38 protein-coding genes and 2 pseudogenes are annotated in these 57,671 nt (G+C 34.5%); 19 read left to right on the top strand and 21 right to left on the bottom strand.

Annotated features, from left to right (window positions below):
- Window positions 1-174 precede the first annotated feature (174 nt).
- Entirely contained in the window at window positions 175-1,131 is a 957-nt protein-coding gene (locus tag CD036_RS06830) for a mechanosensitive ion channel (RefSeq protein ID WP_021459468.1), read from the top strand.
- A gap of 320 nt (window positions 1,132-1,451) precedes the next feature.
- Here CD036_RS06830 and CD036_RS06825 read toward each other — a convergent pair whose 3' ends face one another.
- The gene (locus CD036_RS06825) at window positions 1,452-2,276 is read right to left on the bottom strand and encodes an AraC family transcriptional regulator (protein WP_021459467.1); all 825 of its coding nucleotides are present in this window, start codon (window positions 2,274-2,276) and stop codon (window positions 1,452-1,454) included.
- 180 nt (window positions 2,277-2,456) lie between these two features.
- Between CD036_RS06825 and melB the strand changes: the two genes are divergently transcribed.
- The 6 genes from melB (at window position 2,457) to CD036_RS06800 (ending at window position 11,045) form a co-directional block, all read left to right on the top strand.
- Window positions 2,457-3,869 (top strand): melibiose:sodium transporter MelB, encoded by a 1,413-nt coding sequence (gene melB, locus CD036_RS06820; protein ID WP_021459466.1) that lies wholly within the window; start codon window positions 2,457-2,459, stop codon window positions 3,867-3,869.
- Window positions 3,866-6,862 (top strand): glycoside hydrolase family 2 TIM barrel-domain containing protein, encoded by a 2,997-nt coding sequence (locus CD036_RS06815; protein ID WP_103388260.1) that lies wholly within the window; start codon window positions 3,866-3,868, stop codon window positions 6,860-6,862. Before melB ends, CD036_RS06815 begins: the two co-directional genes overlap by 4 nt.
- Before the next feature lie 144 nt (window positions 6,863-7,006).
- Window positions 7,007-7,978: a glycosyltransferase family 2 protein gene (locus CD036_RS06810; protein ID WP_021459464.1), complete on the top strand. Its 972-nt coding sequence runs from the start codon at window positions 7,007-7,009 to the stop codon at window positions 7,976-7,978.
- Window positions 7,959-9,479, top strand: a complete 1,521-nt coding sequence (locus CD036_RS06805; RefSeq protein ID WP_103388259.1) for a hypothetical protein — start codon at window positions 7,959-7,961, stop codon at window positions 9,477-9,479. The genes CD036_RS06810 and CD036_RS06805 overlap by 20 nt, the downstream gene beginning before the upstream one ends.
- A 264-nt stretch (window positions 9,480-9,743) precedes the next feature.
- The gene (locus tag CD036_RS13150; RefSeq protein WP_021459462.1) at window positions 9,744-9,920 is read left to right on the top strand and encodes a hypothetical protein; all 177 of its coding nucleotides are present in this window, start codon (window positions 9,744-9,746) and stop codon (window positions 9,918-9,920) included.
- Between the two features lie 201 nt (window positions 9,921-10,121).
- Window positions 10,122-11,045 (top strand): AEC family transporter, encoded by a 924-nt coding sequence (locus CD036_RS06800; RefSeq protein ID WP_002509907.1) that lies wholly within the window; start codon window positions 10,122-10,124, stop codon window positions 11,043-11,045.
- Window positions 11,046-11,121: 76 nt separating this feature from the next.
- Here the strand turns inward: CD036_RS06800 and CD036_RS06795 are convergent.
- From CD036_RS06795 to ilvD, 8 genes and pseudogenes are all read right to left on the bottom strand, one after another.
- Window positions 11,122-12,459, bottom strand: a pseudogene (locus CD036_RS06795) (gluconate:H+ symporter).
- A 156-nt stretch (window positions 12,460-12,615) separates the two neighbouring features.
- The gene (locus CD036_RS06790) at window positions 12,616-13,284 is read right to left on the bottom strand and encodes an ABC transporter ATP-binding protein (RefSeq protein WP_103388258.1); all 669 of its coding nucleotides are present in this window, start codon (window positions 13,282-13,284) and stop codon (window positions 12,616-12,618) included.
- A 10-nt stretch (window positions 13,285-13,294) separates the two neighbouring features.
- A complete protein-coding gene (locus tag CD036_RS06785; RefSeq protein WP_103388257.1) occupies window positions 13,295-14,215 on the bottom strand; it encodes an ABC transporter permease in 921 nt (306 codons plus the stop codon).
- A complete protein-coding gene (locus CD036_RS06780; protein ID WP_002509903.1) occupies window positions 14,212-15,378 on the bottom strand; it encodes an ABC transporter permease in 1,167 nt (388 codons plus the stop codon). Before CD036_RS06780 ends, CD036_RS06785 begins: the two co-directional genes overlap by 4 nt.
- Window positions 15,379-15,407: 29 nt before the next feature.
- Complete coding sequence (locus CD036_RS06775; RefSeq protein ID WP_103388256.1) at window positions 15,408-16,907, bottom strand: DUF6583 family protein; 1,500 nt, start codon at window positions 16,905-16,907, stop codon at window positions 15,408-15,410.
- Window positions 16,908-17,286: 379 nt separating this feature from the next.
- Window positions 17,287-17,673 (bottom strand): annotated as a pseudogene (locus CD036_RS13395) (M23 family metallopeptidase); the annotation flags it as partial.
- A 1,449-nt stretch (window positions 17,674-19,122) separates the two neighbouring features.
- Window positions 19,123-20,013, bottom strand: coding sequence for an SLAC1 family transporter (locus CD036_RS06765; protein ID WP_167867773.1), 891 nt, complete (start codon window positions 20,011-20,013; stop codon window positions 19,123-19,125).
- A 339-nt stretch (window positions 20,014-20,352) separates the two neighbouring features.
- Window positions 20,353-22,044 carry a dihydroxy-acid dehydratase gene (gene ilvD / locus CD036_RS06760; protein ID WP_002509899.1) on the bottom strand — a complete coding sequence of 564 codons (1,692 nt, stop codon included), beginning with the start codon at window positions 22,042-22,044 and terminating at the stop codon, window positions 20,353-20,355.
- Between the two features lie 571 nt (window positions 22,045-22,615).
- Here ilvD and CD036_RS06755 point away from each other — a divergent pair.
- Together CD036_RS06755 and tagD are read left to right on the top strand one after the other, a co-directional pair.
- A complete protein-coding gene (locus CD036_RS06755; RefSeq protein ID WP_103388254.1) occupies window positions 22,616-24,766 on the top strand; it encodes a bifunctional glycosyltransferase/CDP-glycerol:glycerophosphate glycerophosphotransferase in 2,151 nt (716 codons plus the stop codon).
- 62 nt (window positions 24,767-24,828) lie between these two features.
- The gene (gene tagD, locus CD036_RS06750) at window positions 24,829-25,218 is read left to right on the top strand and encodes a glycerol-3-phosphate cytidylyltransferase (RefSeq protein WP_002509897.1); all 390 of its coding nucleotides are present in this window, start codon (window positions 24,829-24,831) and stop codon (window positions 25,216-25,218) included.
- A 193-nt stretch (window positions 25,219-25,411) separates the two neighbouring features.
- Here tagD and CD036_RS06745 read toward each other — a convergent pair whose 3' ends face one another.
- The 6 genes from CD036_RS06745 to fadX form a co-directional block, all read right to left on the bottom strand.
- Window positions 25,412-26,620, bottom strand: coding sequence for a macrolide family glycosyltransferase (locus CD036_RS06745; protein WP_021459454.1), 1,209 nt, complete (start codon window positions 26,618-26,620; stop codon window positions 25,412-25,414).
- A gap of 206 nt (window positions 26,621-26,826) precedes the next feature.
- Window positions 26,827-28,014, bottom strand: a complete 1,188-nt coding sequence (locus CD036_RS06740) for a thiolase family protein (RefSeq protein WP_002509895.1) — start codon at window positions 28,012-28,014, stop codon at window positions 26,827-26,829.
- Between the two features lie 34 nt (window positions 28,015-28,048).
- A complete protein-coding gene (gene fadB, locus CD036_RS06735) occupies window positions 28,049-30,307 on the bottom strand; it encodes a 3-hydroxyacyl-CoA dehydrogenase/crotonase FadB (RefSeq protein WP_103388253.1) in 2,259 nt (752 codons plus the stop codon).
- Window positions 30,308-30,336: 29 nt separating this feature from the next.
- Window positions 30,337-31,542: an acyl-CoA dehydrogenase FadE gene (fadE, locus tag CD036_RS06730; RefSeq protein WP_002509893.1), complete on the bottom strand. Its 1,206-nt coding sequence runs from the start codon at window positions 31,540-31,542 to the stop codon at window positions 30,337-30,339.
- A 79-nt stretch (window positions 31,543-31,621) separates the two neighbouring features.
- On the bottom strand, window positions 31,622-33,136 hold the full coding sequence (fadD, locus tag CD036_RS06725; protein ID WP_002509892.1) for a long-chain-fatty-acid--CoA ligase FadD: 1,515 nt from the start codon (window positions 33,134-33,136) through the stop codon (window positions 31,622-31,624).
- Between the two features lie 35 nt (window positions 33,137-33,171).
- Window positions 33,172-34,725, bottom strand: a complete 1,554-nt coding sequence (gene fadX, locus CD036_RS06720; protein ID WP_002509891.1) for a fatty acid degradation protein FadX — start codon at window positions 34,723-34,725, stop codon at window positions 33,172-33,174.
- A gap of 466 nt (window positions 34,726-35,191) precedes the next feature.
- Between fadX and mqo the strand changes: the two genes are divergently transcribed.
- Window positions 35,192-36,679 (top strand): malate dehydrogenase (quinone), encoded by a 1,488-nt coding sequence (gene mqo, locus CD036_RS06715; RefSeq protein ID WP_002509890.1) that lies wholly within the window; start codon window positions 35,192-35,194, stop codon window positions 36,677-36,679.
- A 111-nt stretch (window positions 36,680-36,790) separates the two neighbouring features.
- Here mqo and CD036_RS06710 read toward each other — a convergent pair whose 3' ends face one another.
- The 4 genes from CD036_RS06710 to CD036_RS06695 form a co-directional block, all read right to left on the bottom strand.
- Complete coding sequence (locus CD036_RS06710) at window positions 36,791-37,354, bottom strand: NADPH-dependent FMN reductase (RefSeq protein ID WP_103388252.1); 564 nt, start codon at window positions 37,352-37,354, stop codon at window positions 36,791-36,793.
- A gap of 9 nt (window positions 37,355-37,363) precedes the next feature.
- Window positions 37,364-38,425, bottom strand: a complete 1,062-nt coding sequence (locus CD036_RS06705) for an LLM class flavin-dependent oxidoreductase (protein ID WP_021459451.1) — start codon at window positions 38,423-38,425, stop codon at window positions 37,364-37,366.
- A gap of 18 nt (window positions 38,426-38,443) precedes the next feature.
- Complete coding sequence (locus CD036_RS06700; protein ID WP_021459450.1) at window positions 38,444-39,370, bottom strand: VOC family protein; 927 nt, start codon at window positions 39,368-39,370, stop codon at window positions 38,444-38,446.
- A gap of 99 nt (window positions 39,371-39,469) precedes the next feature.
- Window positions 39,470-40,351 carry a LysR family transcriptional regulator gene (locus CD036_RS06695; RefSeq protein WP_002509578.1) on the bottom strand — a complete coding sequence of 294 codons (882 nt, stop codon included), beginning with the start codon at window positions 40,349-40,351 and terminating at the stop codon, window positions 39,470-39,472.
- Window positions 40,352-40,463: 112 nt separating this feature from the next.
- On the opposite strand from CD036_RS06695, the gene CD036_RS06690 reads away from it, so the two are divergent.
- The 6 genes from CD036_RS06690 (at window position 40,464) to CD036_RS06665 (ending at window position 49,009) form a co-directional block, all read left to right on the top strand.
- Window positions 40,464-41,477: a YeiH family protein gene (locus tag CD036_RS06690; RefSeq protein ID WP_002509579.1), complete on the top strand. Its 1,014-nt coding sequence runs from the start codon at window positions 40,464-40,466 to the stop codon at window positions 41,475-41,477.
- A 61-nt stretch (window positions 41,478-41,538) separates the two neighbouring features.
- Window positions 41,539-42,036, top strand: a complete 498-nt coding sequence (locus tag CD036_RS06685; RefSeq protein ID WP_103388251.1) for a GNAT family N-acetyltransferase — start codon at window positions 41,539-41,541, stop codon at window positions 42,034-42,036.
- Between the two features lie 130 nt (window positions 42,037-42,166).
- Window positions 42,167-43,687, top strand: a complete 1,521-nt coding sequence (gene exaC, locus CD036_RS06680; RefSeq protein ID WP_021459448.1) for an acetaldehyde dehydrogenase ExaC — start codon at window positions 42,167-42,169, stop codon at window positions 43,685-43,687.
- Window positions 43,688-44,400: 713 nt separating this feature from the next.
- Window positions 44,401-45,918, top strand: a complete 1,518-nt coding sequence (locus CD036_RS06675; RefSeq protein ID WP_103388250.1) for an NADH dehydrogenase subunit 5 — start codon at window positions 44,401-44,403, stop codon at window positions 45,916-45,918.
- A gap of 13 nt (window positions 45,919-45,931) precedes the next feature.
- Entirely contained in the window at window positions 45,932-48,535 is a 2,604-nt protein-coding gene (locus CD036_RS06670; protein WP_103388249.1) for a DUF2309 domain-containing protein, read from the top strand.
- Between the two features lie 102 nt (window positions 48,536-48,637).
- Window positions 48,638-49,009, top strand: a complete 372-nt coding sequence (locus CD036_RS06665) for a Na-translocating system protein MpsC family protein (RefSeq protein WP_103388248.1) — start codon at window positions 48,638-48,640, stop codon at window positions 49,007-49,009.
- Between the two features lie 138 nt (window positions 49,010-49,147).
- Here the strand turns inward: CD036_RS06665 and CD036_RS06660 are convergent, their stop codons facing one another.
- Window positions 49,148-50,575, bottom strand: a complete 1,428-nt coding sequence (locus CD036_RS06660; RefSeq protein WP_021459444.1) for an aldehyde dehydrogenase family protein — start codon at window positions 50,573-50,575, stop codon at window positions 49,148-49,150.
- A 269-nt stretch (window positions 50,576-50,844) separates the two neighbouring features.
- Between CD036_RS06660 and CD036_RS06655 the strand changes: the two genes are divergently transcribed.
- Complete coding sequence (locus CD036_RS06655) at window positions 50,845-52,011, top strand: YbfB/YjiJ family MFS transporter (RefSeq protein ID WP_021459443.1); 1,167 nt, start codon at window positions 50,845-50,847, stop codon at window positions 52,009-52,011.
- A 327-nt stretch (window positions 52,012-52,338) separates the two neighbouring features.
- Window positions 52,339-55,173 carry a lectin-like domain-containing protein gene (locus tag CD036_RS06650; protein ID WP_103388247.1) on the top strand — a complete coding sequence of 945 codons (2,835 nt, stop codon included), beginning with the start codon at window positions 52,339-52,341 and terminating at the stop codon, window positions 55,171-55,173.
- Window positions 55,174-55,278: 105 nt separating this feature from the next.
- Here CD036_RS06650 and CD036_RS06645 read toward each other — a convergent pair whose 3' ends face one another.
- Entirely contained in the window at window positions 55,279-56,469 is a 1,191-nt protein-coding gene (locus CD036_RS06645) for an MFS transporter (RefSeq protein WP_103388246.1), read from the bottom strand.
- A gap of 113 nt (window positions 56,470-56,582) precedes the next feature.
- Here CD036_RS06645 and CD036_RS06640 point away from each other — a divergent pair, with 113 nt between their 5' ends.
- The gene (locus CD036_RS06640; RefSeq protein WP_103388245.1) at window positions 56,583-57,473 is read left to right on the top strand and encodes a LysR family transcriptional regulator; all 891 of its coding nucleotides are present in this window, start codon (window positions 56,583-56,585) and stop codon (window positions 57,471-57,473) included.
- Window positions 57,474-57,671 lie beyond the last annotated feature (198 nt).

Below are 57,671 nucleotides of genomic sequence, written 5' to 3'. Positions count from 1 at the left end.
AAACAAGTTATTAAACTTCAATATCCATTTATATAAATAAACAATATAAGTTTGAAAATATAAACATAATCCATTATTTTTATATAATTAATGAAATAAGGGTAAAAAACTTTATAATTGTATGATTAATTATTTCTTGCTAGGGTATCTTGTCTTAAAAAGGAGGTAATTCTCATGAGTAAAATAATAGATTCTTTAATGGGTGCTTTAGATAGCATCATAGCATTTTTACCAAACCTGATAGGTGCCATTATCTTATTACTTATTGCATGGATTATTGCAGTAATTGTGAAGAAAGTAATTGTTAAAGCTTTAGGTGCCTTAGGTTTTGAAGCTTGGTTACAAAAGAAAGGACTGGTAGATGCCGATAGTGGTAAATCTGAGTCCGAAGGGATTATTCAAACATTTGGTAAATTAGCATATTTCTTAGTATTTTTACTCTTTTTACCATCTGTATTTGATCAATTAAATATGAAGTCTGTATCAAACCCAATCAAGGGTATGATGACTAGTATTTTTGAATTTGCACCTAAAATTATCGTTGCTGTAATTATTTTAGTATTAGGTATTTTTATTGCCAAAGTGTTGGGCACTTTAGTGAAAAATATACTTAGCGGATTCAATGTTAGTCGCTTTAACAAATATGTTAATTTTGGCGATAATAAAGAAAGTATTGATATTCCAGTAGCAGTAGGTTGGGTTATTACAACACTAATCGGCATATTCTTTACGGTTCAAGCATTGAACACGGTTAATTTATCAGTGCTAAACCAAATTGGTGAAGCTATTATAGGTTACTTACCTTTAGTTATTTCCGGGGCAATTATTTTAGCATTAGGATTTATTGGTGGTAATTTATTAGCTAAACTTATTAACAAGTCTACAGGCAATGCGATGTTAGCTGAAATTGTTAAATATTTAGTGATTATCGTATCTGTCTTTATGACATTAGACCAGTTAAACTTTGCGCAAAGTATAGTAAATGTAGCATTCTTATTAATCTTGGGTGCAGTTTCGGTAGCATTTGCGATTGCATTTGGTATCGGTGGTAAATCATTTGCTGAGAAACAATTAAATAAATTCTCAGAGAAAATTGAAAGTAAAAATGACCAGCATGATTCAAACAAATAAATAAAGATTATGAGCTACCATCCTAATTTAGTTGTGGATGGTAGCTTCAAACTGTCGACAAGGTTACTGACTTTGTTGGCAGTTTTTTTGTCCACGCTTTCAGCGGGTACCGCCTCAACTTATAGTCTTCGGCTTGTGCTTGTCCCGCAGGAGTTGGCACAAAGCCCTGCCAATATATAGAAAAGTGCTTAGGATAACTAATATTTAAGGTCTGTTTACGGACAATAAACCAAGAGGCTATAGACTATAATATATGTCTGGTGCTTCAAAATGCATAATATCTCTCTTATTGAGTAACTGAACATTCACTTTTTGATATTTTAACCGTTATAATTTCTATAATTTGTAGCAGTCATTTCAAAGTGTTGTTTGAAGTTTTTAGAAAAAAGTAAGGGGTCTTGGTAACCTACATTTTCTGCAATTTGTTTAATTGGTAGGTTCGTTTGTTTTAATAGTTCGCTTGCATGATACATTCGAATATATGTTAAATATGATTTGGGTGAAACATCAAAGCTTTTTTTAAATAATTTATATAGGTAACTGCGAGTGAGATTGGCGTACTGTGCTACATCAGTAATTTGAATGTTTTTATAATAGTTATTATTTATATATTGAATCGCTTTTTGCATATCTTGATTAATAATATTTACTGAAGTTGTATAGCTTTTAGGGAACTGTGCTTGTAATTGATATACGAGCTTATATAAATATTGTAATAATAAAATATCATTCGAATTATTGCTTTCGATGCTACTTGAGAGCTCACAAGATTTACGTATAATAGCCTCTACTGCTTGCGTATCAGAGTTAGTAATGACTTTTTGATCAAATAATAAACTACGATTTAAGTAATCTAATATTTGTTTACCACTCATGCCAACCCAATAGTACGTCCAAGGATTTTTGTATGAAGGATAGTATGATACCTCTTCGCCGTTTAAGAGTAAAAATAAATCTCCTTTATGCAATTCATATGTTTTACCGCCACATGAAAAATAACCACTACCTTCTGTAATAATATGCACCACAGCATCTTGATGTACTTGATATTGATATTTAGTATTTGGCACACCTTCTTCAATACCGCATTCACTAACATTCGCATCAATATGTATCTTTTTGAACTTTTTCCATAAAATTTGCATTTGTAACCTCCAACATCTTAATAATTTTGACAATATGTTTTTTAAAATACATTTTCTACTAAGTTTGGAAACATTTATCCATATAATAGCATCATTTGTCTATTTTCTGCTTTTATTAAGATTGATATTGTATTAATACATACAATGAAAGCGCTTAATTTAGAAGGAGGTCTACCACAAATGGAAAGACAATTAACAGGTTTTCAAAAATTTTCATTTGGTTTTGGTGCTGTCGGCAAAGATGCAATATTTAATATAGTAAGTATTTATTTTATGTTCTACAGCACAGATATATTAGGATTATCGCCAGCTTTTATAGGGGTGTTGTTATTTGTTGCTCGAATCTGGGATGCACTAAATGATCCGGTTATGGGCATCATCGTAGATAATACGAAAAATGAATTTGGGAAATTTAAAACATGGTTAGCCATAGGCACATTTATCAATGCGATAATTACTATTTTATTATTCACTAACTTTGATTTGCCAACGCTCGCAATGCATATTTACATATCTGTAATCTACATTGCTTGGGGGATGAGCTATACAATGATGGATATCCCATATTGGTCATGGTTACCCAATCTAACAAATAACCCTAGAGAGCGTGAAGTGGTTTCAGTCATTCCTAGATTTTTTGCTAGTCTTGCAGCATTTGTAGTTGGAACTTTTGGCTTAATGTTTATTCATAAATTAGGAGACGGTCTAGGAAATGGTAGTGACTCCGTTGGTATATTTGTGTTTGCTATTTTATGTAGTATTACTTTTATTATAACTATCGCTGTAACAGTCTTTTTTGTTCCAGAAGATAAAGAAATGGAAAAACAAAATAGTATTAAAGTTGGCTTTAAAGATTTGAAGCGTATTATATTTACAAACAAAGAATTATTAGCAATTATGGGAGTCTTATTAACATTTAATCTATGTATACAGACACTTAATGGGACGATTATTTATTACTTTAAATATGTCGTAGATGCTGAACATTTATTTTCAATTTTCAATGCAATGATTTTAGCTGAAATGGGTGGATTATTGTTATTACCATATGCCATCAGTTTGTTAAACAGAAGTAAGGTATTTAGTATAGCCATTGGACTTATTGTCAGTGGGTTATTAATTATTCTACTCTTTGGATATCTTGATCCGAAACAAGCAATATGGATTATTATAGGTGGCGGTATGTTGAGAATAGGTTCAGGTTTTATTATTGGTATCTCAACAGTAGCGTTAGCTGATGTTATTGATTATGGTGAAGTGAAATTTGGGCAACGCAATGAGAGTGTTATTAGCTCTACCAACACATTTTTAACTAAAACAGCACAAGCGTTAGCTTCTTTAATCGTTGGTGTTGGGTTATCAGTTTTAGGTTTTACACCTAATGTTGCGCAAACAGAAGGTACGGTGAATGGTATTCGAATTATGATTATTATTGCACCTGTAATATTCATTATTATAAGTGCCTTCCTATATCACAAAGCATTCAAGTTGAAAGGTGATTTTTTATACGATATTCAACACACATTGCAATTAAAACGACAAAGATCATTACAACAAAGGTTAAATAACAATGAAGGTGAGGGTACAAAATGATTATAGAACATTATCATGAAAATATGGCAGTACAAAACGTTAACTTAATGCCGAGAAGAGCTTATTATATACCGTTTAAGCATGCAGAAAATATAAGTGAAGACACACAGAGATTAGAAAGAGATAGTGTTACTAACTTAAATGGAGACTGGAATTTTGAATTCTTTGATTCATTACAAACATTTGAAGCTGCAGCTAAGCATCAATTGCAGCATACCAATGTCATTCCTGTACCATCTGTGTGGAATTTACATGGCTACGATACGCTACAATACTTAAATACACAATATCCTATACCATTCAATCCACCGAAAGTACCGAAAAAGAACCCATGTGGTTTCTATTCTAAGCATTTTACTATAGCAAATTATAATGCTGATAAAAAGTATCATTTAAATTTTGAAGGTGTGGATAACGCATTTTATTTATGGATTAATGAGCAATTTATTGGCTATAGTCAGATATCCCACGCCATTTCTGAATTTGATATTTCGGATGCCTTAGTGGAAAAAGATAATAAAATACAAGTACTCGTACTCAAGTGGTCAGATGGCACTTATTTTGAAAACCAAGATATGTTTAGACATTCGGGGATTTTTAGAGATGTATATATTTTAGAAAGAGCAACACAACGTGTCATTGATTTTAAAATAGAAACAGCAGTAGACGCGTCACTTGCCAATGCATATATAAATATTGGACAGCTAACATATCAAGGGTTATCACAAGCTAACGTAGCGTTATATCATCCTAACGGAGAATTATTATCCGAAACAGAAGTTAATGCGTCAACAAGTTTTAATGTCACACAACCTTTACTATGGTCGGCAGAACAACCTTATTTGTATGAACTAAGAATTACAACGCCTGAGGAAATAATTGTTCAAAAGGTTGGTATCCGTGAGGTTGAAATTAAAAATAATCAACTCTATGTCAATCATCAGTCAATAAAATTACGTGGTGCTAACTATCATGACAGTCATCCTCAGACGGGATATGTGATGGATAAACAACAATTTATACAAGATTTGCAGTTAATGAAAGCAGCCAATTTCAATGCTATCAGAACAGCGCATTATCCGAAATCACCGCTATTTTATGAACTGGCGGATTATTATGGCTTTTACGTTATGAGTGAAGCGGATTTAGAAACTCATGGTGTTGTAAGATTATACGGTGATGAAAATAATGATGATTATAATTTAATTGCAAATGATGAAGCATATGAAAAGCCAATTATTGAGCGCGTGGTAGCCTCTGTAATACCATTACAAAATTATAGTTGTATCATTTCTTGGTCACTCGGAAATGAATCTGGATTCGGCATTAATATTGAAAAAGCTGCGAGTGAAGTCAAAGCATTAGATAGCACACGTCCAATTCATTATGAAGGTGCATTATACCAAGAGGATAATAGGGACAATGATTTATCAAATATCGATATGATTAGTAGAATGTATGCGTCTCCTAGTGAAATCGAAAATAGGTATTTGACGAATGACCAGTTAGATAAACCTTTTGTGTTATGTGAATATGCGCATGCTATGGGCAATTCACCCGGAGATTTACAAGAGTACCATGACTTAATAGATCAATATGATAGTTTTATTGGTGGTTTTGTTTGGGAATGGAGTGATCACGGTATACATGTCGGTATGAAGGATGGTCAAGCAATTTTTAGATACGGTGGCGACTTTGGAGAAACTTTACATGATGGCAACTTTTGTGTAGATGGTATTGTATTCCCAAATAGAGAAGTGCATGAAAGTTATTATGAATTTCAACATGTCAATCGCCCTATAAAACTTATCTCGAATGATGGCTATGAACTACAGTTAAGAAATCAATTAGATTTTATAAATGTAGCTGATTATATTGACGTAGCATGTGTTATTACGTTTTTAGATAATACCCAAGAAGTGATTGAGCTTGATATTAAAGATTTCGCACCACATACATTATATTCAGTTGATGTAACGGAATTGACTAATGTTGAACAAATCAGTGATATACGACTGGATTATTATTTAAGCAATGATACTTTATTATTAGATACGCAAACTAAATTAGGGCACGACCAAGTGATATATCACAGACAAGATGTACTGAATGTTGCCCAAGATACTTCAAGTCAACCTTATATTATTGTAGATGATGCAGATGTCTTGGAAGTTAAACAAGAGGATAAAGTGTATAGTTTTAATAAAAATACAGGCATGTTATCACAAGTAGTAAAAGCACACAGAAGTATATTAGTTGGTAAAAGTGAGTTATGTTTATGGCGAGCTCCGATAGATAATGATGTTCAAGTGAGAAAATTATGGGAAGATGCAGGATACCATGATATTTTGACAGACGTTAACCACTACAGTGCACACTATCTCAATAATAAAGACGTAGAATTAGTATTTGATCTAGCAGTAGTGAGTAATGCCAAAGCACGTATTATGACTGGTAAAGTAAGTTGGACGATTCGTAACAATGGCAGCATAAATGTAAAACTTGAAGTTAACAAAAATCCAAGAATGCCGTTTTTACCACGCTTTGGTTTAGTATTTAAATTACAAGATACCTTCGAAGCGTTGAACTATTATGGCAATGGACCTTATGGCGCTTATCAAGATAAAGGGGTAGCAACGTACTTATCTTATTTTGATACTACGGTTACTCGCAACTTTGAACCACACATTTTGCCACAGGAAAACAGTAGTCATAATAATACGACTTATCTTCAAGTGTCTGATCATAAGTATGGCTTTACTTTTACAAGTGCAGAACCAATGAGTTTTAATGCTTCACATTATGCTGTTGCACAATTGACACATGCTACGCATAATGACCGATTAGAGCAAGAACCTATTACGTATGTGCACATAGATAAGTATCAAAGTGGTATTGGCTCTAATAGTTGTGGTCCAGAACTAGCCGAACGTTATCGTATTAACGACAATGACATACACTTTGAATTTAATCTTCAACTAAATGAATACTGATGAAAAAGATTACTGATGCTTTTGCACCAGTAATCTTTTTACATATTTAAAGTTATTTTTTACTTCATACTGATAAACTAGGTACCTTTAGTTGGCTATTCTATATAATTATGGCGATAAAGAAAGCATAAAGAGGTGTAAGATTTGTTTGTTAGAATACTAGTACCTTGTTTTAATGAAGCACCAGTATTGCATCATATGTATGACCAGTTAAGTGACATTTTGTCAGTTGATAGTCAATTACAACAGTATCAGTATGATATTTTGTTTGTAGATGATGGAAGCACAGATGACACTTTAACGATTATTAAACAGTATGCATCGATAAATCATAGAGTTAAATATATCTCATTTTCACGTAACTTTGGTAAGGAAGCGGCAATGTATGCAGGACTTAAGGAGAGTGACACAGTAGACGCAGTGGTGATTATTGATAGTGATTTACAACACCCACCAGAACTCATTCCTAAAATGATTAAAGCTTTTACACAAGGTTATCATCAAGTTGTGGCTTGCCGTGACAGAACTGGGGAACAGCAATGGAGAAAAAGACTGACTAAGTTATATTATGGAACAATTAATAGACTTATAGATGTTTCTTTAATGGATGGTGTGGGTGATTTTAGACTACTAAGTCAAAAAGCTGTTCACGCAGTGCTATCATTAAGCGAATATAATCGTTTTTCTAAAGGTATTTTTGCATGGATTGGTTTTGCACCTAAAGTTATACATTATCAAAACAAAATTAGAGTTAACGGTGTATCTAAATGGTCATTTAAGCAATTGTTCAATTATGCTATAGATGGATTATTATCATTTAATAATAAACCATTACGTTCGTTGATTTATATAGGAACATTGATTTTAATATTCAGTTTTATATATATTATTGTAAGTTTAGGGGATGCTGTCTTGTATGGTATACAGACGCCCGGTTATTTTACGACAATTTTTGCGATTACTTTTTTAGGAAGTATTCAACTGGTTTCTATTGGCATAATTGGAGAGTATATTGGTAGAATTTATTATGAGGTCAAGCATAGGCCTCTATATATCGTGAATACAACCAATTTATTAAAAGCCGAGGTAGCGAAAAATGAAAGTGTTAAGGAATAATAGTACTGTTATAACATTAACGCTGATTACCATATTTTATATTATTATGGCGTTCTTTTTACCTTTAACTCATGATGATTGGGAATGGTATAGCAAATATGGTATGCAAATGTTAGAAGAAAGATTTGCTAATTTAAATGGTCGGTATCTAGGCAACATCACTGAAATTATAGCGGTGCGTTATAACATCGTACGCTGGAGTACATATGTCATCATATGCTTAAGTCTCTTGATGGTCATGGTACGCTTTGTTGGACATCAAGTTTCCTCGATTTATTATGTAGTAGCTTTTATTTTAATGTTAATTATTCCAAGTGCGATTTATAAACAAACGTATGGTTGGTTTGCAGGATTTTATAATTATGTCCCATCAACGGTATGTGCCTTATTTATTATTTGGTATGTAACAACATTATTATTCTCGTCGCAACGAATCTCGCCAATACATCATGTGTTATTTTATGCATGTTGTGTGGTTGGACAATTATTTATGGAAAATATTACAGTTTTTCATATGCTTTTTTTAGCTTTAGCAGTTGTTACTTATATTATTTTATATCACAAGCTCAATGTGAAATTGTTAGTTGGTTTAGCATTGTCAAGCATAGGTACGCTGATCATGTTTTCCAATGCCAATTATCGCAAAATATTTTTTGAAGGTAGCGACTACCAAAATATTCCCCAAGAAATAAGTTTTGTCGAAACAATATATAAAACAGTGACATCTGTATTTACCCAATGGATGTTCTTTAATCAAATTGTGATAATACTTATTATAATTGTCTTAGCGTATTTATTATTAAATAAAAGTGCAGTTTTTCAATCGTTAAAGACTGTTAAGCAGTGGTCACTTTATATAGGGTTAGCCATATTGCCACTTTACTATTTTTGTATTTATCGTCAATTTGAATTATTTAATTACCAAACGATACACATTGTCAATATTGTTAATTTATTGATTTGTCTTATATTTGTTGTTTCATTAGGACTCACAATACACTATTCTATTAGCTCACAAGAAACGAAATTTACTATTTATGTTTTAATGCTGACGCTGGCTTTAGTATCTTTACCATTAGTAATTGTGTCACCTTTAGGTCCGAGGAACTTTTTTACAATTTATGGAATTTATGTCGTTATACTATTATTACTAGTGAAGCAATTGCATATTAAAATGCATATTATTCGTTCGTTAGTTATGGCAGTGGCCGTTATTTTAAGTGTCGTATTTATAAGTGTTTTTGGATATATTCATTATTATAATAGTGAACGTGTTGCTCAGTTGAAACATGACATTAAAGCACACCCTAAAAAGCATTCCTATGTTATGGAAAGGCTGCCTTTCGAAAACTATATGCAACATTCAATACCGAAAAGTCGTAAATATCAAAAGTATTTTAATTTATATTGGGACATACCAGAAAATACTCATGTGAAACATGTTCCATTTGGTTATAAAAAACAGCAAGTGCAAGCACGAGAAAGAGATGTTGAACAATAGCAACAATCAATAATGTATAATAGTTATTGAATGGCATTTGCATAAAGAAGTAAGTATTTTTTGTTAGAATTGATAATAGTACATTCTAGTTTGATTGTTACTAAATTTAGACAATTAAGCAGTTACCATAAGGAAATGTAGTATTTTTATTGTTATTTCAGCAGAGAACATGTAAATTTAACTTAAGGATCCATATCTATTAACAATGAACTGTTACGTTAATAGAGTCGTATCATTTCAAAGTGTTGATTGAGGTGAAGAATTATGATGTATATTGGTATTTTAATGCCTCTGTTAGTTATCGGTTTTATCGTAATGTCTGTATTAGAAGAGAAAAAGCATAGAAAACAAGATGCTGAAAAACAAGAACAACAAGAACAATTTGAGCAAGAACAACAAGAAAAAGCAGAGCTGCAAGACGACGATAAAGATGAGCATTAAATAATATGTATGTTAGAGGCATACTACCATATAACAGAAACACGACCCAGTTGGTGAGGGTCGTGTTTTTTTATTGCATTTTTAAAGGTAAATAGGAAAAATGAATAAGCTATGGCATAGTTTTTATGAAATAAGAAGTGTATGATAAAGGATAATGGATTTTATTTACAATGACCATCATATGAAAAAGGGGATACATATATGATTGAAATGTATTATATTTTACAAAACATCTTGCTACCAATATTTATTATGGTATTGCTTGGTTTTGTTTTACAAAAAAAATTCACCTTAGATTTAAACACGTTGGCTAAATTAAATATTTATGTATTTGTGCCAGGTTTTATTTTTGTAAAATTTTATCAGACTGATTTTGCATTGAAACTGTTATTGTACATCGTCATCTTTTTTATTATATACATATTTATTCTCTATATTATTGCAGAAGTGTTAACAAGACTTGGCAAAATGGAGAGAGGTAAAGCTACGACGCTTAAAAATAGCACTTTCTTTTTTAATTGCGGTAATTACGGCGTGCCTGTTAATGACTTAGTGTTTAAAGGGGATGCACTAGCAATGTCTGTACAAGTCATTATGTTATCGTTACAAAATATTTTTACGTTCTCTTATGGAATCTTTTCAATTCAATCATTACAAATAGGTAAATTGAAAGCAATGCTAGGTTATTTTAAAATGCCTGTGCTTTATGCGTTAGTGTTAGCATTAATTTTTAATTATAATGATATTCCTATTCCTAAATTTGTGTGGACGCCTGCTAACTATGTAGCAGATGCAATGATTGCGATTGCCTTAATTTTATTAGGCGGACAAATTGCCAAAATAAACTTCAGTTTAAAATGGTCTTCAGCTTATATTTTTATACTAATTCGTCTCGTTGCTGGTCCATTGATTGCTTTGGTTATTATTAAATTAATGGGTATAGACGGTATTGTAGGTCAAGCACTCTTCATCACGTCTGCGATGCCAACTTCTGTAAATAGTTCAGTTATCGCTCAAGAATATGATAACTATCCAGAAATGGCAGCACAATTAGTATTTTTATCAACACTCTTTAGTGCGCTAACAGTAGCAATAACTATTTATTTTTCACATATGTTATTTTAAATAACAGTAAAACACCACTCCGTATACAAGTAAATGTGTAGGAGTGGTGTTTTTGTTGTCTCTATTAAAATTTGTGTTAAATAAAGATATCTAAAATTAGCACTACAATAAGTCCAGTAATGGATGTTAAAAGAAGTGTTAGCCCCCAAGTTTTAAAGGTATCTTTAATAGAAATATTGAAATACTCTTTGAATAACCAAAATGAAGCGTCATTCACATGCGTAATTGTATTACTTCCCGTAGCTGTGGCTAAGACCATTAAAACTGGATTGACATTGAAAGTAGGAATTAAAGGACCGACAATTCCTGCGGCTGTAATCGCTGATACTACGCCTTGACCAGTTGCAATACGGATCAATGCAGTAATGAGCCAGGCCATAATAAGAGGTGAAATATTAGTGTCAGTCATCAGATTGGCAATATATTCACCAACATGGGCTTTTAATATAATTTCTTTAAAAGCACCACCAGCACCTACAATGAAAATAATGGTAGAAAGGCCTTTTAAACCGCTTTCAAATGACGACATCATAGTTTACATATTTTTTCCTTTACGTAGACCAAAGACGATAACTGCGATCATAATTGAAATTATTAAACTAATTTCAGCACTTCCGAAAAAGGTGATTATTTCATGTATGGCAGTATCCTCTGTAACAAACATACTTAAAATCGTAGAAATAGAAATTAAAATTGCTGGAATTAAAGGTACAATTAAACTTAAACGAAAGCTAAGCATCTCTGCTTCCGTAAAAACTTTATTTTTTTACAATAATGGTGGTACTGGATAATCTAATTTTTTTAACAATTTTGGGAAGAGTATTCCTGCGACTAAAACTCCGGGAATAAAGACAAGAATACCTAATAAATAAACCATCCCCATATCGGCGTTATAAGCATCAACTAACGCTGTTGGTCCCGCCTGTGGTGGAAAGAGACTATGGGACAATGTTGTAGCTGCAACCATAGTGATTCCTAATTTCATGAAAGGTGTTTTGGCTTCTACAGCAATACTAATTACTAAAGGTGCTAAAATCATAAATGCAACTTCATAAAAGACTGAAATACCAAATACAGCACCAATAATGATTAATGCCCACTGTACATTTTTTACCCCAAATTTAGAGATTAAAGTTGAAGCAATACGTTGTGCTGCGCCAGAATCAACCATAATTTTACCTAAGACAGCACCAAACCCAATGATTAATGCTAAACTTCCTAATGTTGATCCTAATCCATCTTTAACAGTATCTAATATAGTCATTGGTTTCATTCCGTTAATTAGACCAACGATAATAGCAGAAAATATAAGAGCTAATATACTATTTATTTTAAGTTTAATATTGATAAAGAGTAGGAATGCTACACCAATAATCAAAGATATTAGCGGCAAATGTTCACTCAATAATGACATGTAAACGTCCTCCTAATTTAATAATAAGTCATGTAAGCGTATTCAAATTACTCTATTATAAAAGATTTTCGAGAAAATAACAACGTTGTTATTTTTATAAAAAGTAACACACCATTAATTATGAAAAGCGGTGTGTTATGTTTATTATATTAGTTGTTAATTATTAGCATATGATTCAAAAGGCCACTGTTTATCAGTTAACACTTTAGTATAGAACGGATCGCTGCCGATGACTTTGATATTATCTGCAAGCGCTTCAACTTCATCTAAATGATGTGTTGTTAAAATAATTAAGCATTGTTCCTTTAAAGTAACTAATAAACGGTGGATATCATAACGAGATTTTAAATCGATACCGACAGTGGGTTCATCGAGTAATAATATTTGTGGTTGACCGAGTAGACCAATTAATAGATTGACTTTACGTTTTGTTCCTCCAGACAGTTTGGCGACAGTTTGCTGACGATCTTGTAAGTTAAGTGTTTCTGCGTAATTAGTAATTTGTTGATCTGATAATGGTGTACGACACAATGCTTTGAAACATGCGATATTTTCATCGATCGTCATATGTTCAAACAAAGCAATATCTTGAGGAATATAACCAATAAGTTGACGAATTGCTTTTGTTGTTAAAGTTTTATCAAAGTATTTAATTGTTCCACTATTTGGTTGCTCCAAAGATGAAATTAAATTTAACAACGTTGATTTACCGGCACCATTTTCACCAAGGAGTACGGTAACTTGTCGATCTGCGAATGTCATATTGAGCTTATTAAATATTGTTTTGCGTTGATAATGCTTATGAATATTAATAAGTTCTATCATATTGTCACTCCTAAAATTGTAAATAGATATAAATTAAAGTAATAGCAACTGCATAGATAAGTGCCATGAAAAGTCTATGACTTAACGTATTAATAGTGAATAATAACCATGAGATACCTAATTCATAAATAATAATAACGAATAATGTAGCTAAATAAAAAGTTATGCTAAGTTGTTGGTGCATTAATAGCGCGCTCAACCATAGTATAATAAGCAACACTATAGTGTGTGCCGCAATATATAGCCCATACAACTTTAATTTACTAAAAGGTGCTAAATACAAACGTTGCAAAGGCGCGTTTTGTTTTAGATTGTGGTGAAGTAGTATTTGAATACTGCTGATACACAAAAGCAAACCGAAAATAATACTCATAGATAGTGAGCGATTGGAAGCATTATGTAACGCACGAAAGTCCACATTTGATGCAGGTGTTTTAGCTGTTAATTTAGATTTAACTTGATTGATACTGACGTTAGTATCGGCCTCTTGTACGTGTGCATGTACAAGATGAGGTATCTGTTGGTTATACAAAGATTGGCTTACTATTTCCAAGGAAATATTGCCAATAAAATCATCTCTGCCATAAAGTAATATAGCTTCATGTAAATCATTTTGTTCTAGTTGTGAGCTGTAATTTTTAGGTATTTGCAGACTAATTACAGCTTCTTTTTTAGTTACAGCTTCCTCGATGTAATCATCATCTAAAGGTAAAGTTGATACTTCTAAAATAGGTTCTTGTTTAAGTTGCTTAATTAACGTTTTAGAGTTAGCAGATTGATCTAAATCTTGTATAGCAATAGGAATGTGAAATGTTTGATTAATCGTTTTTTGTAGTACCCATATCAAACCTAAACTACTTAATAAAATGCCAAATAAAAGAAGGTACTGCTTCCATTGTTTATAAATGACTAAGTATAAAAATGGCTTCATGTGCGATACCTCCAAACTAATAGCCCGATAAGCCAACAGGACAGGACGATCAAACTGCTATAAAATAGAGGGCTGATGTCTAAAATATAGTTGTTCAGTACGAGTTCTAACAATTGATTCGTAACTAGACTGAACGGTTGATGAGCGAATAGTCCTCCCAATAAATGACTGAAGTAAATAGTAGGGAGTGTGATTCCTGATAATACAAGTATAACTAGTGTAAAAAGAATTTTAGCAAATAACTGTTTTAAGCCTTGTAACTGTAATTCAATAATTGTTAGCACTAGAGTTATCATGATGACATAATATAAAATGTGAAGTGCTAAAGTTGGCCAGTTGTACATTTCAAAGGCATTAGGTAAGGTTAACAACATCCAAAGTAAGCCTAAAATCGCCCATACTAAAGTATAGATAAAAGTAAACAAACTTCGGATAAGTATAAGCTTTTCTACAGCAAAATGAAATAGGGTCAAACGGTCTTTTAAAGCTTTTTCTTGATTCATTTTTAAAATTGAAAACAGTGATAAACAGACAATAAAGATAGATGCTAAATAACCAGTTACTACATAATAACTGCCAGTATGATAAATAGTCATTGGATGATAGTCAAAGGTGCCTGTACGATTAAGTCCTGTAAATAATAAGTCGGTCAATAACTTTAGATTGTCATTTTTTGTTGCATCAGGTGCAAGTGAATTGTAAGTGAGGCCACCGCCCATAGCACCCATCAGTCTGTCGTAGACTGAATCAGTTAATTGGTTAAGTGTAATACTCTGTGTTGACTGTTTATCATATGTATAAACTGTAATAGGTAAACTGCCATTACGATAAAATGTTTTCGTCATACCATCTTTGAATACATAATATCCATCGAGTTGGTGTTGTTGCAATTTTTTATGCGCTTGCCGTTGTGTGTAAGGGGTGATACGTATATCTTTTCCTAAGTTATTACCATTACCTAAAGATTTTAAAATTAATCGTGTTTCTTTAGTGTCGTCTTCATCGACAACTCCAATGTTGAAGGTAGTATTATCTTGCTGTGACTGTTGAATAATAAGTAATGTTCCAAAAGCAGCGATAATTATGACAAATATATAAAGCAATAAATACCATTTTTTTAATAAAAAGGAGTGATAAATGCGAAACAATTGAAATGTTTTCATTTTATCACTCCTTTATAGTTAATTAGTTATTATTTTAAATCTTTTGCGACATCTTTAACAATATCTTCTGTATTATCAGATATTTCACGTTGTAATTTTCTGAAGTCGCTGTCACTTAGTGTATTTAAATCTTTAGCATTACCTTTGTCGAAGTTAATATCTTCCTTCAGTTTTACGTCACCTTCTAAAGTAACTGTTACTGGTTCACCTTCGACATCCATAGTGACATCAAGTTTTTGTTTTTGTTGATTATTTTTAGTATCTGTATTTAATACATTATTATAATCTATTGTTGTTTCATCGTATTCAGAGCCGAAGGTAATGTTACCTTTGTCTGTACGTTTGTCTCCATCTTGTTTTTCTTTGTTAGAAATTTTAATGTTAGATTTTTTATATGACTCGTCAGCAGTTAAAGTGTATTTATCATTGTACGTGTCATCTTTTTTAGTAGATTTACCTTTGATGCCTAAAGTTGTATTGTCGGCTTTGATTTTATAATCGACAGCTAAGTTATCATCATCGATATTACTTGTACCTTCAAGTGTTACTTCTTCACCATTTTCTGCTTTTAGAGTTAAATCTCTTTTTAGAATATGTTTATCTTCTTCCCAAATTACAGATTTAACGCTAGGGAAATCTGAAGCATCTGTATCTTTAACTTCTTCTAATGCATCGTCAATTGAATCGCTATAAGAATCTGCTTGCATTTTATCTTCTGCAATTTCTTTAATGTCGTCATCATCTTTTGCTTCTTCTAATACAGTTTGAATAAGAGCTTTTGTTTCTTTTTTGCTTAAAGTCATAGTAACTTTTTGTACGTCTGTGTCTTCACCATCAACTGAAATAGTGTCATCTTCTTTGTCGAAATTATCGTCATCTAATTCATCGATGATTAGATCACTGTAACGTTCACTAATGTCTTCTAATTTATCTTCAGAAATCTGTGTGCTTGATAAAATAGTATTTAAATTCAATGAATCATTTGTGATAGCATTATCTTGTGAACTTGTTGAAGAATAACTGCTGCTTCCAGTTAACTTGTTATACACATCTACTAGCTCATCGTTTTTGGCTTTGTAAACATCATCTAAAATAGGTGCTTCATAATATTGGTTATTTTTGTCTGCAGCCCACTGGAAGTCTCCGATACTATTATCTGCGATTGTTGGAGATAATGCTAGCACTGACTTGTCTTTATCAGGGTCATGTCCTACCTTTAATCCGATTTTAGAACCGTCTACCACCGATTTAGGAATATCTGCGTCTTTTAATAGCTTTGCAGGTACATCAGCACTCGCATCCATATTAATTAAATATGATTCGTCTTTCATCTTGTCTTGGAACTCAAATCCATCCTTGAATCGTGTTTTGGCATATTCTTGATATTGTTTTGCAGTTTCTTGTTCACTTTTTAAATAAGTGTTTTTAGGTGAATTTGAAACAAAATAATATGTTGCTGCCCCAATAATTCCCACAACTAACAAGAGTCCAATGATAGCTGCAATGACAATTTTCACTGTTTTTGACATAAGATTGCCCCCCTCAAATTTCAATTCTTTGTAAACATAATAACATAAAAAATATAATAATTAATCATGAATTTGATAATTTTTTTAAAAAGTGTAAACGCCCATTATTTTTGTGTAAATTTTATAAAATTAAATTAGAAAGTATAATTACTTTTTTAAATATAGTTAATTATAATGATATATATTTTATCGGGAGTTAACTCAAAGGAATTTATAATGTTAATTTATATAATAGATATTTTAATGTTGATAAGGGTCTATTAATTGCAAAGACAGCGAAAAGAGGATTTTTATGCGCTAGCTATATAGGCAGTGTGATTGTGGGAATAGTTATATGTAAAAAACCCTAGCACAGTCTACTGCGCTAGGGTTTTAATATTTATGCTTTTGAATTTACATATGATGTTGGATCAACTGAATAGTTATTACCTACGCCACCGTCCATACGTTGGAAGTGTAAATGAGGTGCTGTTGAATTACCAGTATTACCTGATAAACCAATTTGGTCACCTTCTGAAACTGTGTCACCTTCTGATACATTTAGTTCATTCATGTGCATATACCATTGGTAATTATCACTATTTTCTTCTTGGATAGTAACTTGGTTACCGCCACCATAATTACTCCAACCACTTTGCGTAACTGTTCCATCAGTTAATGAATATACTGGTGTATTTTCATCCATTGCATAGTCAACGCCATAGTGAGCGCCGCCACCATAATATTGACCATAAGGTTGTAGTTGACGGTTTTGAGTTAACCAATTAGATGAACTTGTTTCATTATTACTGTCTGTAGTTGATTGCGTAGTGTTTGCTTCTTCACTTGACTGTGCTGACTCGTTTACAGGTGCAGCAGTTTGAGTAGTCTCATAATTTGAGCTTGTAGCATTTGTATTATTTTGTTGTTCAGTTGCTTGTGCTGATTCATTTACAGGTGCAGCAGTTTGAGCAGTCTCATTATTAGAGTTTGCAGCATTTGTATTATCTTCGTTGTCAGTTGCTTGTGCTGATTCATTTACAGATGCTGCAGTTTGAGCAGTCTCATTATTAGAGCTTGCAACATTTGTATTATTTTGTTGTTCAGTTACTTGTGTTGATTCATTAGCTGATGCTGCAGTTTGAGCAGTCTCGTTATTAGAGCTTGCAGCATTTGTACTGTCTTCGTTGTCAGTTGCTTGTGCTGATTCATTAGCTGATTGATTTGAAGTAGCGCCTTGTTGAACGTTATGCTGTCCATTATTATCATTGCGTGTATAGTTATTGTCATAGTTATTTTTATCTTGTTGAGCACTGTCATCAGTACCGTCTAAGTGATAACCTGATTTTTGAACTTCTTCATGGCTTTTATTTGGGCTGTTCACATTCCCATCTTGTTGAACAGGTGTAGTTGTAGCGTTTGTATTATCGTTAGTAGCGCCTTGTCCTTCTCCTGCAACAGGGAAGTAGAAGTAATGATAATTACCTTTATCATCAATAAGGTAGAAATAATATTGCTCATCATCGAACATAGATTGCTCCCAATTGCCATCTGATGTATGATGATAATTTCCACTTGCATCTTTATCCATATAACCTTCGGCAAAGATACCAGAAAATTGACTTTGCTCTTGACTTGAAATAGTTGTTTCTGAAGCTTCAGCTTCACTTTGTTGCGCGATACCGACTGCACCTAAAGATAGCGTAGCAATCGTTGCTGTCATTAATTTTTTCATAATAAAAATAAATCCTCCCAAAATTTTTCCTGGAATAACAATAGCAGATAACTTTCTAAAAGAGAATATAGTAATGTTTGTTTTAATACAAAAGTAATTATTATGAGATGCATGTAAATATTTAGAAAATTAAAAAAGTCTTATATTTATAGGCGAATATTAAGATTGTACTATAGTGTAAAAATACATTATTTCATTGTATGTAATTTTTTTGCAACATAACGTTATGTTTTTTGGCAAAATCTATATTATGTTTCGTTGTTTGTAATAAAGATTAGGTAATGATGACTACTATTAATAATAAATATGTGTTTTGGAGTAACAGCAATATATGATTGTTATATAGGAACATTGACAGCAAGTAAGTTAAATTGAAATTTTCTTTCAGTATCAAATTTTAAGTAAAGAGGCGTTATTGCACATTAAATCATGTGATAATAACGCCTTTATTTTCTAATTTTATGTTCTTTTTACTGTAGTAAATAAATACTTTGGACCAAGCTATGTGTAGCGTAAATGATTGATAATGTATTTAATATAAGTCAAAGTGACATAAACGACTACTAATGTGGCGAAAATAAGTTCAGTAATCATTACGATATTCAATAGAACATTCCACAACGGTGGTAAATTTACCAGTTGACATAGTGAGACTACCGAAGCAGCAGTTGTCACCCAGGGAAAAGTAAGAGCTGCATAGGCAGGTTGGAACCCAATTGTTTTAATTCTTGGAATGAAAAAGAGCGACATGATAAATAAAGCTTGTGATAATACAAAAAAACTTCCTATATATAGCATTGAATAATCTGTCCGCGTTAACAGATAACCATTTAAGCAAAGTGCTGCAGGTGCAGAAATAATTACGGCCATTGGAAACTGTTGATTGTTATACCTTTGCCAAGCTTTACGGCATAATACAAACAGTAGTAATATGATGAAAAATATCGATCCTAAATAAACCACGCCTGCGCCTAGTTGTGTACTAAAACCTTCAGACGTTTCAGCAATAACCCCGATACCTACAAATGCCACAAACCAACTAGTATTCGGTTTGGAATCAGTCGATGGAAATAACCATATATGATAAATGATGAATCCAAGTAATATACTAAAATGGATGAGTACCATGAGCCACCACATTATAGTAATAAACCATCCAATGACATGTAAGTAATGATGTAATATATATAATAATGATAATAGTGCCATTGGCAAGGCAGGAAAGGTGGCACAAGTATTAGCATTTTTTAATTCATTGGCAACTGTATGGGGAAAAAGTAGCAATTTTTGTAAAAATATAACTATGATAATAAGAGATATATAAAATAATAAAAAAGGTAGATAGGTCAAGTTGATGGTGAACAAAAGATTACTTAATGCTGCTAAACCCAATGCTAAACCACATATGGGAGTCGGTAATTGTTTCAGTAATTTAGCATAAATAGTGATGCACTCCTTACACAGTCTTTTATCAACAATGTTATTAGTATACTATGTTTTAAAGTAGTTGTGTGAAGCTAAATTGTTACTAGGAAAGTTCTATAGTTCTGATTTTCAATGTGGGCTAGGCGCTTAGTTGCTATAAAAATTTCAATTAAATAGCTACTGGAATCAGTATAAAAATAGCCAAATGCAAGCGCGCTATCATTATGAGGCATCGAATATTGTAATATAAAAAAGCATCTCGCCTCAAAGTGTGGACTTTGAGGCGAGATACGCTGTTGTAAATCATTAATCTGTTATCGCACCTTTAGATGCGGAAGATACTAATTTTGCATATTTGTATAACGTACCATGTGTTGCTTTCAATTTTGGTGCTTGCCATTTTGCTTTACGCTCAGCTAACTCGCTATCAGAAACATCGAAGCTAATTTCACGTTTTTCGGCATCAATGGTAATAATGTCATTTTCTTCTAATAGTGCCATAGGTCCACCAACTTGAGCTTCTGGTGCAGCGTGGCCAATAACTAAACCATGAGAGCCTCCAGAAAAACGGCCGTCTGTTAACAAGCCTACAGATTCACCTAACCCTTTACCAACTAAAATTGAAGAAGCGGATAGCATTTCAGGCATACCTGGTCCACCTTTAGGTCCGGCGTACCGAATAACGACTATATCGCCAGGTTTAATTTGATCATTTAAAATCGCATGTGTTGCGTCATTTTCAGTGTCAAAGACTTTAGCTGGACCTTGAATGTACGTAACACTTAATCCTGAAATTTTGGCTACCGCACCTTCAGGGGCTAAGTTTCCTTTTAGGATTACTAGTGGACCTGTTGGGTGTTTCGGCTGTTCAAAATTAATGATTTCTTTGTTATCAGATAAATCGGGTGCATCAGCTAGATTTTCTGCTACTGTTTTACCAGTAACTGTTAAGCACTCTCCATGAATTAATCCATGTTTGTGAAGTAGCTTCATTACTGCTGGAATACCTCCGACATCGTTAAGGTGTGACATGACGTACTTACCACTCGGACGTAAATCAGCTATATGAGGTACACGTTTACGTACTTCTTCAAAATCATCTAATGTTAAATCAATTTCCATAGTATGTGCGATGGCAAGTAAATGTAAAATTGCATTTGTTGAGCCACCTAAAGCCATAGCAACAGTAATTGCATTTTCGAAAGCTTCTTTAGTCATAATGTCTTTTGGATAAATGCCTTGTTCTAATAAATGATAAACAGCCTTGCCTGCTGCACGGCTATCTTTAGCTTTATCGGCAGATACTGCTGGGTGTGATGCACTGCCAGGTAAACTCATACCCATAGCTTCAATTGCTGACGACATAGTATTTGCGGTAAACATACCACCACAAGCACCAGCGCCTGGACAAGCATTACACTCTACTTTGTGTAACGCTGCTTTATCAATTTCTCCATTGTTATATTGTCCTACACCTTCAAAGGCAGACACAGCATCTAAGTCTTTTCCGTCTAATTTCCCTGGTAATACAGTACCTCCGTAAACAAATACAGCTGGTAAATTTAAACGTGCAATACCAATCATACAACCCGGCATATTTTTATCACAGCCGCCAATTGCAACTACGCCGTCTAAATTTTCTGCACTGACTACAGATTCAATAGAGTCGGCGATCAATTCACGACTAGGTAATGAGAATCGCATACCGTCAGTACCCATAGAAATGCCATCAGATACAGTAATGGTATTAAAAATCAGTGGATTTGCACCAGCTTCGCTCACGCCACGTTTGGCAGCACGTGCGAGGCCATCAATATGTACGTTACATGGTGTAACTTCACTCCAAGTACTGGCAACTCCAATCATTGGATTGTTAAAGTCATCATCTTCAAAACCTAACGCACGTAAATAAGAACGGTTCGGTGTACGACTGACACCTTCACTGATTACTTTACTTTTAATTCTTAAATCTTGCTGATTGTTACTCTCCCTGTTCATAAAAATACCCCCTAAAATTACTAACACTTTAGTGAATTTACTATTGTGTGAAAATTCTAACTATTTTGAGTGTAACAAAATAGTTATCAAGTTAAAGTCAGTCATAGTAGCCAAACCTTTTGTCTTCACTTTTAACAGGCAGACTAAAACTATTGTTTTTTCAGTGTAACTCAAAATGACGTCGAACCCCAACATAACGAATTAAACTTAAACTAATCTTGTACATTTTTATTGTGCAGTCAATAGCTAAATTACGATATGGGAATGCACATGTGAGCGCAACAGTAGCGATATATGACTGAATCGTTGACTGCAAGATGGCGTTTTACTTAAAATTAACGAAATAAAATACTGTAGAACACAGTAGTATCGATAGTTACAACGCTATTTGCTATTAAATCTAAAATTGTTACTATTATATTAAATGTATATTAAAAATGTTTTGTTTTTGTAAAAAAATGCATTTGTTTTTGTTATACTAAATGTTATTGTTTTCAGATAAACTCCAAGTGCTAAAGAAATATTCTTAACACTTAATGTAAATATATATAAAAGTAAAGAGGTAATATTAATGAATAAAATATCTGTTATAGTCACTTACTATAACTCGGAGGACTACATTGCTAAATGTTTAAGTAGTTTGAAAAAGCAAAGAATGCAAGATTTTGAATTGATTTTAGTGAACGATGGCTCAACGGATCAGTCAAAAGAGCTAGTGGCATCTATGTTAGATGGATGGGATATTAATTGTCATGAGATTGATTTAGATACAAACAAAGGTCATGCGCACGCACGAAATATAGCATTAAAAGAAGTAACTTCACCGTATTTCATTTTTGTCGATTCCGATGATTATTTAGCATCATATGCTTTAACTTATTATTTGAAAGTGTTAAATAAATGTGATGCCTTAATTGCGCCAATCCATTCGTTTACATTGGATATTCCACAATACGTTGATCAAAACTTAGTAGAAGTAAAATATTTAAAAACTAAAACACATTCCAATCAATTTTTACGTAAAAATTCAGCATGTAATATAGTGTTTAAAACGGCTATCATGAAAGGGCATAACGTACGTTTTAACGAAGACTTAGATGTTTATATTGATTGGTCATTTTTACTTGAGTATATGAAATATTCAAATTGGTTTGTACGAGTGTCACGATTCCCATTTTATATCAAAGGTGAAATCTATGATCCATTCTTAAAACCAGCGTTGTCTAAACAAGAGTTTGGTGTTGTTTTTAACGACTATATTTATAGTTTTAACGATGCTATAAAACGCGCACCATATAAAGACAATAAAAAATTTATTACGAATAAAATGAAGAGCTTAGTGATGCAATCATTTGAACCATCTTCAAGAAAGACAAAAGAACGTTATGCAAATTATAGCTCTTTACTTCCTGGTGTAATACGCAAATTATTAACTAATATCATTAAAAACGAAAAACCATTATTTATTTTAGAATCATTATTACTAGCATTAAATCAAAAGAAAAAAGCTTACAAAATTAACCTAATTAGAAAAAATGCACGTTTGGCTAAAAATGTTATCTTAAAGCGCAAAAACAAAAATCGTTCGTTGTATCAGTTAACGGATAGTCCAGAAAACGTTCGTCCAAATGTCATTGTGTTTGAATCTTTCGGTGGCAAAGGCTACAGCGATAGCCCTAAATATATTTATGAATATATGATGAATCATTTCCCAGAATTTGAATACATTTGGGTATTAAACCGACCGAAGAATGTATTTATACCTGGTCCAGCGAAGAAAGTGAAAAAAGGTTCACAAGCGTATTACGAAGCATATAGTAAAGCTAAATATTGGGTTGCCAATGCACGCTTGCCATTATATTTAAATAAAAAGCCCAATCAAGTGTATATACAAACTTGGCATGGTACACCATTAAAACGTTTAGCTAATGACATGAAAGTTATTCGTATGCCAGGAACGACAACTGAGAATTATAAACGTAACTTCAGAGAAGAAACTAGTAGATGGGACTATTTAGTATCACCAAATAGGTATTCTTCTGAAATTTTTGAAAGTGCCTTTTGGATGGATAGTGATAGAATTTTAGAAATTGGTTACCCTCGTAACGATGTCTTAGTGAACAGAGCGGATGACGAACAGTATATTAATGACATCAAAGAAAATTTAAATTTACCACATGATAAAAAAGTCATAATGTATGCTCCAACATGGAGAGATGATGAGTTTGTGAAAAAAGGTAAATATCTATTTGATTTAAAAATAGATTTAGAAAACTTACAACGTCAACTAGGGGATGAGTACGTAGTGTTATTAAGAATGCACTATCTTATTTCCAATGCTCTAGACTTACGTGGTTTTGAAGAGTTTGCGATTGATGTATCAAACTACAGTGATATTTCAGAATTATACTTAGTTACTGATTGTTTAATTACAGATTATTCATCAGTTATGTTTGACTATGGTGTACTGAAAAAACCACAAATTTTCTTTGCTTATGATTTAGATAAATATGGACAAGATTTACGTGGTTTCTATTTAGACTATCACAAAGATTTACCAGGTCCGATTTATCAAGATCCTTATGAATTAGCAAATGATTTGAAGAACTTAGATCAAATAGCAGAAGATTACAAACCACAAATTGATGCGTTTTATGATAAATTCTGTTCGTTAGAACAAGGAAAAGGTTCTAAAATTATTTCAGATGTCATTAAATATTAATTAAATAAACGAACTACATTAGACATAGTTATGGTCTAACAATAGCTGGAGGCAAACAAACGATGAAAAGAGTAATAACTTACGGCACATATGATTTATTACATTATGGACATATTGAATTATTGAGAAGAGCTAGAGAGCACGGTGATTATTTAATCGTTGCGTTATCTACAGATGAGTTTAATAAAATTAAAAACAAAAAATCATATTATAACTATGAGCAACGTAAGATGATGTTAGAATCAATTCGTTATGTAGATTTAGTAATTCCTGAAGATGGTTGGGGACAAAAAACTAAAGATGTAGATAAATATGATGTTGATTTATTTATTATGGGTCACGACTGGGAAGGTGAATTTGACGAGTTGAAATCACAATGTGAAGTGATTTATGTGAATCGTACAGAAGGTATTTCAACGACTCAAATTAAAACTGAATTATACGGTAACTAAGCTACCGTTAGTTATAAAAAAGAAGCGAGAAATCGCTTCTTTCGGACTGTCGACAAAGTTTCTGACTTTGTCGACAGTTTTTTTATGCACGCTTTCCGCGGGCACTGCCACAGCCTGTAGTCTTCAGCGAGTGCGCTTCTCGCAGGAACCGTTGCCAAAATTATATATTGTTGCAATATGATACGTCCCAAAGCTAGTGTACATACTGTTTTTTGAAATTAAGTATTGCTTCTACAGCTACTTGATATCCAGGTTTCGTAGCAGATTGTAATTGCTTGATTTTGGCAATATTCGCTTTGTAATAGTCTAAGTTAGTTAACATTTCTGTTACCGTTGTTTTTAGTTCAGTAGTTGTTACAGTGGCGGAATCAAGTTTTTTGCCGATCCCTAATTGTTCAATTTGATGTGAGACGACTGGTTGGTCAGCGCTTTGTGGAAAAGCCAGTAAAGGTACATCCATCATCATAGCTTCGTTCGTACTATTCATCCCAGCATGTGTGATAAATAAGTCTGTATATTGTAATAACTCAATTTGTGGAACGTATGATTCGACAATAAAGTTGCTAGGTATATCATCAAAATTAGCAAGATTATTTGTAGTGCCAATTGATACTACGACTGTAACATCTAAATCTTTTAAAGCTGCAAAGCATCTATTAAAGAAGCTGATGTTTTCGTTAAACACTGTACCTAGAGAAATATAAATAACAGGGCGTGAAGTATTAATCTTATTCATAAACTCAGTAGGTTGTGGTGTGCGTACTGACGGTCCAGCAAACACAAACTCTTGAGCATTAAACTGCTCAACATCGTGTTGAAATCCTTGCATAATATAAGAAATATTTAAATCACCAGGATTATTCATAATTTCATGACGTGACGGTATTTGAACTTGATATGTTGTTTCAATATCGGTTTTTAAACTTTGGAATATTTGGTTAGAACGTGCAACTTCCGAATCATCAAGTTGATTTTCAATTGAAGTGATAAAATTGTCGAACAATGGCTTCGTTTTAGCAAAAGTGGTAACGGATGAAATAGCAGGAATATTTAATTTTTGAGCAATTAAATAGCCACACCCAAACATAGAATCATAGATTACATAATCAAAATGTTCATGTTTAATATCATTTAAAATGCGTGGTAACATGACATGGGCAGTATTCAACACGCCATTGATGACGTCTAACACATTATTATTACCATATGCTGTAAAGGATTCGACCACTGAATCGATAGGTAACGAACGTATCTCGACTCCAGTATTAGCTAGTTTAGATTCGTATATATCGCTTAAATAATAAACGACTTCTTCTCCTTGGTCTACCAACGACTTACATACTTCAATCGTTGGATTGATGTGACCTTCTGACCCTGGATTGATAAATAAAATTTTTCCCACAAAAAAACCTCCTAAGTTAAACTAATATTTAGTTTAACAAAAATAATTCAAATAAAAAAATATGTATATTTTATTTACTTTTTTAACAGTGCGAATAACAAAAAAGACTACCATCAACCGTAAGTGATTTGATGGTAGTCTTTATATTTAAATAATCTTTATTTGAAGTGTTTTGTGACTAGATTATTTTGAGAATTGAACAGGTATTAATTGCGAATATATTCGAATATACCGGCAGCACCCATACCTACACCGATACACATAGTGACCATGCCGTAACGTGTGTGTGGTTGTTTTTTCATTTCTGATAATAAACGTCCAGTTAGCATTGCTCCTGTAGCACCTAAAGGATGTCCTAAGGCAATTGCGCCACCGTTGACATTGGTTTTATCTATGTTTAAACCAGTTTCGCGAATGGATGCGAGCGTTTGAGATGCAAATGCTTCGTTTAATTCGGTAATGTCAATATCATCAATTGTTAAGCCATTGGCTGACAGTACTTCAGGTATAGCATAAGCCGGTCCAATACCCATTAATTTTGGATCTACACCAACAGCTTTAAAGCCGACAAAACGAGCAATTGGCGTAACACCTAATTCTTTAACTTTGTCACCTGACATAACTACTACAAAGCCTGAGCCGTCAGTTAATGGTGCAGATGTACCTGCCGTCACAGTGCCGTCAGCCTTAAAGACAGTGCGTAACTGTGCCAGTGCTTCGGCATTTGTATCAGGTCTTATCATCTCGTCTGTTTTGAATTGTTTTTTAGTGACTACAGGACCATTGTGGTCATATGACACATCGTTCACTTCGATAGGGATAATTTCATCTTCAAATTTCCCAGCTTGTTGAGCTTCATAAGCACGTTGATGACTTTGGACAGCATAGGCATCTTGATCTGCTCTCGATACTTGATACGTATCAGCTACCATTTCAGCTGTTAATCCCATAGGATACGATACGCCACGATCTTCATCTTGTAGTAATGGGCTGTTGGTAGGTTCATTACCACCCATTGGAACAGCACTCATTAGTTCTATGCCACCCGCTACTAAGATATCACCTTGGCCAGCTTTAATTTGATTGGCTGCTAACGCAATCGTTTGTAGTCCAGATGAACAGTAACGATTGACAGTTTGTCCAGGAACACTGTCAGGCATACCTGCGAGTAAGGCAATAGAACGTGCGATGTTTTGTCCTTGTAGACCTTCAGGGAAAGAGTTACCGACAATGACATCTTCTACCATGTCTGGAGTGAAATTGCCATCAACTCTATCTAATACTCCCTTTAATACTTGAGCAGCTACTTCATCAGGTCTTTCATGAAATAATGCGCCACCTTTAGCTTTACTTGCGGCAGAACGTCCATAAGCAACAATATATGCATCTTGCATTTAACTTCATCCTCTCTCTACTCAATTTCAATGATTAGTTACGTAACGGTTTTCCTGTTTTTAGCATGTGTGATATACGATCATACGTTTTTTCATTATTTAGTAGTTCTAAGAATCCTTGTTTTTCTAGTTTTTGTAAATAGCGTTGATTGACATATGTGTTACGTGGTAAATCGCCACCAGCCAAAATATTGGCTACTTTTAAGGCAATTTCGTAGTCGTAGTCACTGATAAAATGACCGAGACGTTGTGCGTCTAATTGACCTTGTGCTAATGCTTTAAAGTCTTTACCTAAAGCGATGAAGTTTGGTTTTGGTGTTGGTATATAGTTCGTTTGTGCTTCATAAGCTGCGCGTTTCAATGCTACTTCAACACGTTGGTCAGTGTTCAAGATGATCGTATCAGTTGGTTTTAAATAACCATAACGTACAGCTTCATGAGCATTAGTAGCTACTTTGGCTAAACCAACATTCATCAATACTTTTGATACACTTTCTTGTTTGTCGTTAGCTTTATGGTCAGTGCTCAAGATACGTGTTGCTAATTCAGCTAAACCACCACCACTTGGTAACAGTCCTACACCTGTTTCTACTAAACCGATATACGTTTCACTTGATGCAACGACAAATGGGGAGTGCATTACTAACTCACAACCACCACCCAGTACTTTACCTTGTGTAGTAGTGACTACTGGTTTTAATGAATGTTTTAAGCGACTGAAACTATAATGTAATTTATCAACAGCGTCACCAACTAAAGTATCAACTAAGCCATCTTCGTGTGCTTTTTTCATCATGTAGAGGTTAGCACCAACACTAAAGTTATGACCATCTGCATAAATGACCATGCTACTATAGTCATTATTTTCTAAGACATCAATAGCTTCTACTAAATCATCGGCAAAGCCGTCTGAAATGATATTATTTTTACTTTGTAATTTAAGTAGTAATTGGTCTGTGTTAACGACTGCTAATTTGGAATCTTCTTTATCCCATAATTCTTGTTCGATTTGGTCAGTAATAGCTGTGACACGCTCAATAGATTCTTGAGGTTGATAAAACGATCCATTTAATGATTCGATCCAGTCGGGCAATGTGCCTAATTCATCACGCATTCTTGATTTGACACGGTCAAAGCCCATTAAGTCCCATAATTGAAATGGTCCTTTTTTCCAATTGAAGCCCCAAACAAGCGCACGATCAATGTCTTTAAAATCAGGAGCAGCTTTCGGGACATTGATAGCAGCGTAATAAAAATTATTACGTAGCGTTTCCCATAAAAATGTTCCGGCCTCATCTGTTGCATTGAAGATAACATCTAGATTATGAGATAAATCTTTATTGAATTGTGCCAAGATAGGTAAGTTCGGTGTTGATTGGGCAACGTAATCGTTAACTGATGCATCAAAGACTAACCGTTGTTTACCTTCTTTTTTATAGAAGCCTTGTTTTGTTTTGCGACCTAATGCGCCAGCTTCATATAGTTGTTGTGATAATTTTACTTCTTTAAAATATGGTTGTTCTGCAGGGTCTTGACGTAAACCTTGCATTACAGCTACAGCAATATCTAAACCTACTAAGTCAGTTAAACCATATGTCCCAGTTTTTGGTCGTCCGATAGCTTGACCAGTTAGAGCATCAACGTCAGTAATGGATAATCCTTGTTGTTCAGCACGATACATAACGTCATTCATCGTTTGTGTACCGACACGGTTGGCAACAAATCCTGGTACATCGTTAGCAATTACAACGCCTTTACCTAATACATCCTCAGCAAAACGTTGGACTTGTGTAATAATTTCAGAACTCGTTTCTTGATTCGGAATGATTTCAGCTAATTTCATAATCCGTGGTGGATTAAAGAAGTGTAGTCCTAAAAATCGAGAACGCGCTTGCTGATCAAACGCTTTGGCAATACCCTCTATAGGGATACCTGATGTATTAGTAGCAAAAATAGCACTGTTCTTCGCTATTTGTTGTACTTGGTTCCATACTTGGTGTTTGATGTCGATATCTTCTTTGACTGCCTCAATATAAATATCACTATCATCACCTTGGACTAAATCATCTTGAAAGTTACCAATTGATAAATTAGAAGCATATTGCAAATCAAATAACATAGGTTTCTTCTTATCTGTAATGATGTTATAAGCCTTTTGAGCAATTTTATTTGGTTCTTGTTCATCTATCACAATATCTAATAATTTTACTTTTAATCCCGCATTTACAAGTAAGGCAGCAAGTTGGCTACCCATTGTTCCTGCACCTAATACAGTGGCTTTTCTTATAGTCATAACATTACCTCCATGTAATTAAATCATTTTTATAGAAAGGCTGAATCTCCTGTTAGTGCTCTACCAATAACTAATGCGTTGACTTCATGTGTACCTTCATAAGTGTAAATTGCTTCAGCATCTGAGAAGAAGCGGGCAATATCATAATCAGCTAAGATACCATTACCGCCTGTAATTCCACGACCCATTGCAACTGAATCTCTTAGACGTAAAGCGTTCATCATTTTAGCAGTAGAAGTGGCTACTTCATCGTATTCGCCATTTGCTTGCATACGTGCAAGCTGTGCACACATTGACATAGCATGTGCCAAATTACCTTCCATCATAGCGAGTTTTTCTTGGATTAATTGGAATTGACTTAACTTTTTACCGAACTGTTTACGTTGAGTTACATAGTTCAGTGTGGCACGTAATGCACCTGCAATCGCTCCTGTAGCCATATATGCAACGCCAGCACGTGTAGAATATAGAACTTTTGCAATATCTTTAAAGCTATTAATATTTTGTAATCTTTCACTTTCTTCTACAACTACGTTATTTAGTTTGATATTGGCGTTGGGTACAATTTTTAAAGCAATTTTATTTTGAATAATATCAATTTCGACACCTTCTTGATCAGGTCGAATGATAAAACCTTTTGGTTTACCTGTTTCAGGGTCTACAGCATAGACTGGAATAACATCAGCTAAGTGTGCACCACCAATCCATCTTTTTTCGCCGTTTAATATCCATTTATCACCATCACGAACAGCTGTTGTTTCAAGTCCACCTGCAACGTCTGACCCATGATTTGGTTCAGTTAAAGCAAAACAAGTTCGGAGTTCGTGTGATTGTAATTTAGGAATATAATAGGCGACTTGTTCTTTGCTACCACCAAATAAGAATGAATTATGCCCTAATCCTTGATGAACACCAAGTAATGTGACTAAAGACACATCAAATCGAGCTATAGTATAAGACATGAAAAACTGGAATAGTTGACTCGGTGTTTTAGCGCCTTCTCGTCCTTCGAATAGTAAAGGATTGTTAAAATAATTTAGTTTGCCTAAATCATCAAAGAAGTCTTCGGGTATTGTAGCGTTAACCCAATGGTCGTTAATAGAGTCACGGTATTTGCTTTCTAATAAATCATCTAATTGTTTTAACAACGTTACTTCACCATCAGTTAAATCTTTGGCAATACTTAACACATCTTCAGGATATAATGCTTTTAAAGTTTCATTTTTTGTTGACATAAAATCAACCTCCATCGTTTTTGGTAACGCTTACATTTGTTGTTAAAAAAATAATAAGCAGTTTAATTTTGAAACTAGTTTACGCAAGTTCATCTTCTTGTTGTGCTCTGTCATTCATTAATTTTTGTAGTGATAGTTTGTCTGGTTTAGATGTTGCATTTAAAGGCATATGAGTAATTTTAAGATACATTCTAGGGATTTTATAACCAGCTAAGTGTTCGCGTGCATAGCTATCTAATTCTTGTTCATAATTCGCTGTGTCTTCTTTTAAAATTATTGCAGCGGCAACAGACTCTCCAAATTTCGGGCTGTCATAACCGACGACAACACATTGTTCAATGATAGGGTGCTCAGATAGTACGCGTTCGACCTCTGAAGGTAACACATTTTCGCCACCTGTAATAATCATTTCTTTTTTACGATCGACAATATAAATATCACCGTCTTCATCTAAACGAGCTAAATCTCCCGTTAAGAAGAAATCTTTATGAAATGACTTAGCAGTTTCTTCAGGTTTATTCCAATAACCAGGTGTTACATTTTTACCACGAATAGCCAATTCACCAATTTCTCCAGGTGTTACATCTTGATATGTGTCATCTAACACACGAACTTCTGTAAACATCACTGGTTTACCGATACTCATTGGCTTATTGATAGCGTTATCTGGTGTGTTGACAGTAGTTAGTGGCGCTTCAGTTAATCCATATCCATTGATTAAAAAGAGATTCATACTGGCGAATTTCTTTTGAACAGCGGGTAGTGGGGCAGAGCCACCTTGAATTAAATAGCGTGCGTTTTCAAAGTTTGCTGGATTGAAATTGTCAGCTATTAACATGCCATAGTACATAGTTGGAATCAACATCACATAATTAGGTTTGAATTTTGCCATAAGGTCGTTCAATCCTTCGCCATTAAAGTAACGTTGTAACACTATTGTGGAACCATTCATTAACATAGGAATTGTTAAATCATTAAAACCAAATACATGGAACATTGGTAGTGAAACAATAGCGACATCATCAGGCACCGTGTTGTAAGTTAAATTTAAATTAATACCATTGTTGACAAAAGATTCATATGTGAACATGACCCCTTTAGGAGTACCTGTAGTACCACTTGTATACAACAAGGATGCTATGTCATCATGTTCTACTGACACTGCAGTGAATGGGTGATGTACTTCTGGATTTACAATCTCATCATAGGCGGGTGTATCAATATCTAAATAGATTAAGTCCTCTGGTATTTGAGTTAAACTAGATAGGTGTTTTGTTGAATAAAAAATTAACTTAACGCCTGAATCATTAACCACAGTTTCAATTTCTTCTGGACTTAAACGCCAGTTGATAGGGTAATAAATGGCTCCTAGTTTGAATGAAGCAAATAATACATCTAATATTGCGACATCATTGGGTGCGAAGATACCAACTACATCACCTTGCTTAATACCTTGTTCACGTAGGTGATGTGCTAAATTATCAGCGCGAATATTTAGCTGTTGGTATGTCCATTGTGTGCCTTTTGCTGGGTCTATAATTGCGGGTTTCTCTTCATCAAAATCTGATCTTGTTTTTATCCAATCATAATTCATTTTAAATACCCCCTAAGTGTAAATAACTCCCAGTGCTAAAGTGACTTATACAGCATTCCCCAATGTTGACGATAGATGTTTGAATCAATAGTGTGTAGTTTGTCAGCAATCAATGGTTGGAATGATAATTTATCTAAAACGTCGTGTTGCAAATCGACGCCTGGAGCAATTTCAATTAATTCAATACCATCTTCAACTAATTGAAAGACAGCACGTTCTGTCACGTAGTAAACGGTTTGTCCTAAGCTGCGTGCATAATTTGCATTAAAGTCGATATGTTGAACGGTATCAACGAATTTAGAAGGTGTACCTTCTTGTGCGATAGTGATATGGTCGTCTTGAATATTTAGTTGACCCCCAACAACTAATTTACCTGAAAATATAATGGTTTTAACGGTTTGGCTAATATCAATGAAGCCACCACAACCATTCATCTTATCACCAAGAAGTGAAACATTTACATTACCATCGGCATCGACTTCGCCAAAACTTAAAAAGGCTATATCAATACCTCCGTTATAAATGAAATCCCAAGTCATATCATGTCTCATTTTGGCATCTAAATTATAATTCATACCGTATTGCATACCACTGCCTAGTAAACCACCATAAGTACCAGTATCGATATTTAGTTGCACAGCTTCCGTCACTTTTTCTTCTATAAGTAATTGTGACAAATCATTATTAATACCAAAACCAACGCTAACTACGTCGTCCTGAGTTAAAAATTGTGCTGCGCGTCTTAAAATTAATTTTTTATCTGTGAGGTCTAGTTGTGGTTGAGTCATTGAAGCGATACGATAATGGCCAGCTAAAGCAGGGTCATAATACTTTTGCATAACTTGTTTATGATATTTAGGGTCTTTGTTGACAACAACGTAATCTACTAATTCACTTGGAATAAACACTTCATTTGGATTAAAACTACCGTTTGCGACGATAGCCTTTACTTGTACAATGACAGTACCGTTGTTATTGTGTGCAGCTGCTGCCACACTGAAACCTTCTCCTAAATGTGTTTCGTGGTGCATATAAATATTGCCTTTTTCATCTGCATACGTTCCTCGTAGTAGGGCTACATCAATATTTGGAAATTTATAGTGTAAATATTGCTCTTTGTTAATTTCTATCAAGTCTACCAAATCTTCAGTAGTACGGTCATTTGCTTTACCACCTTGATAACGTGGATCGGCAGTAGTGTTTAAGCCAATCTTCGTAATCATACCGGGTGAAGCAGATGTTGCACTACGATAGTGCGTAGTCATTACACCTTGAGGTATAAAATACGCTTCAAGCGCATCGTGCTTAATAGCATTAACAGTTGCAGGTGATGCAGTGATAATACTCATGATGAGTCTTTTAATCATTCCTCGCTCTACCAAAGCGTCTAAATCTATCCCATCCGCATAATTACTAATATCATTAGCTAACATAAATGTAAGACCAGTTAATTTTCCCGTATCATCATGTTGTTTCGTCATGTGTTTTAATAATTCCGCTGGTAGATTGGCAACCGACAAGGCAGCGAGTGCGATGACATCATCATTTTTAATTATTGTGTGTAATTCATTTAATGGTATTACTTTCATACAACAGCATCACTTGTATTCATTAGAAGACATACCCCCTTCAAATTTAAGCCCTTACATGAAATATAACACAATGTTATGTAGTGTAAAAGTTAAATAACGTTAGAATTGAGTTAAAATTTCTAAATGTTAGAAATTGTATTGAAAATTAGCATTAAAATGAGATATAATAAAAATACATCAAGTCATCAGATGTGTGTAAAAGTAATTAACTGTAGATAGTAGTTTAGTTAAAAATTGATGTTTAAACATATGCTATTAAGTTGTTTAAGCACATAAGTTAAATAACTACGAAATTTACTTTTTCACAATCCTAGTTTAAAATCACAATTGACAGTGCTTACAAATAATATTTGTACAAAATGCTCTTTTGTCAGTGTGGACTATAGGGTAGATAATTCTAATGATAGTGAGCAAGACTGATGCACACACTATAAATTAACTAATATGGGAAAGGTGGTTCCTAATGGATAATACTGAAAATAAAAGTGTCATATTAATTGGCGCAGGAGTATTAAGCACAACATTTGGTTCATTTTTGAAAGATGTCGAACCAAATTGGAACATAAAGCTATTTGAACGTTTAGATCAACCCGCAATTGAGAGTTCAAATGAGACGAACAATGCAGGAACAGGACACGCGGCATTATGCGAATTGAATTATACAGTGGAACAAAAAGATGGCTCAATCGATGTTGAAAAAGCGAAAGAAATTAATGAACAGTTTGAAGTTTCAAAGCAATTTTGGTCATACTTAATTAAAAGTAACGCTATCCAAAATCCGAAAGATTTCATTCGTCCATTACCACATATAAGTTTCGTATTAGGAACTAAAAATGTAAACTTCTTAAAACGTCGTTATGAAAAATTAGCTAAATTGCCAATGTTCGAAGATATCGAATACTCTGAGGATAAAGAAGTATTAAAACAATGGATCCCATTAATGATGGAAGGTCGTTCAAGCAATACACCATTTGCAGCTAGTAAAATTAATGAAGGTACAGATGTGAATTTTGGTGAGTTAACACGTAAAATGGCTAAGAATATAGAAGGACATGACAACGCTGATGTATATTATCGTCATGAAGTAGTTGATTTTAAACAACGTGATGATAAAAAATGGGAAGTGAAAGTACGTAACTTACAAAATAATCAGGTCGATGTTCATGTTGCAGACTATATCTTTATCGGTGCTGGTGGTAATGCCATACCAATGTTACAAAAAACAAATATTCCTGAAAGTAAGCATTTAGGAGGATTCCCAATCAGTGGTGCATTCCTAGTATGTAGTAATCCAAACATTGTTAATGAACATGACGCCAAAGTTTATGGGAAAGAGCCACCTGGCACACCACCTATGACTGTACCACATCTAGATAGACGTTATATTGATGGTAAGAAAAGTTTATTATTCGGACCATTTGCAGCTATTGGACCTAAGTTCTTAAAAAATGGTTCTAATTTAGATTTATTTAAATCAATCAACCCTAGCAACGTGGTAACGATGTTATCTGCAGCAACGAAAAACTTCCCATTAGTAAAATATTCTGTACAACAAGTCTTAATGGGTAAAGAAGACCGTATGAAAGAATTGCGTCGCTTTATTCCAGATGCTAAAGACGAAGATTGGGATTTACACATTGCAGGTAAACGTGTTCAAGTGATTAAAGATACAAAAGAACACGGTCGTGGCTTTATCCAATTCGGAACAGAGGTAGTGAATTCAGAAGATCATACAGTTATCGCTTTACTAGGCGAATCACCAGGAGCATCTACTTCAGTATCAGTGGCTTTAGAAGTCATTGAAAAGAACTTCCCACAATTTAAACAAGCATGGGAGCCAAAACTTAAAGAAATGATTCCATCTTATGGTCAATCATTAATTGAAGATACAAAACTATTACACGAAACACGTAAAGCAACTGCACAAGCATTAGAATTAAATGAAAAATAAATAATGAAACCCCACCAAGTTATTACTTGGCGGGGATTTATTTTATAATATAAATATTAATATGTCACAGCAAAAAGCGACATGTCATTGACATGCCGCTTTGCTATGTTATTAAAAATCATATTGTGATTCTTCATCTTGTAAAATTTGTTGATAAGTTTTCGCCATGCGTACAGTAGATTGTGCTAAAGCATTTAATCGGAAAATAATGTCATCATTGACAATTGTTTGTTGATGGAAGTCACGCTCTTCAATAAAGACATATGTTTGCATCGTATGTGCTTTCATATAATCAAGTATTGGTTTTAATTGTAGTTCAGGAATAAGATAATGTTTGGCTGAACCTGCAGTGGCGAACATGCCTACTACTTTATCTTTAAACGCATTAACAGGTAATAAATCGAAAATATTTTTCAATGACCCAGGGATAGAAGCTTGAAAAATTGGGAAACCAATAAAAATAATGTCAGCTTGCATTAAAGCAGTAGTGACTTCTAATGTGTCGCCGTGATAATCTAAATAATTTCGTCCATCACTAAACTCGATTGATTTTTCACGTAAATCAATAAGCTCAATATGATCATTCGTTGTCGCTGTTAATTGTTGCTGTAAATAATCCATGGCAGTGCGTGTTTTTGATCCTACACTAGAGCCAGAAAGTAATACTATATTCAACTTAATCACCTACTTGTTTAAATGTTTTTTGACGCCAGGAATAATTTCATTGCCAATTAATTCAATATTTTGCATGATTTTATCAAATGGGACGCCACCAAAATCAATTTGAGCCATAAAGCGTTGATGATTGTATAGTTCATGTTGATAGAGAATTTTTTCAATAATTTGTTGCGGACTGCCTACCATTAAAGCATCTCTATAATCAGGCGCATTTGCAAACTGTGCTTTCGGATAACCAACGCCTCTAATAAATGCCATACCTGTATTTAGATGTGGATAATATTCTTTCAAAGCATCTTGTGTTGTCGGTGCCGTATAAAATAAGCTAGCAGTAGAAACTGGTAAACATGATGCATCGGTATCAAAACCATTAGCTTGTGCAGCATTTCGATATTCGTCTATAGAATCTTTGAAGGTCATTGCTGGACCTCCAAGTGTCGTAATCATCATAGGAATACCTTGGCGACCTGCTTTAATTGCACTAGCTGGTTGACCACCGACTGCTCGCCAAATAGGTATAGTATTGTCTATTGGACGTGGATATATACGCGCATTGTTTAAGTCAGGTCGATATTGTCCTGACCAAGTAATTCGGTCGTGTTTATTAAGTTCTAATAAGAGATTTAATTTTTCTTCGTATAAAGCGTCATAGTCATTTAAATCATACCCAAATAATTCAAAAATACCTGTTCGTGAAGCACGACCAGCAACTATTTCTGCACGGCCATGCGAAATTAAATCTAATGTAGCAAAATCTTCAAATACACGTACAGGATCTGTCGCACTAATAATTGTTGAGGAACTAGAAATTTTAATATTGTCAGTAGCTTGGGCAATAGCTCCTAATACTACAGAATGTGCTTGAGTAGTGAAATGTTCTTGGTGACTTTCGCCTACTGCAAAGACATCAATGCCTGCTTGATCAGCAAGTTTACTTGCTTCTATAAGTTCGTTAATGCGTTGCTCGTAACTGACTTTCTCTCCGTTATGTGGGTTGAGCAAATGATCACCTAATGAGTATAAACCGAATTCTAATGGTGAATGTTGGTTCATTTTTAATTCTGCCACAGTGTTAGTCTCCTTTATTTATAGTTTGTGTAATGCAGCTTCTATATCTGCACGTTGCGCTTCTAAAAAATCTGGTAAGTTAAGTTCTTTACCCAAGTTTTCAACACTAGTATCTACAGTGAAACCAGGTTCAGCAGTTGCAAATTCATATAAAATTTTATTTTGACGGTAATATAACGATTTAAAGAAATAGCGATCAACGATGCCTGAATTATTGCCAGGTAGCTGGTTGATACTATTGTGCATAGCTGTTAAATCGTCATCTGTCGGTGTGTTTAAAGCCAAGTGATGCACATATCCTTGCCCTGGTCTTGCAGAAGCACCTTGTTGTGAAACGACTACGATATCTGTATAGTAGCCCGAATCATCAAGTGTGTAGACAAGTTCTGTAGTATCATCTCGTCGATAGTATCCTAATGTTTGAGTTAAAAATTCCATAGTCGGCTGCGTTTTTTTAACGCGTAATTCTACTGGTCCCATGCCTAATATTTGATATTTTTTCGGGATATCGCTATAAGGGTTGTGACGCCAAAACGTTGGTAAGGCATGCTGGTTGTTAACCATTAAAACAAGCTCTAAGCCATCTACATCATGAAACACTAGTGCATCTTGATTCAAATAAGTAAGAGGTTGAGTAGTAACACCGCGCGCTTCCAAACGATTTTGAAAATAAGTAAGGGCTGTACTGTCTGGTACGAGTAAAGTTATGCGATGAATAGAATTAGTACCCGGACGATTTTTACCCAGATTAGGTATTTCAAAAAAACTTAATAAAGTTCCAGCTGAACCTACTTCGTCTCCGAAAAATAAATGATACATTTTAGGGTTATCTTGATTGACAGATTTTTCTACCAATCTTAAACCTAGTACGTTAGTGTAAAAGTCTTTGTTTGCTTTGGCATTTTTGGTATACATTGAAATGTGGTGATGTCCAGTAACAGTCATAAAATTCCTCCTACAGTCAATTTAGTATAAATTTTATATCAAGTATACAATTTTTACCAATAATATGTTTTATCTTAGTTAGAATGGACTTACGTACGCTTAATCTAACTGATGGTGACACAGGATATCTATAAATACCTCTAATGATTTCGTTTGAAACGGTGAATGGGTTAAGTATGCAAAGGTCCGTTTGTAAGGAAGGAAATTCATATCAACAGCAACAAGCTCCCCTCTAGCTAATTCTTTTTTGACTGCCCATTTTGATAAAAAGCTAATACCTAACCCAGATTCCACCGATGCTTTAATAGGTTGTGTACTACTGAAGTGTATGAGATTATTAGGGCTAATAGCAAGTAATTTGAAGACGTTATTCAATGCTTCTCTAGTACCAGATCCTTCCTCTCTTACAATCCAAGTTTGTGTTTCTAGTAAATGATGCGTGATGTGTGATTTTTGCAACAAAGGATGCGTTGGTGTAGCGACGATAATCATTTCATCTTCGGCAAATTTATGTGGTATTAACGTGCGATTTTTAAAATGACCTTCGACAATTCCGATATCTAATTGATGATTTTCTACTAGTGCAGCTATTTCTTCAGTGTTGCCAATTGTGACGATAGGTTGGACTTCTGGACAGTGTTCTTTAGTTTTGGCAATGATATGGGGCAATATATATTCCCCGAAAGTATAACTTGCTCCAATTTTTAATGGTCCATTAGCAGTGTGATTTAAATCATCAACTAAATAATGCATGCGTTCATACATACCCATAATTTCCTTACTGTAATGATAAACAATTTCGCCAGCTTTATTGAGATGGACACGTTTATTATTTCGATCTAATAATTTGGTGTTCATGCGCTCTTCTAATGTACGTATGTATTGGCTGACTGCAGGCTGTGTCATGTGATGTAATTTTGCTGCCTTTGAGAAACTTTGTTGCTCTGCAACACTGATAAAGACATTTAAATAGCGATCCATATTGTATACCTCCAATTATTCATATCAAATTACTTATAGTAATTATTATAATAATTAATTTTACTTATAAAAGCGAGCGCTATATGCTAAACGAAAAGGAGATGGAATACTTATGTTTGGACTTCAACTTAAACAATACAAAGTGCTGAGTTGGTTGTTAGGTGTAGTGTTTACGTTCGCTATTGCAGGTATAGGCTACGTATTAGCTTTACTGCCGGGGTTTGATCGTGTTGGTCAAATGGCTTGTGCCATTATTATAGCAGTGGTATTTCGACAATTATTTGGCTATCCTCGAGCGATTCAACGAGGCATTAAGTTTTCGTCATTTGTATTATTACGTGTGGCAATTGTATTGTACGGACTAAAATTAAATATTACGATTATTTTTAATGAAGGACTAGGTTTATTATTACGAGATGCTTGTATTGTGGCACTAGCAATAATAGTTATGCTTAGCTTAGCTAAATTGTTCAAAGCAGATAAAATGATTTCGTTGTTAGTTGGTGTGGGTACTGGTATTTGTGGTGCAGCGGCGATTGCAGCGATTGCACCTATTGTGAAAGCGAAAGAAGAGGATACAGCGATTGGTGTAGGTATGATCGCACTAGTCGGTACTGTGTTTGCAATCGGTTATACGATGTTAGCGCCGGTATTATCATTAACACCTGTACAATATGGTACGTGGAGTGGGATGAGTTTACATGAATTAGCACATGTAGCTGTAGCTGCTGCACCGGCAGGTAATGAAGCGATGGCCTTAGGATTACTTACTAAATTGGGACGAGTGTTTCTATTAGTACCCGTAGCATTTATTTTTATGTATTTAATGAAACGCAAACAGAGTTCAACTGAAAATGATACTACTAAAATACCATTCCCTTGGTTTTTAATAGGTTTTATTATTATGAGTATTATAGGTAGTTATGTACTAGGTCCGATGATTCCAGTAGCATCAAATGTAATGAACAGTGTGTCTACACTGACAACATGGTTATTAACGGCAGCGATGGTAGGATTAGGATTGAATGTTAATTTGGCAGATTTAAGACAGCGTGCCTTTAAACCGCTAATGGCTATGCTGATTACCTCAATCATTGTTAGTGGTATAGCATATTTATTAGTTTGAATTTTGACAGCTATCTAATATTTGCCTACACTCTATTTAAATACGAGCATAATAGTGAGGGATGGCAGTGTTACAATTTAGACAAGTACAGCAAACAGATTTAGAGCAAATCATTCTATTAGAACAAGCGGGGTTTACCCCAGAAGAAGCGGCGACTGAACAGGCATTACGCGAACGTGCTTTTTTGATTACAGATAGCTTTATAGTTGCTGTGGATGATACAACGAATACTATTGCAGGTTATATAAATGGTCCCGTTATCGACCAAAAATATATAACGGATGATTTATTTGATAGTATTAAACCTAATTCAGAAACAGGTGGGTATCTCAGCATATTAGGCATAGTTGTAGCACAAGAATATCAACATCAAGGTTTAGCTGGTATGTTGTTGCAACATTTTGAGCAGTTAGCCAGGTCAACACAACGTCAAGGTGTGACCTTGACATGTAAAAAAGAGTTGGTTACCTTGTATGAACAATATGGTTATACCAATGCTGGATCTTCCGCATCAACACACGGCAATGTAGCATGGTTTAACATGATTAAACTATTTTAAAGTTTAGGTAAACTTTGTATGATGTTAGAATATAGTCTGTTTTAGCAATTCATACAGTTTTTGGGATTATAATTTAAGCGCTTACAAGTAAGTAGTTGCGGGTAAGGAACTACTAAAAGGAGGTAATTAAATGATTTATACTAATCCAACTGAACCAAATGCACAATACAAGGTAAAAACGCAATACGAAAATTTTATTAACGGCCAATGGCAAGCACCGCAACAAGGAAATTATTTTGATAATCTCTCTCCCATAACAGGTGAAGTTTATTCACAAGTACCACAATCCACTAAAGAAGATGTAGATTTAGCGGTTCAAGCTGCACAACAAGCGCAAGTTGAGTGGGGCAAAAAATCTCCCGCTGAACGCTCTCAATTGTTATTAGATATAGCTGATCGTGTCGAACAAAATTTAGAATACTTAGCAGTGATTGAAACCTTCGATAATGGAAAACCTGTACGTGAAACATTAACGGCAGATTTACCATTAGTGGTAGATCATTTTAGATATTTTGCTGGAGTGATACGTGCCGAAGAAGGTGGCATTTCACAAATTGATAATGATACAGTCGCATATCATTACAAAGAGCCACTTGGTGTTGTAGGTCAAATTATTCCATGGAACTTCCCTATACTTATGGCCACTTGGAAAATTGCGCCAGCTTTAGTTACAGGTAATGCTGTTGTATTAAAACCGGCAGAACAAACACCTGTATCTGTATTACATTTTGTTGAATTAATTGAAGATTTATTGCCTGCCGGATTATTAAATATCGTTAATGGTTTTGGTGCTGAAGCGGGTGAGGCATTAGCCACACATACAGGTATTAATAAAGTTGCCTTTACAGGTGAAACAACAACAGGAAAAATCATTATGAAAAACGCTAGTGATAATATTATTCCTGTGACTTTGGAGTTAGGTGGTAAATCACCTAACGTCTTCTTTAAAGATATTATGGATGAAGATGATGACTTTTTAGATAAAGCTGTAGAAGGGTTAGTCATGTTTGCACTTAACCAAGGTGAAGTATGTACATGTCCTTCACGTGCCTTAGTGCATGAAGATATTTACGAAGATTTTATTAAATTATGTATTGATAAAGTGAACAAAATTAAATTAGGTAATCCACTTGATGATACAACAATGGTAGGTGCACAAACTTCTAATGAACAGCAAGAAAAAATTCAAAAATATTTAGATATTGGAAAAAATGAAGGTGCAGAAGTGCTAGTCGGAGGTAACGTCCGTACGGAAGATGATAATTTAGCACATGGCTTTTATATTGAGCCTACGATCTTCAAAGGAACTCAAGACATGCGTATTTTCCAAGAAGAAATCTTTGGTCCTGTACTGTCTGTAGCAACATTTAAAGATAATGAAGAAGCCTTAGAAATGGCTAACGATACAATGTATGGTCTTGGCGCGGGTATATGGACGCGTAGTCAAAATACTGCTTATCGTATTGGTAGAGGTATACAAGCAGGACGTGTATGGGTCAATAATTACCACACATATCCAGCACACGCTGCATTTGGTGGTTACAAACAATCCGGTATTGGTAGAGAGAACCACTTAATGATGTTAGACCACTACCAACAAACTAAAAATCTTTTAGTCAGTTATGATACCAATCCAACTGGCTTGTTTTAACGGTACGTTGACTGCAATTTGATGAACTAGATTTACCTACAAAGATGATAAAGACTGCTGACAAAGGCTCCAACTTTGTTGGCAGTTTTTTTGTGCATGCTTTCCGCGGGCACTGCCGTAGCCTGTAGTCTTCGGCGAGTAGAAGTCGGCCAAAAACAATACTAATATTATATGAAAGTTTTAGCTGTACTAGCGGCAAAAGTTTGTCTCTCAATTCGAAAGCATGAAGCAAAAGAAAAGATTTATTTGAAACGTAATTTTCTTTTAGCCAGCTGCAAAAATATGAACAGATGCTGTTCTGCATCTACGATATTCCAACCTCTTTTTTGTTGAATCTTTGCGTGGTGATTCTGTTGTAATTATCTTAAAACTTGACAGATAGCTGAAAAAGTTATAAATTGTTACTATTCTGAATTAATATACCGTTACTTATTGAAAGGTGAATTCCCACTTTAGCAGACGATTAATATAATAATATTGGTTGAATGAAAAAGTATCTTAGGTGCAGTTGCTTTCTATAGTTAACGGTATAACGAAAAATTATTGATAACATAGCGACAGCAGCGCAAAATATTCCTTTACGGGAGTAGGTTGTAATGAAGTCAACAATTGTAATGCATACACAGAGTGTATCTTACAACTTGTTGGCTTTTTTGTTTTGCTAAATATAGTTGTGGAACATTTATTATTTTAAATGGAAAGGGGCCTAGTATATGGATGCTACATCAGGACTTTTAACATTCATGATTGTGTTTGTCAGCACGTTAATCATTGCTGTGATAAGTGGTGTTATTTTTATTAATAAACGTGTACCACTGTCTTATATAAAAATACATATAGGGGTAAGTGCATTACCACCTTTAATCGCATTAATTGCCTTAATTAACATAGATAATAGTGAGAAATTAGGACCTTTTTATTTTGATATTCTCGCATGGTTAATGGCGTTCTTTGTATTAGTCATTGGATTAATTATCCAACGCTTTTCGATGCAGTATTTAAAAGGCGATTTTAATTATCGTAAATATTTTGTGTTATTTCAATTAGTGACAAGTTTTGCAGCGATTGCATGGTTAAGTGATGATTTACGCTTAATGACGGCATTTTGGGGTCTGACTTTAATTTGTTTATCATTGCTGATGCGCCTGAATCGAAAATGGAAAGTAACTAAAGCGGCAGCAAAAGTTACAAGTCGCTATTTTTTACTAAGTTGGATAGCTTTAGCATGTTCGGTATTGTGGTTATTTGTTATTACAGGAGAATGGACGTTTTCGGCAGCTTTAACAGAAGCGCATCTTAGTATGGTTACTGGATGGCAATACTTTGGTTTATCATTGCTGCTTATTATTGCTGTGATTGTTCCGGCAGCTCAATGGCCATTCCAACGATGGTTGATAGAATCTGTTGCTGCACCTACGCCAGTATCTGCAATTATGCATGCCGGTATTGTGAATGCAGGTGGTATTATGTTGACACGTTTTTCACCGTTGTTTCATAGTGATTTTGCTGCATTTATTTTAATCATTATTGCCTGTATTTCCGTATTAATAGGCTCGGGCATTAGCTTAGTGCATGTAGATTATAAACGACAGCTCGTTGGCTCTACTATGGGACAAATGGGTTTTATGTTAATACAATGTGCATTAGGGGCGTATGTTGCTGCAATCATTCATCTTATTTTACATGGTTTATTCAAAGCAACGTTGTTTTTAAGATCGGGCTCTGCACTCCAACACTTTGAAGTCCCAGTTAGAGCTAATGAAAGAATGTCGTACTTTTGGATTATTAGTGGGCGTATTTTAGCAGGAGTGTTAGCGATTGTTTTCTGGTTAGCAGAACCAGGTGAAGGTTATCGAATCATTAGTGCGCTTATTCTAGCATGGTCGTTATCGATGGCATGGACTCAATTAGTAGCATTTGGTGAAGGCAAAATGGGGCGGATTATTGGTCTCATCGCACTCGTTATAGTGGGCGTGGTTTATTTCGTCATCCATCATTATTTCAATGCGTGGTTACAAAATATTGCTATTAGCAATAGTCACCCATCACTATTTATTATAATATTGGTAGCTGTTATTTTAGTGCTCGGTAGCATTATAAGTACGTGGGTTGCGAAACATCAATCATCAAAAGTTTTCGCTATTATATATTTATGGTTAGTGCGTTTAGGCGATGCGAAAACAAAAGCAATAGAACGGCACCCTAACTATCTCAAGAAATTTTTATCTTAAAGGAGGAATGACCATGGTTACAGCGCAGTCTACAGCACACAAACAATTGCACAATGATAGTATAGAAGCGGTTATTACACGTGCGACAAAAGTAATTGTTCCATTATCACCAATTTCTATATTTGCAGCACGACATCCTTGGGTCAACCTTGAAGATAAACAATTCGAAACTATCGGCAGATGGTTAGATAATTCAAGAGATGTAGATATATTTCCAGGCAAAAAAATTATTAAAGATGCTTATCAAAAAGGTGAAATTGAGGATAGCTATTTAGTTGAGCGTTTGGAACAATGGATAGAACAACAACAGTTAAATGTACCTTTTGAAGTTGCAAAACAATATGGGAGCAATGCCCTGAAATTAGATGATCAACCGTTAACAATAGAATCTGAAAGTTATGACTTAGCGGCGACAACTGAACTACCTGATGATGATGTCTTTCAACGCTGGTTACAACGCTCTATGCCACCCAGAAGTAAGTTTATTAAACATAAGCCGAAAGAATCATATTTACAGTTGCTTGATTACCATGTCATTAAATGGTGTAAGTTGTACTTGGATGAAAACCAAGCAAGTTGGACAATGCCAGGACGTGAAGAAGGATTCTTTTATGCTTGGCAACGATTAGTAACACATGATCCAGCATTATCAAAAGTACAACGACAAGCATTAAAACAAGTACCTTCTGAACCACTGGAAGTTATAGCACAAATGTTAGAACATTTAGCAATTCCACATGATGAAATTCAAGGTTACTTAGAAAATCATTTATTAGCACTACCGGGTTGGGCAGGTATGTTATTATGGCAAACTGATAAGGTGGGTCATAAAGCGCCGTTGATAACTGAATACTTAGCGATTCGTCTAGCATTAGAGTGGGTATTTATTCAACCATTTGCCCCTTTTAATGCATCAAACCCTGTGGCACGCCCATCTGTAGTGACGTTGATAAATAATTGGATACATTGGGGAGGGTTAACAACAAGCCATTGGAACCAATTGTCGATGCCTAAACAGCATGACTACTTGAAATTAGCGCAACGATTGGATGACAAAACGTGTAGAACATTGTGGTTAGAAGCGTGGGAAGATAGTTATGCCCAGCAATTGCGCCATCAACTCACGAACGTTTCAAAAGCAGAAAAAAAGAATGACAGTACGCAAGCACAACTAGCCTTTTGTATAGATGTACGATCAGAACAATTTAGACGCCAGCTAGAAGCAGCAGGACCTTTTGAGACAATTGGTATAGCAGGGTTTTTCGGCATACCTATAGAAAGTTGTCAATTGGGTAGTCATCACAGTCATGCATCTTTACCAGTTATGAATGAGCCACTACATAAAGTAAAAGAAGTGGCGCGTCCGCAAGATTTACAGATGCATTTACAACGCAAATATTCAGTGAGTTCATTAATTTATACGTTTAAGAAAATGAAACAAAATGTGCTGCCAAGTTTATTATTACCTGAATTAAGTGGCTCATGGCTCAGTGTCCAAATGTTTTCGCGTAGTTTTGTACCTAGACCTGTTGGAAACTTAATCCAAAAATTTTATAAAAACTGGTTCAATAAACCAAAGAGCTCGCTGACTTTAACGCATGAAATGTATGGAGAAGAAGACGGTTTACCAGTAGGCTTCACAAAAGAAGAAAAAGTGACATATGTAAAACAAGGATTGGAGTTAATGGGATTAACACATGATTTTTCACCATTAGTTGTTTTATGTGGTCACGGTAGTCAAAGTGCGAATAATCCATATGCTTCTTCTTTAGATTGTGGGGCATGTGGTGGTGCTGCCAGTGGATTTAATGCAAAGGTATTAGCGATGTTGTGTAATTTAGAAGAAGTTCGTGAAGCATTGATAAATCTAGGCATCACAATTCCACATGAAACTGTATTTGTAGCTGCACAACATAATACTACTATCGATGAGTTGGATTGGATCTATGTACCTGAGCTATCTACAGAGGCACAAGCTGCATTAACGCAAATTAAAGCGGTCATGCCACAAGTAAGCCTTAATGCCAATACAGAACGTATGCTGACTTTACCACGATTGTCGCAATCAGTAAAAAATGCAAAACATGAAGCACAACGTTTAGCGCATGACTGGAGCGAAATTAGACCAGAATGGGGATTAGCAAGAAACGCGTCATTTATTATTGGTCAAAGGACATTAACACAACAGACAAATTTAGAAGGTAGATCTTTCTTGCAAAATTATGATTGGCGTGAGGATGCAACAGGGTCTATACTAGCAAATATTATTGCAGGGCCTGCAACTGTGGCGCATTGGATTAACTTACAATATTATGCTTCGACAGTAGCACCTCATTATTATGGTAGTGGCAGTAAGACTACCCATACAGTGACTGGTGGGTTGGGCGTTATGCAAGGAAACGCGAGTGATTTATTGACGGGTTTACCGTGGCAATCAGTCATGAGGTCTGATTACGAAGCGTATCATGCGCCTCTAAGATTACTCATTGTGATTCAAGCACCTGATGATCATATAGACCGATTACTACAAGAAAATCAAAACTTTAAACAAAAAGTAGACAATCATTGGTTACATTTAGCGAATATTACTCCGGATGGACAGTGGCATATCTGGTAATGAAAAGTGACAGTGTTATTATTTTTGATATAATATAGCAAGATACTATTATCATAGGAATGAACAAATGCTAGCTAGAAGTAATAGGAGGTATATCGTTTAATGACTGTAACGAAAGGCTCTTGTGAATCTGAAATTAGTAAAGCAGTGACACAATGGGAAAAAGAATATCTCGGTAGAGGCTCATTATCTGTAAAAACAGATATTTTAAGAAATATGATTATTATTGATTTGCAAGGTATTTTGACGCCAGCAGAATATACTGTGTGTGAAACACAAGAAGGCTTGCTATCAATTAAACGAACGCGATCTAAATTGCTTGAATCTGGTGCAGAACACTTAAAAGAAATAATATTAAATATTACTGGAGCACATGTCGTAAGTTTACATACAGACTTGAGCTCTCGCACAGGAGAAAGAATCATAGTATTTAAATTAGAAACTGATTTAGAAGCACAATTTGATCCAAGTTAATTATAAAAATAAAAGCACATTACAAGCTACTACCTTAAATAGGTGATGACTTGTAATGTGCTTTTTAATATTCAGTGCAGTCAGATTGGACGACTAAATCTTGTTGATAACATTAAATTGCTGTCCTACAACCAGTTGTTAGTTGAAGAATCCTGAAATGGATTTGACTTCTAAAAACTCTTCGATACCGAAGTCTCCCCATTCACGACCAATTCCAGATTGTTTGTAACCACCAAATGGAAGATCCCAACTTCTTGGTGCTTCATTGATTTCAATAACACCAGCTTCTAATGATGTTGCAACATATTGTAATGTTTCCATATCTTTACCGTATACATAACCAGCTAAGCCATATTTTGTATCATTGGCAATTTTAATGGCTTCATCTAAATCAGAATAAGTCAAAATTGACATAACAGGTCCAAAAATTTCTTCTTGTGCAATTGTCATAGTGTTGTCTACATTAGAAAATACAGTAGGTTTGATATAGTATCCTGTTTCTAAGCCTTCTGGTTTACCTTCGCCACCAAATTCAAGCGTTGCACCTTCTGCTTGACCAATTTTTATAAATTCTTGTACTTGGTTGAATTGTTTTTCATTAATCACAGGACCCATATTTACTGAACTATCTTGTGGATCACCAACATTAATTGTTTGAATTTTAGCTTTTACTTGTTCAATAAATGCCTCTTTTTGAGATTCAGGTACTAATGTACGTGAACCAGCGATACATACTTGTCCAGAATTATCGACTACTTTATGAACTGCTGCGTCTGCTGCAGCTTCTAAATCAGCATCATCAAGGATAATGAAAGGTGATTTACCACCTAATTCAAGTGAAACTTTTTTGAAATCTGCACTCGCTTTTTCCATAATTTTACTACCAGTATTACCTGAACCAGTGAATGAAACCATTCGAACCAATGGATGTTCAGATAATGGATTACCAACACCCATGCCATCGCCATTGACTAAGTTGAAAACGCCTTGTGGAACGCCAACTTTATCAAAGATTTCAGCTAAAATGATTGCTGCGAATGGCGTTTCTTCAGAAGGTTTGAGTACGACTGTACTACCAGCAGCTAACGCACCTGCTAATTTAATAGCAGTTTGGTTTGTTGGGAAATTCCATGGTGTGATTAAACCAGCGACACCAATCGCTTCTTTCATTACGACATTATTGCCACGACGCTCTTGGAATTGGAAATCATCTAACGCATCACGAGCAGCTTTAAAATGAGCTAAGCCCATTTCATAATGTACATTTTCGGCAGCAGTGACTGGCGTACCTAACTCTAATGTCATTGCTTCAATTAAATCAGCTTTACGATTTTCGTATTCACTCACAATTCCATCTAATAACTGTTTACGATAGTCGATAGAAGAATGACGAAATTCTAAATAAACATTATTAGCAGCTTGCACAGCGTCTTCGACATCTTGTGCATTACCTTTAGCAATTGTGCCAAAAGCAGCTTCAGTTGCTGGATTAATAACAGCAATTGTTTCTTGGCTATGGCTATCTACCCATGCACCATTAATATATTGTTTTGGTTGATTGAACATATAAACACTCCTTAAGTAATCTTTTATATTCATATTTAGTAAATACTAATATAAATTAAGACCAATCGAATATTACACTCATATTAATTTAAATTCAACTGATTGAATTTAAAAAATAAATCAATTTACATATGATTTTTGTGCAAAGGTTTTCAGTGAGTCCTGGAGCAATAATCAACAGCAAGGATAATTTGAAGAAAAATCTTTATTTCTATTACGCATTTTAGTTAAGTATAATGAAAGATAAATATAGAAAGAGGTGCAACTTGATGATGCGACATGCAATACGACAATTATGGCTAGGTATGCTAGCTTTATTTATAGTAATGGCAATAGGTCGTTTTGCTTATACACCTATTTTGCCCTTTATGCAAGTATCTGAACATATGGATAGTGCTCAAGCAGGTTTTTTAGCCACAATTAATTATCTGGGTTACTTAATTGGTGCAATTATTCCGATGTACTTTATTTTTAAAAGCAAAGCTATAGATTTGAAAATATATTTGATTATCAATATTATGGCAACCATTTTGATGGGAGTGACAGAGTCATACGGTTTATGGTCCATGCTGCGTTTAGTATCTGGAATAACGAGTGGTACAGTATTTGTGTTAGCATCTAATATTGTGTTAGAAGCATTACGACAAGCACAAAAATCGAATATTTCTGGTTTGTTATATAGTGGCGTAGGACTAGGTATTTTTACTAGCAGTATTTATATATTTTTTGAAACTCATAATGATAGTTGGCAATTGACATGGATTGTGTTGGGGGTTGTTTCATTATTAGGTGGGATGTTCGTCATCTTTGGTATGCGTGATAATCCAACTATAAAGATAGACCAAACACAACACGCTAAGATAGAGGATAGGCAACCATTAAATGCTAAATTTATACGCTATTTTTCAATTGCTTATTTTTGTGAAGGTGCAGGTTATATTATTACGGGTACATTTTTAGTAGCTATAGTTAAATCTATTCCTGAATTGGCAGATTATGCGGCATTAAGTTGGATGTTTGTAGGTTTAGGAGCTATACCTTCAACTGTAATGTGGTCAGTCATTGCAGAGAAAATCGGTTATGATAAAGCGACTTATTGTGCGTTTGTGCTTCAAATCATCGGTGTGAGTTTACCAATATTATCTAATCACACATTGATTTTGATGATAAGTTCTATTTTGTTTGGTAGTACATTTTTAGGTTTAACGACACTTTTTATGTCTACAGGCCAAAAGTTAATGTATCAATCGGGAGGAAAGTCAAATTTAGTTGCCTCCTTAACGGTGATCTACAGTGTTGGACAGATGGTTGCCCCTGCGATTTCTGGTGTATTAATTGGAGCTTCGAATAATTATAATATTGCATTAGCTTTTGCGACATTAGTACTTATTATTGGTTTGTTCAGCACTATGAAAAGCTATAAAGTACTAAATTAAGAAGGGATAAATAATGTACAATCTAATGTGACAGCCAAAGTTCAACGAATAGAAAAATATTATAAGAATAAAAAACAAGCATTTCCGTCCCTTCAAGGTTTAATGTTTTAACATATATTGAAAAATAGTAACAAGACGTTTATTTGGTTTGATAGCGCAATTGAGAATAAAGTATAAGAAACACATGATAACTAGACTTTTACTAATTATCATGTATTTTTTACAAAGTTTAGAATCAATACAAAGAAGCCATTAAACTTATTTATAATATCCTTAGATAAAATATTTTTACAAAGTAATTTACTATTTAAGGAGCAAAGAACATCTATGAACAACATAACTTATCATAATGAACATCGTAGTAATTATTACGCCATTCGCAAATATTCTGTCGGGACTGCATCGATATTGCTTGGTACATTTTTAATATTTGGACAGCACCAACAAGCGCAAGCAGCTGAACATAACAAACAAGCGCAAACATTAGAACAGTATGTAGATCAATCCCAAGTTTCGCTACACAAATGGGATACTGATGTACAACGAGATGCACAGTCTATAGACAAAAAAATAATGAATAATGACGTTGTAAACACAGATAAACATTTATCAGTAGCGCATGAGCACCATAACACCCCAACGTATAACGATAATAAACCTGAAGTGTCTCGACCAGATAATACTTTAGATAACCCTGCTAACAATGTAATATCAACACCTTCAAACACTACACAAACAACATTTCCAAAACAGCCAGTAAAATCTGTTGAACAATCTCAAGCATCAGCAGATAAGTGGTTAGCCCCTAAAAAAATGTATCGTGAGTCACCACAACAAGAAAACTACACAACAGCTCAAATGGCTTCGACTGCTAGAGATGTAGTGCATTCTCCTGCAACAACTATAAATGAAAACATAGATACAGCTGTCAAGGGTCAAGAGCAGGTGACGAAAGCAAACTTTGCTGATCATTTTAGAGTGATTGGTAATACTAGTTGGTATAATCCAAATACAGGAATTATTAGTTTAACTGATGATACAAATAACTTAGTTAGTGCTGCATATTTAACTTCGAAATTAGATATTTCACAAGGTTTTCATTTGACTGGCAAGGTGAATTTAGGTCACAGAAGTATGGCTCAAAATAGCGGTAATGGTGTGAGTTTTATCTTGTCACCGAACAGTCCGGGTGAAATAGGTAAAGCAGGACCAGCAGTCGGTATAGGGGGCTTGAAAAACGCCTTTGGTTTTAAATTGGATACCAAATTTGATGGACAAGAGAGTACTTTTGCTAAAGCAGATCCTAGTTATTTGAATCAGTTAGGTGCCTTTGGTGCTTTTATTCATACGACACAGGATTATCAGCACAAAGCGATAACGTATAATTCTAAGAATGGTATAGAAGGACCTAAATTACTTAGAGGAAAGCCTGATAATAATCTTTTTTATCCGTTTTCGTTCGAATTTAATCCTAAGACTGAAATGTTAAAAGTACTGTATGAGGGGCAAACTTGGGAACGTAATATTGCTGATTGGCTACGGTTAAGTAAGACAACTAAGTTTAATTTAACTATATTTGCATCTACAGGTCCCAATGGATCAAATAAACAACAATTTAAATTTGGCTCATTCACATACGTACCAACATCGACTGTTTATGTGCAGTATAAAGATGTGGACACTGGAGAAAACATAGCAAGACCTAATTATCTAGCCGGTAAAGCTGGTGATATCATTTCGATCAATCATTTGCAAAAAGACGTGTCAGACGATAATTATGAATTTGTAATGGCTGAGGGACCGGTAAAAAATAATATAATCACTTATACGAGAGAGAACCAAAATGTTATTTTAAAATATAAAATGAAAAAAGCCGTTCAACCTATCGATATGAATGTTAACATTGAGCCGCAGCAACCAAAAGTCGATACGATTACGACTAAATCGAGAGAAATTACAGGGACAACAGATAAAAATACAGAAGTTAAGGTAGTTTTCTCAGATGGCTATACTGTACATGTTCAAGAGGATGGGACTGGACGCTTTACTGTCATTGTACCTTTCGGCAAACGATTAACGGCAGGAGACACCATACAATTTTTAGCTAAAAATAAAACTGGCAAAATCTCCAATACAGCGCAAGTAAGAGTTATTGACCCAACTGTAGCAAAACCACAAGTAAAACCATCAACACAAGCGCCACCTCAACAATCACCTGAGATGAAGCCAAATTCACTGACATCGCAACAAATGGATACAAAGGTTATGCCGAAGCCAAGTCAGCCGATGCCGCAAATGATGGATGGAGGCAATCAACAGTCCAATCAAAGTAATATGAAAGATGACCCAGTACCAATGAAACCAATGAAACCAATGAAACCAATGAATCCAGGGGATATGATGGAACCAAGTCAACCGATGCCCCAAGTAATGGATGAAGGAAATAAGCAGTCCAATGTAAAAGAAAAGCAAACTGCCCCAGTACCAATGAAGCCAATGAGTCCAGGGGATATGATGGAACCAAGTCAACCGATGCCCCAAGCAATGGATGAAGGAAATGAACAGTCCAATGTAAAAGAAAAGCAAACTGACCCAGTACCAATGAAGCCAATGAACCCAGGGGATATGATGGAACCAAGTCAACCGATGCCCCAAGTAATGGATGAAGGAAATAAGCAGTCCAATGTAAAAGAAAAGCAAACTGCCCCAGTACCAATGAAGCCAATGAGTCCAGATAATATGATGAAGCCAAGTCAACCGATGCCGCAAGCAATGGGTGGAGGAAATAAACAATCTAAACAAAGTAATATGAAAGCTGGACAACAATCAATGTCACCCCAATATAAAGAAGTCATGGCAAAGCAGAGTCAGTCAACAACACAATCCAACAGTGCAACAACAACAAAATGGATGGCAGATATGCCTGAAAAGGATACAGTAATGTGGAAGATGGACAAACCTTCTTCTACAACGAGTGAACCAGCACAGCATAAGCCTACAATGAAAAAGAAAATGTGGAATGAGAACAGCGTGCAACACACTTTGCCCAAAACTGGAATTAATGAAGGAACAACAGTAACAATTTTTGCGTCATTCCTTGCGATACTAGGAAGCGTATTATTATTAGTTGGGCGTAAAGGCCTAGTACAACGGGAAAAGTAATATTTTAAGTATTCATACTACAATTAATAGCTAACTTTAAACGGAATAATAGCGCAAAACGGAAAGTGAAATCATATCAAATGACAGATTTTACTTTCCGTTTCTTTATTTCGTTTTAATTGTTAACGTAATGAACAAGGCGACAACCATAAAGCAGACAATCATTAATACTACTCCTGACCATTGCATAACACTGTAAAAATAACCAGCAAGTGTGCCTGCAATAGAAGACCCCATATAATAGAAAAGTAAATATAAGCTAGAAGCTTGTGCTTGATGGTGTTGCGCTCTGCTTGCTACGACAGCACTGGCAATGGCATGCCCACTAAAAAATGCGACTACACTTAACGCTAAGCCAATAATTTTAAAAGCTAATGCAGGGAGTAGGGTAATCGTTATCCCAAGTGCTAAGGTTAAAAGACTCAGTTTTAATGCAGGAAGTGTCCCTAATTTGGCACGTAATTTCGCATTTAACATTGAGGACACCATTCCGAGTAAGAAAAGTACATAAATAAAACTAATAAAGCTATGAGGCAAATGATATTTAGGATCACTTAATTCAAAGCTAATATAATTAAAGGCAGCAATGTTACTACCAAGCAATAAAAATCCTAATATAAAGGGTTTGAGCAATCGAATATTTTTTAAATGTTGAATATAGCTCTTGAGTAAGGATTTAATAGAGAAAGTTTGCTGCGTGAAATGTTTAGATGGCGGTAATAACCAAATAAATAATATCGCTGCAACGACACCTAATAAGGCAATAGCAAGTAACCCCGTTTGATAACCATATAGACTAGTAATATACCCCGTGAATATACGACCAAATGCGCCACCGAAAGCATTACCGCTAATATAAATCCCCATAGCTTCAGGGAGACTTTTGGCAGAGATTTCTTCCCCTATATATGCCATAGCAATAGAAGGTAAGCCTGCTAAACAGATACCTTGTATTAATCGTATAATTAAAAACATATTAAAATCAGTAATGAAGGGCTGTACTAAAGCTAATAGTGTTACTGAAATGACGGAAAAGTACATAACAGAACGACGACCAATCACTTCGGAAATCGCGCCGAAAAATAGCATTGCAAGTGCTAAAGTCAACGTAGTTGTAGATAAAGGCAGACTGGCAGCAGTCTTGTTTACATGAAAGATGTTTGTAAAATGTGGGATGAGTGGCTGCACGCTATATAAAATAGAAAATATCGTAAAACCTGCAATGAATAAGGCTATTATAATTTTTGTATATGCTTTTGATCCTTTTCCCACGTAGTTATTCGTTACTGGCTGCATGTGTAAACACCTCTTCTTATTAATAATTTTATGGTAGCATGAATTATATAATTTAAATATTGCATTATTTTCATGTAAACTATGCGTTATTTACATAAGAGAGGATGTTACTAATGGAATGGCATCATTTAGAATATTTTAAACACTTAGCAAAGTCGGAAAATATTACAGCAACGGCTAAAGCGATGAATATTAGCCAATCAGCATTGAGTAGAGCAATCCAACAATTAGAAAAGCATTTGACCGTACCATTATTTAATCGAATTGGTCGTAGCATCAAATTGAATAAATACGGCGTAGCATTTTTAGAAACGACGCAAAATATTACGCAGGAAATGGAATTATTTCAGAGTAAAGTGAAGCGGGCGACTGACGCCTTGTCAGGAGAAATTATAATTGGATTTTTACATTCAGTTGGACCGACGTATTTGTCTGAGTTCTTAAAGCAATTTAGACAGCAATATCCAGAAATTCAAGTGAAACTCGTACAAAATCATGCATATAATTTATTTAAGATGTTAGATAACGGTGATATTGATATTGCTATTACGACGATTTCCAATAAAACGACAAGTACCAACTTTGTACCATTATTAGAAGAGGAATTATATTTAACAGTTAATAGTAATCATGCCCTTGCACAACAGTCGACTGTTGATATTACTAATGTAAGTAATGAAAAATTTATTTTATTAAAACAAGGATTTGTATTACGAGAACAAGTGGACGAGATTTTAAACTATTTTAATTTGGATGTAGAAATTAACTTTGAAGGTGAAGAGACATTAACTGTAGCTAGTTTTGTTAGCTCAGGTTTAGGGGTCTCTATTTTACCGCATATGAAAAATATTCAGTTACCTAATTTAACACAATTACCAATAAGGAATTATCATGCTCGTAGAACGATAGGTGTTAGTTATAAAGGGAAAAATGATATCTTACCTATAATCAAGACTACAAAAAATAGTTTAGTTAAGTATTTTCAGTCATATAATGATGACTAAGAAAAACAATTAGTAATTTGGGTTATTAATTTCTTAATATAATTGACAAAGGTAAGATTTTTCTGCATTACGGAGGGTGTGACATCATTGATGTGTTCTTGTTTTGTTTAAAATTGACAATAACTGACTGAATTGAAAATGCGCTTCAAAACTTTCTTTTTTTAACTCTAGTCATCCTTGCCAAAGTGTGAAAAAAAT

The sequence above is a fragment of the Staphylococcus arlettae genome (assembly GCF_002902345.1).
Lineage (GTDB): Bacteria > Bacillota > Bacilli > Staphylococcales > Staphylococcaceae > Staphylococcus > Staphylococcus arlettae.
Note: the sequence above shows the minus strand (reverse complement) of the source record. Positions and strands in the feature narration are given on the sequence as shown.

Coding starts and splice junctions, on each gene's coding strand:
- CD036_RS06830 (WP_021459468.1), top strand. CDS start 175: ATGAGTAAAATAATAGATTCTTTAATGGGTGCTTTAGATAGCATCATA.
- CD036_RS06825 (WP_021459467.1), bottom strand. CDS start 2,276: ATGCAAATTTTATGGAAAAAGTTCAAAAAGATACATATTGATGCGAAT.
- melB (WP_021459466.1), top strand. CDS start 2,457: ATGGAAAGACAATTAACAGGTTTTCAAAAATTTTCATTTGGTTTTGGT.
- CD036_RS06815 (WP_103388260.1), top strand. CDS start 3,866: ATGATTATAGAACATTATCATGAAAATATGGCAGTACAAAACGTTAAC.
- CD036_RS06805 (WP_103388259.1), top strand. CDS start 7,959: ATGAAAGTGTTAAGGAATAATAGTACTGTTATAACATTAACGCTGATT.
- CD036_RS13150 (WP_021459462.1), top strand. CDS start 9,744: ATGATGTATATTGGTATTTTAATGCCTCTGTTAGTTATCGGTTTTATC.
- CD036_RS06800 (WP_002509907.1), top strand. CDS start 10,122: ATGATTGAAATGTATTATATTTTACAAAACATCTTGCTACCAATATTT.
- CD036_RS06790 (WP_103388258.1), bottom strand. CDS start 13,284: ATGATAGAACTTATTAATATTCATAAGCATTATCAACGCAAAACAATA.
- CD036_RS06785 (WP_103388257.1), bottom strand. CDS start 14,215: ATGAAGCCATTTTTATACTTAGTCATTTATAAACAATGGAAGCAGTAC.
- CD036_RS06780 (WP_002509903.1), bottom strand. CDS start 15,378: ATGAAAACATTTCAATTGTTTCGCATTTATCACTCCTTTTTATTAAAA.
- CD036_RS06775 (WP_103388256.1), bottom strand. CDS start 16,907: ATGTCAAAAACAGTGAAAATTGTCATTGCAGCTATCATTGGACTCTTG.
- ilvD (WP_002509899.1), bottom strand. CDS start 22,044: ATGAACAGGGAGAGTAACAATCAGCAAGATTTAAGAATTAAAAGTAAA.
- CD036_RS06755 (WP_103388254.1), top strand. CDS start 22,616: ATGAATAAAATATCTGTTATAGTCACTTACTATAACTCGGAGGACTAC.
- tagD (WP_002509897.1), top strand. CDS start 24,829: ATGAAAAGAGTAATAACTTACGGCACATATGATTTATTACATTATGGA.
- CD036_RS06740 (WP_002509895.1), bottom strand. CDS start 28,014: ATGCAAGATGCATATATTGTTGCTTATGGACGTTCTGCCGCAAGTAAA.
- fadB (WP_103388253.1), bottom strand. CDS start 30,307: ATGACTATAAGAAAAGCCACTGTATTAGGTGCAGGAACAATGGGTAGC.
- fadE (WP_002509893.1), bottom strand. CDS start 31,542: ATGTCAACAAAAAATGAAACTTTAAAAGCATTATATCCTGAAGATGTG.
- fadD (WP_002509892.1), bottom strand. CDS start 33,136: ATGAATTATGATTGGATAAAAACAAGATCAGATTTTGATGAAGAGAAA.
- fadX (WP_002509891.1), bottom strand. CDS start 34,725: ATGAAAGTAATACCATTAAATGAATTACACACAATAATTAAAAATGAT.
- mqo (WP_002509890.1), top strand. CDS start 35,192: ATGGATAATACTGAAAATAAAAGTGTCATATTAATTGGCGCAGGAGTA.
- CD036_RS06700 (WP_021459450.1), bottom strand. CDS start 39,370: ATGACTGTTACTGGACATCACCACATTTCAATGTATACCAAAAATGCC.
- CD036_RS06695 (WP_002509578.1), bottom strand. CDS start 40,351: ATGGATCGCTATTTAAATGTCTTTATCAGTGTTGCAGAGCAACAAAGT.
- CD036_RS06690 (WP_002509579.1), top strand. CDS start 40,464: ATGTTTGGACTTCAACTTAAACAATACAAAGTGCTGAGTTGGTTGTTA.
- CD036_RS06685 (WP_103388251.1), top strand. CDS start 41,539: ATGGCAGTGTTACAATTTAGACAAGTACAGCAAACAGATTTAGAGCAA.
- exaC (WP_021459448.1), top strand. CDS start 42,167: ATGATTTATACTAATCCAACTGAACCAAATGCACAATACAAGGTAAAA.
- CD036_RS06675 (WP_103388250.1), top strand. CDS start 44,401: ATGGATGCTACATCAGGACTTTTAACATTCATGATTGTGTTTGTCAGC.
- CD036_RS06670 (WP_103388249.1), top strand. CDS start 45,932: ATGGTTACAGCGCAGTCTACAGCACACAAACAATTGCACAATGATAGT.
- CD036_RS06665 (WP_103388248.1), top strand. CDS start 48,638: ATGACTGTAACGAAAGGCTCTTGTGAATCTGAAATTAGTAAAGCAGTG.
- CD036_RS06660 (WP_021459444.1), bottom strand. CDS start 50,575: ATGTTCAATCAACCAAAACAATATATTAATGGTGCATGGGTAGATAGC.
- CD036_RS06655 (WP_021459443.1), top strand. CDS start 50,845: ATGATGCGACATGCAATACGACAATTATGGCTAGGTATGCTAGCTTTA.
- CD036_RS06650 (WP_103388247.1), top strand. CDS start 52,339: ATGAACAACATAACTTATCATAATGAACATCGTAGTAATTATTACGCC.
- CD036_RS06645 (WP_103388246.1), bottom strand. CDS start 56,469: ATGCAGCCAGTAACGAATAACTACGTGGGAAAAGGATCAAAAGCATAT.
- CD036_RS06640 (WP_103388245.1), top strand. CDS start 56,583: ATGGAATGGCATCATTTAGAATATTTTAAACACTTAGCAAAGTCGGAA.